General features: G+C 76.3%; 39 protein-coding genes. 18 read left to right on the forward strand and 21 right to left on the reverse strand.

Annotation, left to right across the window (positions count from 1 at the left end; translation table 11 throughout):
* Window positions 1–55: 55 nt before the first annotated feature.
* From secA to mtrA, 7 genes are all read right to left on the reverse strand, one after another.
* Entirely contained in the window at window positions 56–2893 is a 2838-nt protein-coding gene (secA, locus tag ACFUMH_RS05710; protein ID WP_378201738.1) for a preprotein translocase subunit SecA, read from the reverse strand.
* A gap of 154 nt (window positions 2894–3047) precedes the next feature.
* Window positions 3048–4352, reverse strand: coding sequence for a winged helix-turn-helix domain-containing protein (locus ACFUMH_RS05715; protein WP_378201741.1), 1305 nt, complete (start codon window positions 4350–4352; stop codon window positions 3048–3050).
* A 142-nt stretch (window positions 4353–4494) separates the two neighbouring features.
* Window positions 4495–5154, reverse strand: coding sequence for a ribosome hibernation-promoting factor, HPF/YfiA family (gene hpf / locus ACFUMH_RS05720; RefSeq protein ID WP_378201744.1), 660 nt, complete (start codon window positions 5152–5154; stop codon window positions 4495–4497).
* A gap of 246 nt (window positions 5155–5400) precedes the next feature.
* Window positions 5401–6282, reverse strand: a complete 882-nt coding sequence (locus ACFUMH_RS05725; RefSeq protein ID WP_378201747.1) for a ComF family protein — start codon at window positions 6280–6282, stop codon at window positions 5401–5403.
* 132 nt (window positions 6283–6414) lie between these two features.
* Window positions 6415–8082: an LpqB family beta-propeller domain-containing protein gene (locus ACFUMH_RS05730; RefSeq protein ID WP_378201750.1), complete on the reverse strand. Its 1668-nt coding sequence runs from the start codon at window positions 8080–8082 to the stop codon at window positions 6415–6417.
* A complete protein-coding gene (gene mtrB, locus ACFUMH_RS05735; protein WP_378201753.1) occupies window positions 8079–9833 on the reverse strand; it encodes an MtrAB system histidine kinase MtrB in 1755 nt (584 codons plus the stop codon). Before mtrB ends, ACFUMH_RS05730 begins: the two co-directional genes overlap by 4 nt.
* A gap of 19 nt (window positions 9834–9852) precedes the next feature.
* Window positions 9853–10536 carry an MtrAB system response regulator MtrA gene (gene mtrA, locus ACFUMH_RS05740; protein WP_378201756.1) on the reverse strand — a complete coding sequence of 228 codons (684 nt, stop codon included), beginning with the start codon at window positions 10534–10536 and terminating at the stop codon, window positions 9853–9855.
* A gap of 201 nt (window positions 10537–10737) precedes the next feature.
* Between mtrA and ACFUMH_RS05745 the strand changes: the two genes are divergently transcribed.
* The 6 genes from ACFUMH_RS05745 to ACFUMH_RS05770 all read left to right on the forward strand — a co-directional run bounded on the left by ACFUMH_RS05745 (window position 10738) and on the right by ACFUMH_RS05770 (window position 17584).
* Window positions 10738–11976 carry a glycerophosphoryl diester phosphodiesterase membrane domain-containing protein gene (locus tag ACFUMH_RS05745; protein ID WP_378201759.1) on the forward strand — a complete coding sequence of 413 codons (1239 nt, stop codon included), beginning with the start codon at window positions 10738–10740 and terminating at the stop codon, window positions 11974–11976.
* The gene (locus tag ACFUMH_RS05750; RefSeq protein ID WP_378201762.1) at window positions 11973–12662 is read left to right on the forward strand and encodes a DUF4129 domain-containing protein; all 690 of its coding nucleotides are present in this window, start codon (window positions 11973–11975) and stop codon (window positions 12660–12662) included. The genes ACFUMH_RS05745 and ACFUMH_RS05750 overlap by 4 nt, the downstream gene beginning before the upstream one ends.
* Window positions 12659–13882: a DUF4350 domain-containing protein gene (locus tag ACFUMH_RS05755; protein ID WP_378201765.1), complete on the forward strand. Its 1224-nt coding sequence runs from the start codon at window positions 12659–12661 to the stop codon at window positions 13880–13882. The genes ACFUMH_RS05750 and ACFUMH_RS05755 overlap by 4 nt, the downstream gene beginning before the upstream one ends.
* Before the next feature lie 167 nt (window positions 13883–14049).
* Window positions 14050–14991 carry an AAA family ATPase gene (locus ACFUMH_RS05760; protein ID WP_378201851.1) on the forward strand — a complete coding sequence of 314 codons (942 nt, stop codon included), beginning with the start codon at window positions 14050–14052 and terminating at the stop codon, window positions 14989–14991.
* 3 nt (window positions 14992–14994) lie between these two features.
* Complete coding sequence (locus ACFUMH_RS05765; protein WP_378201768.1) at window positions 14995–16311, forward strand: DUF58 domain-containing protein; 1317 nt, start codon at window positions 14995–14997, stop codon at window positions 16309–16311.
* Window positions 16312–16417: 106 nt separating this feature from the next.
* Complete coding sequence (locus tag ACFUMH_RS05770) at window positions 16418–17584, forward strand: winged helix DNA-binding domain-containing protein (protein WP_378201771.1); 1167 nt, start codon at window positions 16418–16420, stop codon at window positions 17582–17584.
* Between the two features lie 74 nt (window positions 17585–17658).
* Here the strand turns inward: ACFUMH_RS05770 and ACFUMH_RS05775 are convergent, their stop codons facing one another.
* Window positions 17659–18648, reverse strand: coding sequence for a stage II sporulation protein M (locus tag ACFUMH_RS05775; RefSeq protein ID WP_378201774.1), 990 nt, complete (start codon window positions 18646–18648; stop codon window positions 17659–17661).
* Window positions 18649–18708: 60 nt separating this feature from the next.
* On the opposite strand from ACFUMH_RS05775, the gene ACFUMH_RS05780 reads away from it, so the two are divergent.
* The 4 genes from ACFUMH_RS05780 to ACFUMH_RS05795 all read left to right on the forward strand — a co-directional run bounded on the left by ACFUMH_RS05780 (window position 18709) and on the right by ACFUMH_RS05795 (window position 23140).
* Entirely contained in the window at window positions 18709–19560 is an 852-nt protein-coding gene (locus tag ACFUMH_RS05780) for an RDD family protein (RefSeq protein WP_378201777.1), read from the forward strand.
* Window positions 19561–19986: 426 nt separating this feature from the next.
* Entirely contained in the window at window positions 19987–21249 is a 1263-nt protein-coding gene (locus tag ACFUMH_RS05785) for a glycine betaine/L-proline ABC transporter ATP-binding protein (RefSeq protein ID WP_378201780.1), read from the forward strand.
* Complete coding sequence (locus ACFUMH_RS05790; RefSeq protein ID WP_378201783.1) at window positions 21246–22118, forward strand: ABC transporter permease; 873 nt, start codon at window positions 21246–21248, stop codon at window positions 22116–22118. The genes ACFUMH_RS05785 and ACFUMH_RS05790 overlap by 4 nt, the downstream gene beginning before the upstream one ends.
* 110 nt (window positions 22119–22228) lie before the next feature.
* Window positions 22229–23140 carry a glycine betaine ABC transporter substrate-binding protein gene (locus ACFUMH_RS05795; RefSeq protein ID WP_378201786.1) on the forward strand — a complete coding sequence of 304 codons (912 nt, stop codon included), beginning with the start codon at window positions 22229–22231 and terminating at the stop codon, window positions 23138–23140.
* A gap of 67 nt (window positions 23141–23207) precedes the next feature.
* Here ACFUMH_RS05795 and ACFUMH_RS05800 read toward each other — a convergent pair whose 3' ends face one another.
* The 4 genes from ACFUMH_RS05800 to ACFUMH_RS05815 form a co-directional block, all read right to left on the reverse strand.
* Complete coding sequence (locus ACFUMH_RS05800; RefSeq protein ID WP_378201789.1) at window positions 23208–23435, reverse strand: Trm112 family protein; 228 nt, start codon at window positions 23433–23435, stop codon at window positions 23208–23210.
* Window positions 23432–24883: a phosphomannomutase/phosphoglucomutase gene (locus ACFUMH_RS05805; protein WP_378201792.1), complete on the reverse strand. Its 1452-nt coding sequence runs from the start codon at window positions 24881–24883 to the stop codon at window positions 23432–23434. Before ACFUMH_RS05805 ends, ACFUMH_RS05800 begins: the two co-directional genes overlap by 4 nt.
* Before the next feature lie 115 nt (window positions 24884–24998).
* A complete protein-coding gene (locus ACFUMH_RS05810) occupies window positions 24999–25262 on the reverse strand; it encodes a hypothetical protein (RefSeq protein ID WP_378201795.1) in 264 nt (87 codons plus the stop codon).
* Window positions 25259–25639 carry a DUF3499 domain-containing protein gene (locus ACFUMH_RS05815; RefSeq protein ID WP_378201798.1) on the reverse strand — a complete coding sequence of 127 codons (381 nt, stop codon included), beginning with the start codon at window positions 25637–25639 and terminating at the stop codon, window positions 25259–25261. The genes ACFUMH_RS05810 and ACFUMH_RS05815 overlap by 4 nt, the downstream gene beginning before the upstream one ends.
* A 266-nt stretch (window positions 25640–25905) precedes the next feature.
* On the opposite strand from ACFUMH_RS05815, the gene ACFUMH_RS05820 reads away from it, so the two are divergent.
* Both ACFUMH_RS05820 and ACFUMH_RS05825 read left to right on the forward strand, forming a co-directional pair.
* The gene (locus tag ACFUMH_RS05820) at window positions 25906–26265 is read left to right on the forward strand and encodes a metallopeptidase family protein (RefSeq protein ID WP_378201801.1); all 360 of its coding nucleotides are present in this window, start codon (window positions 25906–25908) and stop codon (window positions 26263–26265) included.
* Window positions 26266–26277: 12 nt separating this feature from the next.
* Window positions 26278–27159 (forward strand): glycosyltransferase family 2 protein, encoded by an 882-nt coding sequence (locus ACFUMH_RS05825; protein ID WP_378201804.1) that lies wholly within the window; start codon window positions 26278–26280, stop codon window positions 27157–27159.
* 42 nt (window positions 27160–27201) lie between these two features.
* On the opposite strand, the gene ACFUMH_RS05830 is transcribed toward ACFUMH_RS05825, so the two are convergent.
* The 3 genes from ACFUMH_RS05830 to ACFUMH_RS05840 form a co-directional block, all read right to left on the reverse strand.
* On the reverse strand, window positions 27202–28875 hold the full coding sequence (locus ACFUMH_RS05830; protein ID WP_378201807.1) for a DUF5719 family protein: 1674 nt from the start codon (window positions 28873–28875) through the stop codon (window positions 27202–27204).
* A complete protein-coding gene (locus tag ACFUMH_RS05835) occupies window positions 28872–32555 on the reverse strand; it encodes a glycosyltransferase (protein WP_378201810.1) in 3684 nt (1227 codons plus the stop codon). The genes ACFUMH_RS05830 and ACFUMH_RS05835 overlap by 4 nt, the downstream gene beginning before the upstream one ends.
* An 82-nt stretch (window positions 32556–32637) precedes the next feature.
* Entirely contained in the window at window positions 32638–32964 is a 327-nt protein-coding gene (locus ACFUMH_RS05840; protein ID WP_378201813.1) for a WhiB family transcriptional regulator, read from the reverse strand.
* Window positions 32965–33210: 246 nt separating this feature from the next.
* Here ACFUMH_RS05840 and ACFUMH_RS05845 point away from each other — a divergent pair, with 246 nt between their 5' ends.
* The gene (locus ACFUMH_RS05845) at window positions 33211–33978 is read left to right on the forward strand and encodes a TIGR03089 family protein (RefSeq protein WP_378201816.1); all 768 of its coding nucleotides are present in this window, start codon (window positions 33211–33213) and stop codon (window positions 33976–33978) included.
* Between the two features lie 74 nt (window positions 33979–34052).
* A complete protein-coding gene (gene rfbA / locus ACFUMH_RS05850; protein WP_378201819.1) occupies window positions 34053–34922 on the forward strand; it encodes a glucose-1-phosphate thymidylyltransferase RfbA in 870 nt (289 codons plus the stop codon).
* Between the two features lie 53 nt (window positions 34923–34975).
* On the opposite strand, the gene ACFUMH_RS05855 is transcribed toward rfbA, so the two are convergent.
* From ACFUMH_RS05855 to ACFUMH_RS05870, 4 genes are all read right to left on the reverse strand, one after another.
* Window positions 34976–35962, reverse strand: a complete 987-nt coding sequence (locus tag ACFUMH_RS05855; RefSeq protein WP_378201823.1) for a Gfo/Idh/MocA family protein — start codon at window positions 35960–35962, stop codon at window positions 34976–34978.
* The gene (locus ACFUMH_RS05860) at window positions 35962–37053 is read right to left on the reverse strand and encodes a DegT/DnrJ/EryC1/StrS family aminotransferase (RefSeq protein WP_378201826.1); all 1092 of its coding nucleotides are present in this window, start codon (window positions 37051–37053) and stop codon (window positions 35962–35964) included. Before ACFUMH_RS05860 ends, ACFUMH_RS05855 begins: the two co-directional genes overlap by 1 nt.
* A complete protein-coding gene (locus ACFUMH_RS05865; protein WP_378201829.1) occupies window positions 37050–37667 on the reverse strand; it encodes a DapH/DapD/GlmU-related protein in 618 nt (205 codons plus the stop codon). Before ACFUMH_RS05865 ends, ACFUMH_RS05860 begins: the two co-directional genes overlap by 4 nt.
* Window positions 37668–37746: 79 nt before the next feature.
* Entirely contained in the window at window positions 37747–38844 is a 1098-nt protein-coding gene (locus ACFUMH_RS05870) for a UDP-N-acetylglucosamine 2-epimerase (RefSeq protein ID WP_378201832.1), read from the reverse strand.
* An 89-nt stretch (window positions 38845–38933) separates the two neighbouring features.
* On the opposite strand from ACFUMH_RS05870, the gene ACFUMH_RS05875 reads away from it, so the two are divergent.
* Window positions 38934–39983 (forward strand): glycosyltransferase, encoded by a 1050-nt coding sequence (locus ACFUMH_RS05875; RefSeq protein WP_378201833.1) that lies wholly within the window; start codon window positions 38934–38936, stop codon window positions 39981–39983.
* Window positions 39980–41236: a hypothetical protein gene (locus ACFUMH_RS05880; RefSeq protein WP_378201836.1), complete on the forward strand. Its 1257-nt coding sequence runs from the start codon at window positions 39980–39982 to the stop codon at window positions 41234–41236. The genes ACFUMH_RS05875 and ACFUMH_RS05880 overlap by 4 nt, the downstream gene beginning before the upstream one ends.
* A 58-nt stretch (window positions 41237–41294) precedes the next feature.
* On the opposite strand, the gene ACFUMH_RS05885 is transcribed toward ACFUMH_RS05880, so the two are convergent.
* Window positions 41295–42902 carry a DUF2142 domain-containing protein gene (locus ACFUMH_RS05885; protein ID WP_378201839.1) on the reverse strand — a complete coding sequence of 536 codons (1608 nt, stop codon included), beginning with the start codon at window positions 42900–42902 and terminating at the stop codon, window positions 41295–41297.
* A gap of 217 nt (window positions 42903–43119) precedes the next feature.
* Here ACFUMH_RS05885 and ACFUMH_RS05890 point away from each other — a divergent pair, with 217 nt between their 5' ends.
* Entirely contained in the window at window positions 43120–45882 is a 2763-nt protein-coding gene (locus ACFUMH_RS05890) for an N-acetylmuramoyl-L-alanine amidase (RefSeq protein ID WP_378201842.1), read from the forward strand.
* A gap of 74 nt (window positions 45883–45956) precedes the next feature.
* Here ACFUMH_RS05890 and rfbD read toward each other — a convergent pair whose 3' ends face one another.
* Window positions 45957–46811, reverse strand: a complete 855-nt coding sequence (gene rfbD / locus ACFUMH_RS05895) for a dTDP-4-dehydrorhamnose reductase (RefSeq protein ID WP_378201845.1) — start codon at window positions 46809–46811, stop codon at window positions 45957–45959.
* A 99-nt stretch (window positions 46812–46910) separates the two neighbouring features.
* Between rfbD and ACFUMH_RS05900 the strand changes: the two genes are divergently transcribed.
* Complete coding sequence (locus tag ACFUMH_RS05900) at window positions 46911–47534, forward strand: dTDP-4-dehydrorhamnose 3,5-epimerase family protein (protein ID WP_378201848.1); 624 nt, start codon at window positions 46911–46913, stop codon at window positions 47532–47534.
* Window positions 47535–47576: the final 42 nt, after the last annotated feature.

Genomic DNA, 47576 nt, shown 5'->3' on the forward strand with positions numbered 1-47576 from the left:
GTGTGCGGACGGGCGCCGGGCGGGGTGGCGTCGGGTCGACGCCGGCGAGCAGGGGTCAGCGCTTACGCTGCTTCGAGGCCTTGCGGCGGTCGGCGCGGTTGGCGCCGTCCCCCGCACCGGCGCCGCCGGAACGGTCGCCCGACGGGCCGCCGTTGCCGTCGCGCCGCGTGACGACCGACCCGTCGCCGTCCACCGAGGGTGCCGTGTACTGCAGCGGCGTGCGCTCGGCCGGGCCGTCGATGCCCTTGGCGACCAGCCGGCCGGCCGGCGGGGCGTCGGCAGCGGGACGCGCGGCCGTGGCGGCCGCGCCCGCGCTGCCGGCCGCCGCCGCGGCGGACTCCACGCTCACGACCGGCGCACCGGCCTGGACCGCCTCGGCCGAGCCGTCGGCGGGCGCGACCTGCACCTCGAGGTTGAACAGGTACGCGACCGACTCCTCCTTGATGGCGTCCGTCATCGCGTTGAAGAGCTGGAACCCCTCGCGCTGGTACTCGACCAGCGGGTCGCGCTGCGCCATCGCGCGCAGCCCGATGCCCTCCTTGAGGTAGTCCATCTCGTAGAGGTGCTCGCGCCACTTGCGGTCGAGCACCGAGAGCACCACGCGCCGCTCGAGCTGGCGCATGTTGTCGGCGCCGAGCTGCGCCTCGCGCTCGTCGTACGCGTGCTCGGCGTCCGAGAGGACCTCGCGCGTCAGCAGCTCGGTCGACAGGCGGGTCTCGCCGCCGGCCGCCTCGACGACCTCGTCCGGCGTGATCGAGACCGGGTACACGCCCTTGAGCGCCGTCCACAGCGCGTCGAGGTCCCAGTCCTCCGGCCGGCCCTCGGCGGTCGCCGACGCGATGTAGTCCGTGAGGACGTCCGTGCGGAAGTGCGCGAGCTGCTCCTGCAGGTCCTCGCCCTCGAGCACGCGGCGACGCTGCTCGTAGATGACCTCGCGCTGGCGCGACATGACGTCGTCGTACTTGAGGACGTTCTTGCGGATCTCGAAGTTGCGGGCCTCGACCTGCGACTGCGCGGACTGGATGCCGCGCGTGACGATCTTCGACTCCAGCGGCATGTCCTCCGGGAAGCCCGCGCGCGTCATCATCGACTCGGCGAGCCCCGAGTTGAACAGCCGCATGAGGTCGTCCTGCATCGACAGGTAGAAGCGGGACTCCCCCGGGTCGCCCTGACGGCCCGACCGGCCGCGCAGCTGGTTGTCGATGCGGCGGGACTCGTGACGCTCCGTGCCGAGCACGTACAGGCCGCCGAGCTCGGTGACCTCCTCGTGCTCCGCCGCGACGGCCGCCTTCGCCTCGGCGAGGGCGTCGGGCCAGGCGGCCTCGTACTCCTCCGCGTTCTCGGCCGGGTCGAGCCCGCGCTCGGCGAGCGCCGCGACGGCCATGAACTCGGCGTTGCCGCCGAGCATGATGTCGGTGCCGCGCCCGGCCATGTTCGTCGCGACCGTGACGGCGCCCTTGCGGCCCGCCTGCGCGACGATCGCGGCCTCCCGCGCGTGCTGCTTCGCGTTGAGGACCTCGTGCGGGACGCCCTGCTTCTTCAGCTTGGACGACAGCAGCTCGGACTTCTCCACGCTCGTCGTGCCGACGAGGACGGGCTGCCCCTTGGCGTGGCGCTCGACGATGTCCGCGACGACCGCGTCGAACTTGCCCTCCTCGCTCTTGTAGACGAGGTCCTTCTGGTCGATGCGGATCATCGGCCGGTTCGTGGGGATCGGGACGACACCGAGCTTGTACGTGCCCTGGAACTCGGCGGCCTCGGTCTCGGCCGTACCGGTCATGCCGCCGAGCTTGTCGTACAGGCGGAAGTAGTTCTGCAGCGTGATCGTGGCGAGGGTCTGGTTCTCCGCCTTGATCGCCACGCCCTCCTTCGCCTCGATCGCCTGGTGCATGCCCTCGTTGTAGCGACGGCCGGCGAGGATGCGGCCGGTGTGCTCGTCGACGATCAGGACCTCGCCGTTCATCACGACGTAGTCCTTGTCGCGCTTGAACAGCTCCTTCGCCTTGATGGCGTTGTTGAGGAAGCCGATGAGCGGCGTGTTGAGCGACTCGTAGAGGTTGTCGATGCCGAGGTAGTCCTCGACGCGCTCGATGCCCGGCTCGAGGACGCCGACCGTGCGCTTCTTCTCGTCGACCTCGTAGTCGCGCTCGGGCTGCAGGCGCCGCACGACCTTGGCGAACTCGGCGTACCAGCGGTTCGTGTCGCCCGACGCGGGCCCGGAGATGATGAGCGGCGTGCGGGCCTCGTCGATGAGGATCGAGTCGACCTCGTCGACGATCGCGAAGTGGTGGCCGCGCTGCACGAGCTCGTCGACGCTCCACGCCATGTTGTCGCGCAGGTAGTCGAAGCCGAACTCGTTGTTGGTGCCGTACGTGATGTCGGCGGCGTACTGCTCGCGACGCTGCGCGGGCGTCATGTTCGCCAGGATCGTGCCGGTGGTGAGGCCGAGGAACCGGTAGACGCGGCCCATGAGGTCGGCCTGGTAGCCGGCGAGGTAGTCGTTCACGGTGACGACGTGGACGCCCTTGCCGGACAGCGCGTTGAGGTAGGCGGGCGCCGTGGCCACGAGGGTCTTGCCCTCACCGGTGCGCATCTCGGCGATGTTGCCGAGGTGCAGGGAGGCGCCGCCCATGAGCTGGACGTCGAAGTGGCGCAGGCCGAGCGTGCGGCGCGACGCCTCGCGCACCGCGGCGAACGCCTCGGGCAGCAGGTCGTCGACCGTCTCGCCGTCGGCGAGCCGGGCCTTGAAGCGGTCGGTCTCCTCGCGCAGCTCGGCGTCCGACAGGGACGTGAAGCTGTCCTCGAGGGCGTTGACCTGCGCGGCGATGCCGGAGAGCTTCTTGAGGACCCGTCCCTCGCCCAGCCGGAGGACCTTCTCGAGGATCGCCGTCACGCATCTCTCCCGACGTGCTGCGCCCCGTCCGCGCGCAGCGCCGGGGCGGTCCGTGTCCCGGTCGCTCGACCGGGCGCGGTCCATCGTAGGCGAGTGCGGGGGCGCCGTGGGGCGCCCGTCACACCGGCCCGGGCCGTGCGGGGGCCGCCGCGCGTCACGGCAGGGGGTCCGCCGCCGCGTGCAGCGCCGCCGTGAGCGCGGTCACGAGGTCCCCCGCCGCGCCGTCCGCCCGGACGTCGCCGAGGCCGAGCCAGGTCGCGAGCGTGCGGAGCTCGGCGACGAGCTCGCGCGCCACCGACGCGTCGTCGTGCACGTCGCCCTCGGGCGGGCCGGCCGGCGCGCGGTGCGCGGCGGCGACGCGCAGCACCCCCTGGCCCCGGTCGGCCTTGAGGTCGACGAGCGCCTCGAGACGGTCGCCGAGCAGGAACGGCAGCACGTAGTAGCCCCACACGCGGCGCTCGGCCGGCACGTAGATCTCGATGCGGTACCGCAGGCCGAACAGCTCCTCCGTGCGCGCCCGCTCCCAGACGAGCGGGTCGAACGGGCTGAGCAGCGCCCGGCCGGTCGCCCGGCGCGGCACGGTCGCGTCGACGTGCCGGTAGGCCGTCGCCGCCCACCCCGCGACGCGCACGGGGACGAGCACGCCGTCCTCGACGAGCTCGTCGACGGCGGCCTGCGTGCGGTCCACCCGCGTGCGCCAGTGGTCGGCGAGCGTGCGCACCGTCGCCACCCCGTGCGCGCGGGCCGCCGTCGCGACGAGCCGGCGCCGCGCGTCGCCCTCGTCCGCCGGCGGCAGGCCGCGGACGGCCGGCGGGAGCACGCGGTCCGCCCGGTCGTACCGGCGCTCGAACTGGGCGTTGCGCCCCGCCGAGGTCAGCTCGCCGATCGCGAACAGGTACTCCAGCACGCGCTTGGCGACGGTCCAGTTCCAGCCCCACTGCTCGGTCGACCGGGCGTGCCGGGCACCCATGAGCTCGTGCGCCTCGCGCGCCGTGACCGGGCCCTGCGCGTCGACGAGCGCGCGCACCTCCGTGACCTCGGGCGCCTGGTCCAGGGGGACGCCGTGGATCTGCGCGCCCTGGCTCGCCGCCCGGGCGCGCCACGCCTCGTGCTTGAACCCGAGGTCGCGGAACGTCGCGGGCGGCACGTACGAGGCCTCGTGCGCCCACGTCTCCACGAGCCGGCGCGGCGCGGTGCCGCTCGCACGGTCCAGCGCCGTGACGTCCCAGGGGCCGACGCGCGCGTGCACCGGCATGAGGTGCGCTCGCGCGAGGACGTTCACCGAGTCGATCTGCAGCAGGCCGAGCCGGTCCACGACCGCCTGCAGGCCCCGGGTGCCCACGGGGCCGTCGCGCACGGGCCGCGGCCGGTCGAGCCCGGACGCCCGGAGCGCGGCACGGCGCACCTGCGCGACGGTCAGCGTCTCGCGCGGCTCGGGACGCAGGTGCACGGCGCTCATGACGGCATCCTGCCGCGCCCCACCGACACGGCCGGCCGGGTGCGACCGGCCGGCACGCCACGGGGCGGCGACCGCCGTGCGGCCACCGCCCCGTGCTGCCGTGCCCGTGTGCTGCCCGTGTGCTGCCCGTGTGCTGCCCGGGTCAGCCGGCGACGGCCTCCGCCGCGCCGCCCGCGTCACGCACCGGGGCGTCGAGCTTGATGACGCCGTAGCTCCAGCCGCGCCGCCGGTAGGCGACCGCGGGCTGAGCCGTCTCGGCGTCGACGAAGAGGTAGAAGTCGTGCCCGACCAGCTCCATCTCGTAGAGCGCGTCGTCCACCGTCATCGGCTGCGCGCGGTGGATCTTCTCGCGGATGACGACGGGCGAGTCGCCGAGCGTCGTCTCCAGCACCCCGTCCTCGTCGCGCGCCGGCTCGGGCTCGGGCGCGGGCGCGTCGTCGGGCAGGTCCCCCGGCTCCAGGGGCATCGCGTCGGCGGGGACCGCCTGACCGTGGCTGCGGTGCGCCTTGCGCCGGTCGCGCGAGCGTCGCAGCCGCTCGATCAGCCTGCCCAGCGCGAGGTCCAGGGCGGCGTACGCGTCGTCGGAGCAGGCCTCGGCGCGGATCACCGGGCCCTTGTCCACGACGGTGATCTCCACCCTCTCGCTGCTGTCCGACTGCCGGGGGTTCGGCTCGTGCGACACGATCACGTCGACGCGCTGCGCGCGCGGGGCCAGCTGCTCGATCTTGGCGAGCTTGTTCTCGAGGTGTGCGCGATACCGCGGGGACACCTCGGTGTGCCGGCCGGCGACCACGATCTCCATGGGGGCCTCCTGGGGAGGTCAGGGGCGGGATGCACCCGCCCGGGCGGGACGTACGTCTGTGGCCCCGCGAGGGGCACAGGAGCGGCATCACCTCCCTCGCCGCGCACACGTCCCACCAGCGAGGACGGTCGCGCGGGGCGTCGTTCCCAAGGCACCACGCTAACGCCGGGAGCCCCCGGGCCGCACTCCGCCGCGCACAGCCGCGCCACCCGGCGTCGCCCGTGCGCGCGCCGGCGGCCCTCCTGGTCACGGGTCCGGGACCGAGGTCCCGGTCGGCGGCGCGGCGCGGGCGCGGGAGCGTGGCGGCGTCGCGGCGAGGACGCAGCAGCCGACGACGTCGGCACCCGCCCCCCGCAGCCCGCGCACGCACGCGGCGAGCGTCGCGCCCGTCGTCAGCACGTCGTCCACGAGCACCACGACGGCGCCGTCGAGCCCCTCGGGACGCCGCACCCGAACCCTCCCCGCGACCGCGCGGACCCGGTCGCGCGCGCCCAGGCCGGCGAGGTCCGCCCCGCCGCGGCGGGCCAGCGCCCGACCCACGCCGGCCGTGCGGCCGCCGGCGCGCAGGCCGTCCGCCACCCCTGCGGCGAGGGCGTCGACGGGGGCGCGGCCGCGACGCCGGCGGGCGGCGGCCGTCGACGGCACGGGCACGACGACGACGGGCGGCGCGCCCCGGCCCGCCCGCATGCCCGCCCCCTGCACCGCGCCCTGGCCGAGCACCCCCGCGACGTGCCGCCCGGCGGACGCCATGGCCGCGGCGAGCGGACGGTCGAGGTCCGCCCGCCCGCCGTCCTTCCACGCGCCGACCGCCGACCGGACCGCACCGGCATAGGCCGCGACCGCCCACACCGGCACGAGCGTCCGGTCGACGAGGTCGAGCCGCGGCGCGTCGCGCTCGCACCGCCGCGGCGCGCCCGCGAGCAGGGCGGCGCACGACGGGCACCAGGGCACGTCCTCGCACCCGCAGCCGCCGCACGCGACCGGCACGACGAGTCCGAGCAGGTCGGCGAGGCCGCCGCGCAGCGCCCGCGTGGCGCGGGCGGCGGGACCGTCGGCGGGACCGTCGGCGGCACTGCCGGCGGTACTGCCGCCAGGTCCGGTGGCGAGGCGACGGTCGACGCGGGTCATCGCCCCAGCGTCGCGGCGCCCCGCACGGTCGTCCGGGTCCGGCCCGGCCGCGGGGGACGCGTCCCGCCCGCGCCGGGGCTGTGGTCGGCCCGACGCAGGCACGGGACCGCATGCCCCCGGGGACGACCGCGGTCAGCCGGGGAACGCCGCCCCGGTGACGCCCGTGACGCCCGGCACGCTGACCCACGTCCGCCCGTCGTAGCGCAGCAGGTCGCCCTCCGCGGTCACGACGTGCAGCGTGCGCTCGCCGCGCCCGGCCGCGAGCGCGACCGCGCCGGCGACGACGGGCAGCGGGGTGCTGCGGCCGGACACCGGGACGAGGTGCGGCACGGTCCCCGCCTCGTCCTCGGCGAGCACGGCCAGCGTGACCTCGTCGACCCAGACGACCGACGCCGTCGGCGTCAGCCGCGCGCCCTGGCGGATCGGCGTGCCGAGCCGGCGGGGGGCGTCCGCCTCGTCGCGCACCACGCCGGCGACGTCCAGGATCACGCCGTCCGGCCCGGACGACACGACGGCGATGCGGGTGCCGTCGCGCGAGACCCGCAGCGCCTGCACGGTCCGGCCCGCGAGCCACTCCCCCGTCACGTCGACCGGGGCGCCGCCCGGCCGCACCGCGACGAGCGGCGCCGCGGTGGCGGTGCGCGCCGTCCACACCCAGCCGTGCCGGTCGACCGACGGCGCCGCGAACGCCGTGCCCGACGCGAGGACCTCCCGCGGCTCGCCCGCCCGCGGCACCGTGACCAGCGTGCCGGGGTCCGCGAGGGCGACGCGCAGGTCCCCCGCGCCGCGCGCCAGCCCGGCCGGGGCCGCACCCTCGACCGGCGCGACGTCGTCCACCGGCGCGGGCTCCGCGGCGCCGGGCGCGACCACGCGCCCCTGCGCGAGGACCTCGAGCTCGCCGCCAGGCACCAGCGGCACGTCGGCCGCGCCGCCGTCGAGCACGACGCCGCCGGCCCGGACCCGCACGGACGCGATGCCGAGCGGGCGCAGCGACTCCTCCAGCTGCGCGAGCAGCAGGCCGCGGTCGGCGTCCTGGACGGCACCGGCCGGCTGCAGCGACACCTCCGCCACCCCGTCGCTGACGATCACGGCCTCGGGCTTGAGCTCGACGCCCGCGGGCACGGCGGTCTCCACCGCGTCGCGCAGCCACGGCGACGGCCCCGCGAGCAGCGCCTTGACGACGGCCGTCGGCAGGTTGCGGTCGCGCTGCGGGAACCAGCGCACCTCCGGCACGAGCACGTCGGCGCCCGGTGCGAGGAACCAGAGCCGTGCCGAGCGGTACTGCTGGTCGAGGTTGGCGGGCGTGATGACGACGCCGTCGGGCGCGTGCGTGATGCGCCAGTCGCCGTCGCCGTCCTGCACGAGCTCGAACCGGGCCGACTCGCGCGACTCCCGCGGCGTCTCCGCGAACACGCCGCCCGCGTCGAGCTTGCCGACGACGTCGAGCTCGACCGTCACCTGCGCCTCGCCGGTCGCCTCGAACTCGACCGAGCGCGCCACCGTGGCGCCCGCCGTCGGGTCCCACTCGGCGCGCGCGTCGCCCGCGAGGTACTCCCGCGCCACCGCGAAGTCGCCCGTGACCTCCGCCGCGCCCGCGAGGATGAAGCCCTCGACGATCTCCGCGGGCCCCGCGTCCGCCTGCGGGCCCTGCGCGAGCACGACGATGCCCTCCTGCTCGCGCACCTCGCCGTCCCCCGCGGTGACGGGCCCGGACGTGGGCAGCGCGACGCAGCCCGCGAGCGCGGCCGCGCACGCCGCCGCGAGGAGCGCCGCGGCGCGCGCCCTCGGCCGCCGGCTCACGGTGCACCGCCCGCGGCCGTGGAGCCCGCGCGTCCGGCGTCGGTCACGACGTCCGTGCGCGTCGGGTCGCGCAGGTCCGCGACGACGGCGATCTCGCCGGTCATCGCCGGCAGCTCGGGGAGGGCGGCCGGGTCCGTGCGGGGCAGCGGCGCGGCCTCCGCCCGCTCGGGCGCCTCCTCGGGGACGAGCGGCAGCGGCGAGCCGTCCAGGACGATGCCCGCGCGCCGCGGCAGGGTCAGGCGGAAGCACGCGCCCCGGCCGGGACGCCCCCACGCCTCGAGCCGGCCGCCGTGGAGGTGGGCGTCCTCGAGCGAGATCGCCAGGCCGAGACCGGTGCCGCCGGTGGTGCGGGCGCGTGCCGGGTCGGCGCGCCAGAAGCGGTCGAACACGTGGGCTGCCTCCTGGGCGGTCATGCCGACGCCGTGGTCGCGCACGGTGACGGCGACGGCGCGCGCGTCGGCGCCGACGGTCACCTCGACGGTGCTGCCGTCGGCGTGCTCCACCGCGTTGACGAGCAGGTTGCGCAGGACGCGCTCGACGCGGCGCGGGTCGACGTCGGCCGTCGCCGGCTCGTCGCCGAGCCGCACGCTGAGGAACGAGCCGCGCCGCTGCGCGAGGGTCGTGGCGTGGTCGACGGCCTGCACCACGACGTCGCGCACGTCCCGCCGCTCGGCGTCGAGCACCGCGGCGCCGGCGTCGAACCGGCTGATCTCCAGCAGGTCGGCGAGCAGGTCCTCGAAGCGGTCGAGCTGCGTCTGCAGGAGCTCGGCCGACCGCTTGACGGCCGGGTCGAAGTCGTCCCGTGACGCGTGGATGACCTCGCCCGCCATGCGGATCGTGGTGAGCGGCGTGCGCAGCTCGTGCGAGACGTCGGAGACGAACCGGCGCTGGAGCGTGGACAGCTCCTCCATGCGCCGGATCTGGTCCTGCAGGCCCTCCGCCATCTCGTTGAACGAGCGCGCGAGGCGCGCCATCTCGTCGTCGCCCCGCACGGTCATCCGCTCGGACAGGTGCCCGTCGGCCAGCCGCTCCGCGACCTGCGCGGCCTGCTGGACGGGGTGCACGGTCCGGCGCGTCACCGACCACGTCATGGCACCGAGGAGCAGGACGAGCGCCGCGGCTGCCAGCGCCAGCGTGCTCAGCAGGAAGTCGAGCCGCTGCTGCTCGGCCTCGAGGCTGTACAGGAAGAACATCTGGTACGTGCCGACCACGGGCACGGTGACGTCCTGCCCGACGACGATCCCCGGCTGCGGCCGCCCGTCCTCGTCTGGCACGGACACGGACTGCCACTGCTGGCCGCCGCCCGCGGTCGCCTCCTTGAGCTCGCGGCTGACGAGGTCGACGAGGGTGCGGTCCGTGGCGGTGGCCCCCACCTCGACCGTCGACTGCTGGCCGGGCGCGCGCAGGACGAAGACCTCGCGCTCGCCGGAGCCGCCCCCGCGCTGCGCCGCCGTCACGTCCTGCAGCAGCTGCTGCACGTCGGCGCGCGTGGTCGCCGTCGCGGACGAGAAGAAGTCCTGCGCCTGCCGCGTGCTGCGGGCGCTCTCGCCGAGCACCTGCTGCAGGCGGGCCTCGAACAGGCCCGAGCTGATGCGGTCGCCCACGTACGCGCCGAGCAGCGCGAGCGCGACCAGCCCGATGCCCAGCGTCGACACGAGCACCCGCACCTGCAGCGAGGAGCGCCACCAGCGCGTGACGCCCCGCAGCCGGCGACCGGCCCGGACGCGGCCGAGCCGCCCCCAGGCGCTCACACGGACCACGGCACGACCCTCACGTCCCCTGCACGCCCGCCTTGTAGCCGACGCCGCGCACGGTCACGACGATCTCCGGACGCTCGGGGTCCGTCTCGATCTTGGAGCGCAGGCGCTGCACGTGGACGTTGACGAGCCGGGTGTCGGCGGCGTGCCGGTAGCCCCACACCTTCTCGAGCAGGACCTCGCGCGTGAAGACCTGCCACGGCTTGCGCGCGAGCGCCACGAGCAGGTCGAACTCCAGCGGCGTCAGCGAGATCGGCCGGCCGGCGCGCTCCACGCGGTGCCCGGGGACGTCGATCGACAGGTCGCCGATGGAGAGGTGCTCGGGCGCGGGCTCGTCGCTGCGCCGCAGCCGCGCGCGGACGCGGGCGACCAGCTCCTTGGGCTTGAACGGCTTGCTGATGTAGTCGTCCGCGCCCGACTCCAGGCCGAGGACGACGTCGACCGTGTCGCTCTTGGCCGTGAGCATGACGATCGGCACGCCGGACTCCGCCCGGATGAGGCGGCACACCTCGTTGCCGTCACGGCCCGGCAGCATGAGGTCGAGCAGGACGAGGTCGGGCTGGGTCTGCCGGAACACCCCCAGCGCCTCGTCCCCGTCCTCGCAGAACACCGGCTCGAAACCCTCCGAGCGCAGCACGATGCCGATCATCTCCGCCAGGGCGGTGTCGTCGTCGACCACCAGCACGCGTCCCCTCATGCCGGTGATCCTCTCACCGTCGGACGTGCGTCCGGGGGCGCCGCGCACCGCCGTGCGGGTGACGTCCCCGGCCGGCGACCCGACCACAGGCCCCGGCCGGTGCCGTCCGTCCACGCACGCCCGTGACCTGGCCGGTCGTCGACCCCGCGCGTGGCACGATGGCCCCGGACCCGCACGCCGCACCGAGGAGCCGTGGAGAGCATGACCGCACCGCAGGACGACGGCACGTCCTCGTCGCCGTGGGTCAGCCCGTCGGCGGGGCGCCCCGGGACCGCTCCCGAGGCCGCGCCGGGGGCCGCTCCCGGAGCCACTCCCGACCCCGCCCCCGCGCCCACGCCCGGCCCGGTGCCGCCGCCCGCGCCCCCGTCGCCGGTCGGGTGGGGCTCCCCCGCGTCGTCCCCCGGCTGGGGCGCGCCGGCCGCACCGCCCGCCGCACCGTGGGGGCAGCAGCCGCCGGCCGGTCCCGCCGGCCCGGCGCCCGCCGGCCCGCCCGGGCCGTGGCGCCCCGCGCCGCTGCAGCCGGGCATCGTCCCGCTGCGCCCGCTCGGCCTCGGCGAGATCCTCGACGGCTCCGTGCGCGCCGTGCGCCACAACCCCGTCGTCATGTTCGGGCTCGCGGCGCTCGTCACGACGGTGGCCGTCGCGCTGCAGACGCTCGTGCAGCTCTACGTCGCCGGGCTCGTCGCGGCGTCGCTCGGCGACGCCCTCGCGGGCACGGACGCCACGGGCACCGACGTGGGCGCGGTCAGCGAGGTGTTCTCCATGGGCCTCGCGCAGTCCGCGACGCAGCCGCTGCTGCTGCCGGCGACGAGCGTCCTGACGGGGTTCCTCATCGTCTCGGTGAGCCGCTCCGTCCTCGGGCGGCGCGTCGAGCTGCGGGAGGTCCTGCGCACGCGCCGCGTGTGGTGGGTCCTCGGGTTCGCCGTGCTCGTGCTGCTCGCGGAGGCCGTCGTGGGCGCCGCGTGGTTCGCGCTCGTCCTGCTCCTGTTCAGCCAGCAGCAGGAGGGGGCCGCGCTCGCGCTCCTCGTGCTCGGCGGGATCCTGTACGTCGTCGCACTCGTGTGGGTGACCGTCCGCACGCTCCTGGTGCCCCCCGCGCTCGTGCTCGAGGGCAAGCCGTTCCGCGCGACGGTCGCACGCGCCTGGCGCCTCACGCGCGGCAGCTTCTGGCGCCTCTTCGGCACGTACCTGCTCGCGACGCTGCTGGTCGCCGTCGTCACCTCCCTGTTCCTCGTCCCCGCCGGCATCCTGGCGGGTCTGCTGACCGGCGTGACGGGGTCCGCGACGGTCACGGTGGTGCTGACCGCGGTCGGCTCGGTCGTCGGGCTGACGGTCTCCACGTCGTTCCTCGCGGCGCTCGTCGCACTCCTCTACGTCGACGTCCGGATGCGCCGCGAGGGTCTCGACCTCGAGCTGGCCCGCGCGGCGAGCGAGCCGTGACGGCTGCCGTCGTGGCGGCCGCGGTGCTCGCGGACGTCCCCGTCCGCCCGGACGCCCCGACGGCGCGGCGCTGGGTGCTCGAGGAGCTCGCCGACCCCGCCTACAGCCGGCAGGAGTCGCTGCTCGACCGCTTCCTCGGCTGGGTCGGCGAGCAGCTCGCGAACATGCAGGTCGTGGGCATGCCCCCGCTCGGCGCGCTGGCCCTGGTGGTCGGCGTGGCGGTCGTCGTCGTCGCGATCGCGCTGTGGGTGGCCGGACCGGTGCGCGGCCGCGTCGCGACCCGGCGGCGGGCGCAGGCCGTGCTGGCCGCCGACGACCGCCGCACCGCCGACGACCTGCGCGCGGCCGCCGACGCCGCCGCGACGGCGGGCGACTGGGCCGCCGCCGTGGCCGAGCGGTTCCGCGCCGTCGTGCGGGCGCTCGAGGAGCGCGGTGTCCTCGACGAGCGGCCCGGCCGCACCGCCCACGAGGCGGCCGGCCTCGCGGCGCGCGCGCTCCCGGCGGTGGCCGGCGACCTGGCGCTCGGCGGCGACCGGTTCGACGACGTGGTCTACGGGCACCGCGGCGCGACCCCTGAGGACGACCGGCGCATGCGCGACGTCGACGCCGCCGTGCGCGCCGCCCGGGTCGGTCGGGTGCCGGCGGCCGTGGGCGCCGGCGGCCCGGGCGCGGACGGTGCCGCGTGAGCGCGCCCCCGGCTCCCGCCGCGGTTACCGGCATCACGCTGCGCCCCGGCGAGGTCCTCGGCGACGGCACGACCGGCCGCACGCGCGCCGCGGGCCGGTGGCAGCGCCTGCGTCCCTGGCTCGTCGTGGCGGCCGTCGTGGTGCTGGGCGTCCTCGTGCTGCTGCTCCCCGCGCCGCCGTCCAGCACGACGCCCGGCGCCCCCGACAACGCCGGCGCGGGCGGCGCGCGGGCGCTGGCGCAGGTGCTCGGGCGGCAGGGCGTGGAGGTCGAGTACGTCCGCACCACCAGCGCCGCGGAGGCCGCGGCGGCGCGCGGCGGCACGGTGCTCGTGATCGGCGACGTGTGGTTGCTGCCCGAGCAGGTCGAGCGCCTCGCCGCCCTCGACAACGACCTCGTCCTCGTCGACGCCGAGTGGGCGCTGTCCCTCGTGGCGCCGGACCTGACGACGGGCGGCGACGTGTCGCCCCGCGGGGTCCGCACGGCGGCGTGCGACGACCCGGACGCCGTCGCGGCCGGCACCGTCACCGCCGCCGGGTCCGTGGAGGACACCACGGGTGGGGCCACGGTGTGCTTCCCGCCCGCGGGCGGGCCCGCGACCGAGGGCGCGTACGTGGTGCTCGAGCAGGACGGCCGCCGCGTCACGGCGCTGTCCGACCTGACCCCCCTCACCAACGACGCGATCGCCGACGAGGGCAACGCCGCGCTGGCCCTGCGGGCGCTCGGGCGGCACGACCACCTCGTCTGGTACGTCCCGAGCCTCGACGACGCCGGCGCCGCCCGCCCCGACGAGAGCGGCGCGTCGCTCACCGACCTCGTGCCGTGGGTGCGCCCCGTGACGCTGTGGCTGCTGCTCGTGCTCGCGGTCGTCGTCCTGTGGCGCGCCCGCCGGCTCGGTCCCGTCGTCGCCGAGCCGCTGCCCGTGGTGGTGCGCTCGGCCGAGGCGACGCGCGGGCGCGGGCGGCTGTACCGACGCGGGCGGGCGCACGGGCACGCCGCCGCGGCCCTGCGGGCCGGCACCGCGACGCGCACCGCGCACCGGCTCGGGCTGCCGCGCTCGACGCCGGCACCCGCGCTCGTCGACGCCGTGGCACGCGCGTCCGGGCGGCCCTCGGACCACGTCGAGCAGCTGCTGTACGGACCGCCCCCCACCGACGACGCGGGCCTGCAGCGGCTCGCCGACGACCTGCACCACCTGGAGAGCGAGGTTCACCGACCGTGACCGACGAGACGCCCTACCCGCCGGCGCCCGCACCCGCCGCGGCGCCGCAGCCGCCGGCGCCCACGGCCGCGGCCGCACCCGCCGTCGCCGCGACGTCCGCCCCCGCCGGCCCGGTCACCGCCGCGCCCACGCCGGGGGCACCCGCGCCCCTCACCCCGACCGAGGACCTGCGCGCCGCGCTCGCCGCCGTCCGCGCCGAGGTCGGCAAGGCCGTCGTCGGCCAGGACGCCGCCGTCACGGGACTGATCATCGCGCTGCTGTGCCGCGGGCACGTGCTGCTCGAGGGCGTGCCCGGCGTCGCGAAGACGCTCATGGTGCGCAGCCTGTCGGGCGCGCTCTCCCTCGGCACCAAGCGCGTGCAGTTCACGCCCGACCTCATGCCGGGCGACGTGACCGGCTCGCTCGTGTACGACGCCCGCACGGCCGAGTTCTCGTTCCGCGAGGGCCCCGTGTTCACGCACCTGCTCCTCGCCGACGAGATCAACCGCACGCCCCCGAAGACGCAGGCGTCGCTGCTCGAGGCCATGGAGGAGCGGCAGGTCTCCGTCGACGGCGTCCCGCGCCCCCTCCCGGACCCGTTCGTCGTCGTCGCGACGCAGAACCCCGTCGAGTACGAGGGCACCTACCCGCTGCCGGAGGCGCAGCTCGACCGGTTCCTGCTCAAGCTCACGCTGCCGCTCCCGGAGCGCGCGGACGAGGTCGAGGTCCTCGCCCGGCACGCCGCCGGCTTCGACCCGCGCGACCTCGCCGCGGCGGGCGTCCGTGCGGTGGCCGGCGCCGCCGAGCTCGCGCGCGCCCGGGCCGAGGTCGCGCGCGTCCAGGTCGCGCCCGAGGTCCTCGGCTACGTCGTCGACGTGTGCCGCGCGACGCGCACGTCGCCGTCCCTCGCGCTGGGCGTCTCGCCCCGCGGCGCGACCGCGCTGCTGGCGACCGCCCGCGCGTGGGCGTGGCTCTCGGGGCGCGGCTACGTCACCCCCGACGACGTGCAGGCGCTCGCGCACCCGACCCTGCGCCACCGGGTGCAGCTGCGCGCCGAGGCGGAGATCGAGGGCGTCACCACCGAGTCGGTGCTCGACACCGTGCTCGCGTCCGTCCCGGTCCCCCGCTGAGCCGTGGCGGTCACCTCCCGCGCGGTCCTCGTCGCGCTCGCCGGGCTGCTGCCGGTCGCGGTGCTGCCCGCGCCCGTGACGGTGCTGGTCTGGGCGGTCGTCGTGGCGGTGCTGTGCGCGGTGGACGTGGCGCTCGCGGCGTCCCCGCGCGAGGTCGCCGTCTCCCGTGACGTGCCGCGCGCGGTGCGGCTGGGGCAGGCGACGCGCTCGGCGCTCACGCTCCGGGCCGTGGGCGACCGCCGCGTGCGGGCGCTCGTGCGGGACGCGTGGCCGCCGTCCGCGCTCCCCGACGGCGACGCGCCGACGGGCGCGCGCACGCCCCGGCACCGGGTCGACGTGCCGCCCGGCGAGTCCCGCACGGTCACGACGCCGCTGGTGCCGACGCGCCGCGGCGACCTGCCCGGGCACCAGGTCACGCTGCGCACGGTCGGGCCGCTCGGCCTCGCCGGCCGCCAGGTGTCGCTCACCGTGCCCGCGCGGCTGCGCGTGCTGCCCGAGTTCGCGTCGCGCCGGCACCTGCCGTCGCGGCTCGCCCGCCTGCGCGAGCTCGACGGGCGCGCCGCGGTGCAGGTGCGCGGCGCCGGGACGGAGTTCGACTCGCTGCGCGAGTACGTCGACGGCGACGACGTGCGCTCGATCGACTGGCGCGCGACCGCCCGACGCCAGGAGGTCGTGGTCCGCACGTGGCGGCCGGAGCGTGACCGGCACGTGCTGCTCGTCGTCGACACGTCGCGCACGAGCGCGGCCCGCGTCCTCGACGCGACGCGCCTCGAGGCGTCGGTCGAGGCCGCCCTGCTGCTCGGCGTGCTCGCCGCGCACGCCGGCGACCGCGTCGAGCTGCTCGCGTACGACCGGCGGGTGCGCGCCCGGGTCGCCGACACGCACCAGAGCCGCGTCCTGCCGGGGCTGGCCGAGGCGCTCGCCGGCGTGCAGCCCGAGCTCGTGGAGACGGACTGGGCCGGCCTGGTCACCCAGGTGCGGTCGCGGCTGAGCCGGCGGGCGCTCGTCGTGCTGCTGACGTCGCTCGACCCCGCGGCCGTCGAGCAGGGCCTGCTCGAGGTGGTCGGCCAGCTGACGCGGCGCCACCAGGTGGTCCTCGCGTCGGTCGCCGACCCCGAGCTCGAGGACCTCCGGACCGCGCGTCGCACCGTGGAGGAGGTCTTCGACGCGGCGGCGGCCGAACGTGCCCTCCTCGAGCGCGCCGCCGTCGGCGTGCGGCTGCGCCAGCGCGGCGTCGAGGTCGTCGAGGCGCTGCCGGACGAGCTCGCGCCGCGGCTCGCGGACACGTACCTCGCGCTCAAGGCGGCCGGGCGGCTCTGAGCGACGGCGGGCCGCGGCCGGCCCCCGAACCGGCCCGCGCCCTGCCCACCGACCCGCGCCTGCGGACCGGCCCGCGCTGCGGCCGTGCGCGCTAGCGTCGCCTCCCGTGGACGCCCCGCTCGACGACCGCGCGCTCAACCGCGCGCTGCTCGCACGCCAGCACCTGCTGAGCCGGTCCACCGCGGGCGTCGAGCAGGTCGTCACGGACCTCGTCGGGCTGCAGGCGCAGAACCCGTGGTCGCCGTTCGTGGGGCTGTGGAGCCGCGTGGAGGACTTCCGCACCGGCACGCTCGACGCGCTGCTGCTCGACCGCCGCCTCGTGCGGATCGCCGTCATGCGCTCGACGATCCACCTCGTGACCGCCGAGGACGCCGCCGTGCTCGCGACGCTCGTCCGCCCGGTCCTGCACCGCGAGCTGCGCGCGAACCCGCAGCGGCGCGCCGCGGCCGACGCCCTCGACCTCGACCTGCTCGCGCGGCTCGCCGCGGAGCACATCACGGCGGAGCCGCGCCCGACGACGCGCCTCGGCGCCCACCTCGCCGCCACGTGGCCCGACGTCGACCCCCAGCACCTCGCGGCGTTCGCGCGGGCGCTGCTGCCGCTCGTCCAGGTGCCGCCGCGCGGGCTGTGGCGGGGGTCCGCCGCGCCGACGCTCACCACCCTCGACGCGTGGGTGCCCGACGCCGTCGCGGCCGCGGGCGACCTGACGGACCCGGACGTGCGCCGCCGCGCCGAGGAGCGCCTCGTGCTCCGGTACCTGGCGGCGTACGGGCCGGCGTCGGTCGCCGACGTGCAGGCGTGGTCCGCCCTGCGCGGCCTGCGTGCGGTCGTGGACCGGGTGCGTGACCGGCTGGTCGAGCTGCCCGCGACGCCGGCCACCGCGTCGGGGCGGCCCCGCCTGCTGCTCGACCTGCCCGACGCGCCGCGACCCGACCCCGACGTGCCTGCCCCCGTGCGCTACCTCGCCGACTACGACGACGTGTGGCTGTCGCACGACCGGCGCGACCGCGTCATCGACGACGCGCACCGCCGGCGCCTGCAGACGCCGAACGGCCGCACGCCCGCGGCCGTGCTCGTCGACGGTCGCGTCCGCGCGACGTGGGCCGTGGCCCGCACCACCGCCGGGACGCGCGTGCGCGCCACCCCGACGGTCACGCCCCTCGAGCCCCTGACCGCGTCCGAGCGCCGCGACGTCGCGGCCGAGGGCGACGCGTTCGTCCGCTTCGTCGCGGACGACGCCGACGACCACGAGGTCCGCCTGGCCACGACCTGAGCCGACCGACCGGCGCGGTCGCACCAGGCACCGCGTCGGCCGGCGGCCCGCGGTCGCGACCGTGTACCCGGCCGTCAGCCCGCGGTCGCGACCGTGTACCCCGCCCGGTCCGCCGTGAGGTCGCCCGTCTCCCCCGCCGCGACGGCCCGTCGGCCCAGCACGAGCGTGTACGCCCAGAACGCTGCCAGCACGACGGCGCCGATCGCGACCTTCACCGGCCACGGCAGCGTCGACCCGGTGACGAACCCCTCCACCAGGCCCGACACCGCGAGCACACCGACGAGGCCGATCGCCACGGTGAACAGCGCACGCCCCTCCTGCGCCAGCGCACGCCCGCGCGGGCGCGGGCCCGGGTCCACCATCGTCCAGAACAGGCGCAGGCCCGCGGCGCCGGCGACGAAGATGGCGGTCAGCTCGAGCAGCCCGTGCGGCGAGATGAGCTGCAGGAACACGTCCAGCCGCCCGTGCGCCGCCATGAGCCCACCCGCGGCGCCGACGTTCACCGCGTTGCTGAGCAGCATGTACACGGGCAGCACGCCCGTGATCCCGGTGCCGACGCAGACGGCGGCGATCCAGGCGTTGTTGGTCCACACCATCGTCGCGAAGCCGGCACCCGGCTCGTAGTACGCGGCGAACTGCTCCTCGACGTACTCGCGCTGCGACGCAGGCGTCCCCATGAGCGCCCGGGCGTCGGGGTCCAGGGCGACGAGCAGACCGGTCGCGACGCCCACGAGGAGGAACGCGGCCATCACCGCGACGGTCCACCAGCGGATCCGGTGGAGCGCTGCGGGCACGCTCACGACGACGAACCGGGCGACGTCCGACCACGCGGGCGCGTGCGTGCCGGCGAGCCGCCCTCGCGCGCGGCCGAGCAGCTGCGACAGCCGGGTGACCGTCTCGGGGTCCGGCGCCGCCGACCGCACGGCCGACAGGTCGGTCGCGGTGGCCTGGTACAGCCGCACGAGCTCGTCCGCCTGCGCGCCGTCGAGCCGGCGTGCGCGGACGAGCGCGTCGAGGCGCGTCCACAGAGGCGTCCGGGCGCGGGTCCAGGCGTCGAGGTCCACGCCCCCAGCCTGCCACCCGCGGACGGTCGCGCGGTGCCGCCCGGCGGCTAGTCTGCGCAGGTGAGCGTGGGCACGGGGTGGCGGCCGGACGGGCCGGCGGACGGCGTCGTCATCGGCGAGGGCGTCCTCCTCGACACGCGCCCGGCCTCGGTGGCGTCCCGGCTGTGCGGCGGCATCGTCGACGTGATCGCGCTGCTCGTGGGCGCGTACGTCGCCACACGCCTGCTGGGCGGCGTGGACCTGGCGCTCGACGCGCAGACCGGCCGGATCCTCATGATCGTCGTGCTCGTCACCGTCGTGCTGGTCCTGCCGACGACCGTGGAGACGCTGACGCGCGGCCGCTCGCTCGGCAAGCTCGTCGCCGGCATCCGGGTCGTGCGGGACGACGGCGGTCCCCTCACGTTCCGGCAGGCGTTCGTGCGTGCCCTCACCGGTGTGCTGGAGCTGTGGGCGACGCTCGGCTCGGTGGCCTTCCTGACGTCCCTCGTGCACCCGCAGGGCAAGCGCGTCGGGGACGTCCTCGCCGGCACGTACGCGGCGCGCGTGCGCGGGGCCGCGCCGGTGCGGCGGACGACCCCGATGCCGCCCGCCCTCGCCGGCTGGGCCGCGCACGCCGACGTGGCGCGCCTGCCGGACGGCCTCGCGCTGGCGGTCCGGCAGTTCCTCGCCCGCGCCGACCGCTTGCACCCGGCCTCGCGCGTGCAGCTCGGGACGCGGCTGTGCGCCGAGCTCGGGCCGTTCGTGAGCCCGCCGCCGCCCGCCGGGACGCACCCGGAGGCGTTCCTCGCCGCCGTCCTCGCGGAACGCCGGCGGCGCGAGACGGACGTGGAGCTCGACCGGGTGCGCCGCGGCGAGGAGGAGGCACGGCTGCTGCGGCGCCTCCCGCACGGCGTGCCCGACCCCGCGGCCTGAGTCGTCGCAGGCAGGGCTGCCGCGCCCGCACGGGGCGGCCCGGACCGTGCCGACGGGGCCCGGTCCCCCCGCAGACCACCATGTGATGGTCACGCTTCGGTCACGATCTCGGTACGCGCGTCTCTGCAGGTCACGCGTCCATCTCCGCGCGGGGGTGGGCGTCGTGGGCGGCCGGATACCGGGCGAACCGGGCACACGTCGTTTGCGGCGACCGTGCGCGGCGCGGCAGGGTGGGCCGCGCCCCGGGCCGTCCGGCCGGGGGCGGACCCCGAGGGTCACGACCGACCCTCGACCCGGCCACGCCGGGCGCGCACAGCGCAGACCGCACCGGTCCGGGGTCCGACGCGAGAGCCCGTGAGCGGGTGCACGTGGTGCACCCGCGGCCGCCGCACACCCGGCGCCGGGCTCAGGACGGACGAGGTGGACGTGACCGCACTGCGCGCCGAGGGCGTGTACAAGATCTTCGGCCGGCGACCCGCGGAGGCGCTGCGCCGCCTCCGGGAGGGAGCGACGCGCGACGAAGTGCGCCCGTGGGGCACCGCCGCGGTCGTCGACGTCGACCTGGAGATCGCCTCCGGCGAGACGTTCGTCGTCATGGGCCTGTCGGGCTCCGGCAAGTCGACCCTCATCCGCATGCTCAACGGCCTGTGGCGGCCCACGGCCGGCCGGGTGCTGCTCGGGGACGACGACCTCGCGGCCGTCGACGCCCGCCGCCTGCGCGAGCTGCGCCGCCGCCGGGTGAGCATGGTGTTCCAGCACTTCGCGCTCCTGCCGCACCGCAGCGTGCTCGACAACGCGGCGTACCCGCTCGAGGTCCAGGGCGTGGACCGCGCCGAGCGGCGTCGGCGCGCCGGCGAGGCCCTCGAGCTCGTCGGGCTCTCCGGCTGGGCGGACTCCCTGCCGTCGCAGCTGTCGGGCGGCATGCGCCAGCGCGTCGGGCTCGCCCGGGCCCTCGCCGCGGGCACGGACGTCCTGCTCATGGACGAGGCCTTCAGCGCGCTCGACCCGCTCATCCGCCGCGAGATGCAGGACCAGCTGCTCGAGCTGCAGCAGCAGCTCGGCAAGACGGTCGTCTTCATCACGCACGACCTCAACGAGGCGATGTACCTCGGCGACCGGATCGCCGTGATGCGCGACGGCCGCGTCGTGCAGGTCGGCACCGGCGAGGAGATCCTGTCCGCGCCCGCCGACGAGTACGTCGCGCAGTTCGTCGCCGACGTCGACCGCTCGCGCGTGCTCACGGCAGCGTCGGTGATGCGTCCCCCGGCCGTGACCGTCCAGGTGACCGCCGGCCCGCGGCAGGTGCTGCGCACGCTGCGCGAGCAGCAGCTGCCCGCGGCGTACGTCGTGGACCGACGGCGCGTCCTGCAGGGCGTGGTGCGCGACGCGGACGTGGTCTCCGCGCTGCGCGCCGGCACGGCCGCGCTCACGGACGCGCTCGACCGCGACGTCACGAGCGTCGGTCCCACCACGCCGCTCGCCGACGTGTTCGCCCCAGCGGCGGGGTCCGCGCTGCCGGTGCCGGTCGTCGACGACGACCGGCGGCTCGTCGGCGTCATCCCGCGCGTGACGCTGCTCGAGGCGATGACGCCGACCGACGTCCCGCCGGCAGGCGACCTGCCGCCGACCCCGCCGGACGGCACGCCGTTGCCGGCCACCGCCGCCACCCGGACGGAGGCCGTCGCGTGAGCGCCACGAGCATCCTCCCCCGCCTGCCGCTGGGCGACGCCGTCGAGACGGCGACCGACTGGGTCACCAGCACGTTCCGCGGCCTGTTCCGCGCCGTGCGCGACGTGGTCGAGCTCGTCTACGACGGCCTCGACGCCGTGCTCGGCGGCCCGCCCGCGTGGACCGTCGCGCTCGCGCTCGCGCTGGTCGCCCTCCTCGTCAAGGGCTGGCGCCTGGCCGTCGGCTCCCTCGTCGGGTTCGGCGTCGTCATCGCGGTGGCGCAGTGGGACAACGCGATGGACAGCCTCGCGCTCGTGCTGCTGGCCAGCGTGGTCGCGCTCGCGCTCGCCGTCCCGCTCGGCATCTGGGCCGCCCGCGACGACCGCGTGTCCGCCCTGCTGCGTCCCGTGCTCGACCTGATGCAGACGATGCCGACGTTCGTCTACCTCATCCCGATGGCGATCATCTTCCGCGTCGGCATCGTGCCCGGCGTGGTCGCGACGGTCGTGTTCGCGATGGTGCCCGGCGTGCGCTTCACCGAGCTCGGCATCCGCCAGGTCGACCGGGAGGTCGTCGAGGCCGGTCACGCCTTCGGGTCGACCGAGGGGCGCATCCTGCGCCAGATCCAGCTGCCCCTCGCGCTGCCGACGATCATGGCGGGCGTCAACCAGGTGATCATGCTCGCCCTGTCCATGGTGGTCGTCGCCGGCCTCGTCGGCGCGGGCGGCCTCGGCGGCGAGGTCGTCAACGCGCTGACGCGCGTCGACGTCGCGCTCGGCGTCGAGGCCGGCCTGTCGGTCGTCGTCCTCGCCATGTACCTGGACCGCGTCACCGCGGCCCTCGCCGGGCGGGCACCCGTCTCCCGCGCCCTCGCCGCCGCGTCCGCCTGACCACCCCTCCGCGCGGCCGGCACGGTCGCCACGCACGTCCGGCGCGCCCGCGCGCCGGCTCCCCCACCCCTCGGGACGGGCACCGGGCCCGTCCCCCACGGAAGGACACGATGACCCCCGCACGTCTGCGCACCACCCTCGCCGCCGCGGCAGCCCTCTCCCTCGGCCTGACGGCCTGCTCCGGCGGGACGTCCGAGGAGGCCGACCGGCTCGAGAACGGCGACCTGCCGCAGGTCTCGATCGGCATCCACACCGGCTGGGACGAGGGCATCGCCGTCTCGCACCTGTTCGCGGCCGCCCTCGAGGACGCCGGCTACGACGTGGAGACGGACGACGCCGACGCCGGCATCGTCTACACCGGCCTGGCCGGCGGCGACTACGACGTCAACTTCGACATGTGGCTGCCGACGACGCACGCCGACTACCTGGAGACGTACGGCGACGACCTCGAGCAGCTCGGCGTCTGGTACGACGACGCCACGCTGACCATCGCGGTCAACAAGGACGCGCCGATCACGTCGCTCGAGGAGCTCGCGGCGAACGCCGACGCGTTCGACGGCCGCATCGTCGGCATCGAGGCAGGGGCAGGGCTCACCCGCATCACGCAGGACGAGGTGATCCCGGGCTACGGCCTCGACGGCATGGAGTTCGTCGTCTCCTCGACGCCCGCCATGCTCGCCGAGCTGAAGGCCGCGACGGACGCGGGCGAGGACGTCGTCGTGACGCTGTGGCGGCCGCACTGGGCCTACGACGCCTACCCGGTGCGCGACCTGGAGGACCCGCAGGGCCTGCTCGGCACCGCCGAGGAGATCCACACCGTCGGGCGCTCCGGGTTCACGGAGGACTACCCGGCGCTGGCGGCCGCCATCGGCGACTTCACGCTGACGGACGAGCAGCTCTTCTCGCTCGAGAACCGCATCTTCCACGAGGACGACGGCGCGGACCCCGCCGCGTCGGCCCGCGCGTGGCTCGAGGAGAACACCGACCTGCGCGACGCCCTGGCGGACGCCCTCGCGGGCTGACGCGGCACGACGGCCGACGGCCCCCGGTGCGCACGCACCGGGGGCCGTCGTCGTGCGGGGACGGACGTCAGGCGGGCCGCGCCTCGTCGGCCAGCAGCACGGGGATACCGTCGCGCACGGGGTAGACCAGCGGGCGCTCCGGGTCCTGCGAGACGAGCACGGGACGGCCGTCGGCGTCCGTGCCGTCCACGAGCTCGGCGCCCGTCACGGGGCAGCGCAGCAGCGCCCGCGCCCACGGCTCGAGCGAGGGCGCGGTGGCCGTAGTGGCCTCCTCAAGCTGATGGTCGTCGGTCATCGGGTCTCCTCCTGCCGCACGAGCGCGAGCACGTCGTCGCGCACCTTCTCCATGATGTCCTCGTCCGCCGCCTCGACGTTTAGCCGCAGCAGCGGCTCGGTGTTCGACGCACGCAGGTTGAACCACCACTGCGGGTGGCCGTCCCAGTGCGAGACCGTGAGCCCGTCGAGCTCGTCGACCTGCACCGGGCCACCGCCCTGCTGCGTCACGTACGCCTCGACGACGCGGGCGCGCGCCGCGGCCACGTCCTCGACGCGGGAGTTGATCTCGCCGCTGCTCAGGTACGGCTGGTACTGGTCCGCCAGCGCGGACAACGGGTGCGGCTGGCCGCCGAGCGCCGCGAGCACGTGCATGGCGGCGAGCATGCCCGTGTCCGCGAAGAAGAACTCGCGGAAGTAGTAGTGCGCGCTGTGCTCGCCGCCGAACACGGCCTCGTGCTCGGCCATCTGCGCCTTGATGAACGAGTGCCCGACGCGGGTGCGGACCGTGCGCGCGCCCGCCGCCTGCAGCAGGTCCGGCACGACCTGGGAGGTGATCAGGTTGTGGATCACCGTCGGCGTGCGGCCGGCGGCGCGCTCGCGCTCGACCTCGCGCAGGCCGACCAGCGCCGTGATCGCGGACGGGCTGACCGCGTCCCCGTTCTCGTCGACGACGAAGCAGCGGTCCGCGTCGCCGTCGAACGCGAGCCCCAGGTCGGCGCCGTGCTGCACGACCGCCGCCTGCAGGTCGCGCAGGTTCTCCGGCTCGAGCGGGTTCGCCTCGTGGTTCGGGAACGTGCCGTCGAGCTCGAAGTACAGCGGCACGACGTCGAGCGGCAGGGCCGGCAGGCCCGCGCCCGTGCCCAGCACCGCGGGGACGGTGTGCCCGCCCATGCCGTTGCCCGCATCGACCACGACCTTGAGCGGGCGGATGCCCGACAGGTCGACGAGCGAGCGCAGGAACTGCGCGTACTCGGTCAGCATGTCGCGCTCGGTGGCGGTGCCGCGGTCCGCGACCGGCTCGACGCCGTCGGCGACGTACCGGCCGGCGAGCTCCCGGACGTCCGCGAGCCCGGTGTCCTGGCCGACGGGACGCGCGCCGGCGCGGCACAGCTTGATGCCGTTGTACTGCGCCGGGTTGTGGCTCGCGGTGAACATCGCCCCGGGCACGCCCAGCGCGCCCGAGGCGTGGTACAGGCCGTCGGTCGAGCACAGGCCGATGAGGACCACGTCGACGCCCCGCGCCGTGAGGCCCTCGGCGAACGCGCCGACGAGCTCCGGGCCGGAGGGACGCATGTCGTTGCCGATCACGACGCGCGGCCGGGCGCCGGCGGCGACCTCCGGCAGCACGACGACGTCGGCGAACGCGGCGCCGATGGCACGCGCGACGCCCGCGTCGAGCTGCTCGGGGTACGTGCCCCGGACGTCGTAGGCCTTGATGAGCGCGGAGAGGTCCACGGGTGCGGGCACGAAAGGGTCCTTCGTTCTACGACGGCGGGGTCGGGCCCCACCCTAGCGAGCGTGCGGCGTCGGTCGTGGCGGGGTGGTCGTGCGGGGTCGGTCGCGCGGGGTCGGTCGTGCGCCGTCAGCCGGCGTCGCGCGGGGACCCGTCCGGGCCCAGCGGCGTGCCGTCGCCGTCGACGACGTACCAGGCGGTGGTCTCGCACGCGTCGCACGAGGCGAACACCGCCGGCCGGCCGTCCGGCAGCGCGAGCCGCACGCGCGTCAGCGCGGCGGACCGGCAGCGGTGGCAGCCGGGGACGACCGCGGAGTCGTCGACGACCGGGCGCGTCACCGAGCCCAGGGGCTCGTCCGCCGGCGTGCGTCGCGCACGCCCGCGACCCGTCACGGCGCCTCGCCGGGGACGACGCGCAGGTGGCCCCGGCGACGCCCGTCCGCCGGGGCGGTCGCGGCCGGCACGGGGGCCAGCGCGGGCGACGGCTCGGGCGCGCGGCGGCGGCCCGCCTCGCGGACCGCGTCCGCGAGGGCCAGCAGGTCGTCGTGGCTCGGCGCGGCAGCCTCGAGGTCGGGCAGCAGCCGCACGACCTCCCAGCCGCGCGGCGCGGTGAGCCGCTCCGCGTGCTCGACGCAGAGGTCGTACGAGTGCGGCTCCGCCAGCTGGGCCAGCGGCCCCAGCACCGCGGTGGAGTCGGCGTAGACGTAGGTGAGCGTCGCGACCGCAGCGTGCGGGCACGCCGTGCGCGAGCACTGCCGGACGGATCTCACATGCAGACGGTACCCCGTGGGCGCGCGCGGGAGGGTGCGCCCACGCACGCACACCCCGCCGTGTCGCGCCGACGTACAGTGGCCGGATGACCCCCGCCGGCCCGTCCCGTCCCGTCCCGGGGTCCCCCTCGAGCGCGACCCCGGGGGCGCCGGACCGCGTGCTGCCCGCTCGCCGTGGCGCCGACGTGCCCGCGTCGCCGCCCCGCGCCGGGGCCGTCCGCCGGCGCGACCGCCGGGGCCGCGGCCTGCGCGGACCGGTGCTGCCGATGAGCACGCCCGGCTACCGTACGCGCGCCGAGCGCTTCGACGACTTGGTGCTCGACGCGGTCGAGGACCTCGAGCGCCGCTGGGCGCGCCAGCTCGAGGGCGTGGAGTTCGCGGTCGAGGACGTGCCGCCGTCCGACCCGGCGCCGTGGGAGAGCGGCGGCGTGCCGCTCGGTCGCTACTTCCCCGCCGACACGGGCCTCCCCCACCGCATCGTCGTCTACCGCCGCCCCGTCGAGGCCCGCGCGCACGACGCCGCCGACCTGCCGGACCTCGTCCGCGACGTCGTCGTCGAGCAGGTCGCCCACCTCCTCGGGCGTGCGCCGGACGAGGTGGACCCCGGGTACGACGACGGCCACTAGGCTGGGTCGTCGATGAGCGCGTCCCCCGCAGTCCCCCCGGCTGCCCCCCGTGTCCGCGTCGTGTGCGTCGTCTACCACCCCGGTGACGAGCTCCGCCGCTTCGCCCGCACGCTCGCAGCCGCCTCGACGCAGCCCGTCGAGCTGGTCGTCGTCGACAACGGCACCGACCACGCTGTCGCGGAGGCCGTCGTCCTCGAGGCCGGCGGGCGGCTCGTCGTGCCCGGGTCGAACGTCGGCTACGGCGCTGCTGCGAACGCCGGTACGCGGGGCGCGACCGCACCGTGGCTCGTCGTCGCGAACTCCGACCTCGAGTGGACGCCCGGCTCGCTCGACGAGCTGCTCGACGCCGGCGACGACCAGCCGCGCGCGGGCTCGCTCGGGCCGATGCTGCTCAACACCGACGGCACGATGTACCCGTCCGCGCGCGCGCTGCCCTCGCTGCGCCAGGGCGCCGGCCACGCCGTGTTCGCGCGCGTGTGGCCCGAGAACCCGTGGACCCGCGCGTACCACGCGCGCCAGGAGTCGGTCGGGGGCTACCTGCGCGAGGCCGGCTGGTTGTCGGGCGCGTGCCTGGTGCTGCGCCGGGAGGCGTTCGAGCAGGTCGGCGGCTTCGACGAGTCGTACTTCATGTTCTTCGAGGACGTCGACCTCGGCGAGCGGCTCGGCCGCGCCGGGTGGGAGAACCTGTACGTGCCGGACGTGCGGGTCACGCACGTCGGCGGCACGTCGTGGCGGGACAAGCCGGCGCCGATGATCCGGGCGCACCACGCGAGCGCCCGGCAGTACCTGCACCGGCGCTACCGGCACTGGTGGCAGGCGCCGCTGCGGGTCGCGATCGACGCCGGACTCACGCTCCGGGAGCGCGCACAGCTGCGGTCCACCGGGGCGGCCTGAGCCCGTCCGCTCGCGCGGGCGCTCCTCGGCGCCCGGCCCGCGTCAGCCCCGCGTCGCGCGCGGGTCCTCGCGGACCCGCAGCGTCGCGGCCGCGTCGGCCACCGGCACGGGCGTGAGCACCGACACCAGGGGGCCGTCCTCCTGGGCGACCTCGAGGTGCACGGCCCAGACGACGTCGGCGCCGCCGAGCACCTCGAGCTCGAGACCGGCGGCGTCCGCCGCTCCCGGGGCCAGGTCGGCGACCGCCCACGAGCCGGTCGTGCCGGCGTCCACCGTCACGTCGTGCTCCGACAGCACGCGCCCGTCGTCGTCGAGGACGTGCAGCCGCGCACGGCCCGCGCCCGTGGCCGTCGGGTCCTCGCCGTCCGCGACGGCGCCCACCACGAGGGTCGCGGCGACGCCCGCGGGCAGCGCCACGGCGCCGTGCGTGTCGACCGACGTGCCGGTGGACGTGCCCGACGTGCCGGCGGTCGTCGCGGCGGACCAGGCCCGCTCGACGCGCGGCCGGTCGTCGAGCTCGCCGGCCGTCCCGGTGCGGGTCGCCACCGCGGCCGCCACCACCGGCTCGTCGGCATCCACGACCACCGTCCACGCGCCGGCGGGCAGCCCGGCGAGGGGGACGTCGACGACCGTGCCGGCCGCGAGCTCCACCTCGTCCGCGCCGGGCAGGTCGAGCGGGCCGTCACCGCCCAGCAGGGTCACGCGCGCCGTCGTGCCGTCCTCGCCCGGCGCGAGCAGGCGCAGGGCGGGCCCGACCTCCCCGCCCACCTGCGACTCCTCGACCACGATGCCCGGCACCAGCTGGCGCTGCGCCGGCCCGCGGCCCGGGACGACCAGGTCGGTGCCCGCGGGCGTGAAGCCCTCGACCACGGAGTCCTGCACGTGCGCCGCGACCTGCCCGCCGGTGGACGTCACGTGCACGACGACGCCACGCTGCTCGGCGGCGGCACCACCGAGGTCGACCACCTGCGTCGCGCCCGGTGCGACGACGTGCCGGTCGGTGGTCGGCTCGACCGGCCCGTTCGGCCCCCACACCTCGAGGGTGACCTCGGCCGTCGTCAGGCCGGGGTTGGTGAGGACGAGCGTGGCCGTCGAGCCGACGGTCGTCGCACCGCCGACGAGCCAGTCGTCGACGCCCGGCGGCGTGCACGACGCCGCCGCGAGGCCGCGCAGGTCGCCGGCGCTGACGAGCGACGTCGTGGCGGCAGCGAGCACCGGGGCGGTGTCCGCGGGGGCGCCGCGCACGACCAGCGGGTCGACCACCGGGTCGAGCCGCAGCACGCCGCCGCCGGCGGCGAGCCTGCCGGTCGCGTCCCCGCGACCGGGCGGCAGTACCTCGGCGGCCCCGGCGCCGCGGCCCGCGGCGACGACGGCATCGACCGTCGTGGCCGGCGCCACCGGCGTCGGGTCGAAGGCGTCGTCCCCCCGCTCCCGCTCCGCGGGAGGCTGCAGGGTCCCCGCGCACGCGAGCGTCGTCGGGGTGGGCGGCGTGTCGACGTCCGCGGCCGCGACCGGCACGGCGTCGGCGACACCCAGGTGCACGCCCGCCGCGACGGCCCCACCGGCGAGCGCCAGCACGGCCAGCCCGCCGAGCACGCGCGCGGCGCGGCCGCGCCAAGGGCCCGTGGGCGCGGGCGCCGCGTCGGCCGGGGCGCGGTCGACGCGCACGCCGGCGTCGGGCGTGCGGTCGTCGGGCGTGCGGTCGTCGGCCGTCATGTGCGCACCCCTCGTCGCCGGCGCAGCGGGAGCGCCAGCAGCACCGTCACCAACGTCGTCAGGCCGAGCGCCACGAGCCAGGGCGTGCGCTCGGGGGCGTCGTGCCGCACTTCGAGCCGGCCGCCGTCGGCGCCGACCGCGAACGCCTGCCGCCAGCCGACGTCGACCGGCTGGAGGCGGCGGCCGTCGAGGTGGGCGTGCCACCCCTGGTCGGCGCGCTCGGCCAGCACGAGGACGCGGTCCGCGTCGCCCGCGGGCACCTCGACGTCCAGGGAGCGTCGCGCCGACGGCACGGCCTGCGCCCCGACGGCCAGGTCGTCCGGCTCGGTGGTCCCGTCCGCGTCGGGCACGAGCCGCGCCCACGCCGCGACGACGTCGCCCTCGGTGGGTCGCACGCGCCACAGCGTGCCGGCACCGTGGTGCGTGACGCGCTCCAGGCCCGCGGTGGCGTCGAGCGTGCCGACGAGCCGGGCACGCGCCTCCCGGGTGCCGGGGTCGTCCGCGACGGGTGCCGGCACGAGCACGTCGGCGACGCCGAGCGCGGCGAGCGAGGTGGCGACGTCGCCCGCCGCACCGCCGGCGAGCCGGGCGGCGACCGTGGCGACCTCCGCGGACGCGTCGTCCGTCACCGCGCCGGACGGGTCGGTGAGGGGCTCCGCGGCCCGCGCGGTGGTCACGGCGGCCGCGTCGTCGACGAGCTGGTCGCCGTCCGCCCGCAGGAGGCTCCACCCGACGGTGCCGGACGCACCCTCGGCGGGCTCGAGCGTGAGCGCGAGCACGCGCGTGCCGGCGGACGAGCCCGCACCCTGCTGCCCGACGACGGGCACGACGGGGTCGGTCGACGCGCGCAGCGCGACCGCGTCCCCGGCCCGCGCGACCCACGCCCACGACACCGGGGCGAGGAGGGCCACGGCGACCACGACGGCGGTCGTCACGCCGACGACCGGCTGGCGCCAGCCGAAGGAGTGCCGTGCGAGCCGCTCCGGCAGCCGGTCGGCGCCGAGCACCGCGGCCCCGAGCAGGCCGAGCGTGAGGAGGGAGACCGCCGCGCCGGTCCACGCCGGGGCGACGGCGTCGGGGCCGACCGCCGCGGGCAGCAGCGCGAGGGCGGTGGCCGTGGCGGCACCGCACGCGGCGACGGCCCAGCACGCCCGCACGCCGCGCGCGACCGCGGGTCCGCGCCACAGGGCGAGGAGCGCGAGGAGCACCAGGACGGCACCGGTCAGGTAGGGCCACGCGTCGGCGAGCGGCCCCGGCAGCCCGGGCGGCACGAGCGCCGCCGGGTCCGCGGGGACGCCGAGCGCGCGCGCCACGGCGTCCGCGGGCGGCACGGCCGCGACCGGGCCGGGCTCCGCGAGCAGGAGCCGGACCCCGGCGGGGCCGCGGCGCACGGCCTCGAGGACCAGGGGCAGCGCCAGCACGAGCGCCGGCACGGCGGCGAGCAGGACGCGTCCCCGTCCGCGGGGCACGAGCGCCGCCACGAGCAGGACGACCACGAGCGCCGGCACGAGCAGCACGGGCGCACCGGCGACGACGACGGCGAGCGCCAGCGCGGCCCCGGCCGCCGCGGTCAGCGAGCCGGTGGGGTCGGGGGCGCCGACCATCGCGTGCGTCGGCGGCGCGCCGTCGGGCAGGTCGGTGGGCGCCGTGCCGGGCGTCGTCGACGCGACGAGACGGACCGGCGCCGCCACGGCGGGGACGGCGCCCGACGGCGCGGACCGCGGCTGCGGCAGGGCCGGCACGCCGCGGACGGGCGTCGCGACGTCGCTCTCGTCGACGGGCGCGGCGGCGACCGGCTCGACGACGACCGCGTCGGGGGCGGGCTCCGGGACGGGCTCGTCGCGGACGTCGCGGACGACCGGCTCGTCGAGGTCGCGCCGCACGGTCGCGAGCCCGGACAGCACCTGGTCGACGCGCTGCACGCCGACGGCCCGGGCCAGGCCGAGCGCGACCCACGGCAGGGCCGCGTGCGCGAGCACGGCGCCGACGCGGCCGGAGCCGACGGCCAGCAGCAGCGCCGGCGCGAGCGCCCAGACGACCGCCGCCCAGGCGCGCACGCCGACGGACCGGGTCGCGGCGCCGGCGGCGGCCCACGCGCCCAGCCCGGACAGCAGGACGCCGCCGAGCACGACGACGCCCACGGCGGCGGCGAGGCTGCCGTCGAGGACGGCGGCGAGCGGCAGCAGGACGAGCAGCAGCGGGTCCGCGGGCCCGGGCGCGCCGAGCCCGCCGGCGACCCACCCGGACGTGGCGGCCGACCACACGTCGGCGAGGTCCGTCGTCGCGCGTGCGAGCGCCGGGCCGACGAGCTGCGCACCGCCGAGCACGGGCCCCACGAGCCCGCCGAGCGCCACCGCGGTGACGGCGAGCAGCACGGCCGCGACCACGGCGAGGGTGCCGCGCCGGCGCGTGGCGAGGGCGGCGAGCTCGCGCAGCTCCAGCTCGCTGGGCGCCTGCACGACGCGGCGGGCCTCGCGGCGGGCGAGGCGACGGTCGCGCCCCTGGCGCCACACGTCGCGCCACGTCGCCTGCAGCGGGCGCAGCGTGCGACGCGGCAGCACGCGGGACGCCCGCGCCCGCCGGCGCGCGCGCACGACGGCGGCCGGCCGCAGCAGCGCGCCGAGCGCGACACGCACCTCGGCCACCGCGAGGCGGGGCTGCTTGACCGCGAGCTGCCCGAGCGCGCGCAGCGTCCCGGCGGCCAGCGTCATGAGGACCACGAGCGGCAGGAGCGGCAGCGGGGCGCCGGCGAGGCGGCTGTGCAGCAGCGCGCGGCGGCGCGCCGCGAACGAGCGGGTGGGGTCGGCGGCGTCGGGCTCGCCGTCGCCGTCGAGGTCGACCTCGCGCGCGTCGGCGCCCGCCGGTGCCGACGCCCCGGTGCCGGGCCCCCGCACCGGGCGCAGGCCGTGGTAGGCGGCCTGCGCGTGCCGCACCACCGCGGTGGGCACCACGACGACGCGGTGCCCGGCGAGACGGGCGCGGCGCGACAGGTCGAGGCCGTCGCCGAACGGGCCCAGCGCCGCGTCGGTGCCACCGAGGGCGTCCCAGACGTCGCGCCGCACGAGGGCGCCGGCGACGCCGACCCCGAGCACGTCGGTCCGCCCGTCGTGCTGCCCCTGGTCGAGCTCCCCGGCCTCGACGTCGGTCACGCGCCGGCCGGACCGCGTCGTGCGCAGCCCGACCTCGAGCAGCCGCTCGGGCTCCGTCCACGTGCGCTGCTTGCACCCCGCGACGGCGACCGACGGGGCGTGGCCGACCGTCTTCACCAGCTGGGCGAGCGCGGCGGGGGCGGGCGCGCTGTCGTCGTGCAGCAGCCAGAGCCACGCCGTGGGCCGCTCGTCGACCGCCTCGGCGAGCAGCGCGAGGCCGGCGACCACCGCGTCGCCGAAGGAGCGCGCACCGGGGGCGGACACGGTCGCGAGGCGGGGCACGGGCGCCGGCGTGGCGGCGAAGGCGTCGTCGAGGAGGGCACCCAGCTGCGGGTCCGGCGCGCCCGGCGCGCGCTCGGCGACGTCGACCAGGAGCACGCGGAACGGGCGGCGCGTCTGGGCCGCCAGGGCCCGCAGCGTCGTCGCCAGGTAGCCGGTGCGCCCGTGGGTCACCACGACGGCCGTCACGGGCGTCGTCACCGGGACGGCTGCGGTCGTGGGGAGGTCCACGGGGGACAGCGTGTCAGTCATGCTCGCGTCATCATGCCGTCGGGCCCGCTCCCACGGGCGCAGCGGCGCCCGGCGTGGCGGGACCCCGCCGACGTCGGTGCGCTCAGACCACGCGCCGCTTGAGCTTGCGGCGCTCGCGCTCGGACAGGCCGCCCCAGATGCCGAAGCGCTCGTCGTTGGCCAGCGCGTACTCGAGGCACTCGGCGCGCACGTCGCAGGACGTGCACACCTTCTTGGCCTCGCGCGTCGAGCCGCCCTTCTCGGGGAAGAACGCCTCCGGGTCGGTCTGCGCGCACAGCGCGCGCTCCTGCCACCCCATGGGGCCGTCGTCGTCGGGCGTGCCGAACAGGGCCAGCACGTTGCCGGCCGGTGCGGTCACGGGGGTGGCGACGTCGTCGGGCAGGTCCTCGTCGTCGAGCAGGTGCCACATGCGTGCCTCCGCGGGTCTGATGCTCGGTGTCCTCGTCCTGGCTGGCTCCCTCGAAGCCGGCCGTGCGGCGCGGAGGCCGCGACGTTCGCGCTCGATGAATCAGTTCTCAGGAATTACACGCGTGTCGTTCGACCCCGTCAACCGCAGACGTGCTAGATGCCCGAGTTGTCCGGGTGAAAGTTGTGTGCGCGCGGCGTGGCGTCCCACCACGCGGTCGCCCGGGCGTCCGCTGCGTAGCCTGCCACCATGCCTGCCACGACGACCGACTCCCCCGCCGCCGGCCGTCCCGCCGACGTCGCCGCCCTCCTCGCCGGGCTCGTGCGCGAGCCCGGCCGGCCGCGCCTGACCTGGTACGGCCCCGACCACGAGCGGGTCGAGCTGTCGGGCGCCGTCCTCGCCAACTGGGTCGTGAAGACGACGAACCTGCTCGTCGAGGAGCTCGACGCCGGGCCGGGCGTGCGCGTGCTCCTCGACCTCCCGGCGCACTGGCGGGCGCTGACGTGGGCGCCCGCGGTGTGGCGCGCCGGCGCGTGCGTCGTGCGCGCCGACGCCGCCCGGGCGCCCGCGGACGGCGGCCGCGTCGACGTCGTCGTCACCTCCCGCCCGGACGAGCACGGCACCGGCGCGCCCGTCGTCGCCGTGTCGCTCGCGGCGCTCGCCCGGTCCTGGGCGGGCCCTCTCCCCCGGGGGGCGGTCGACGCCGCGGCCGCCGTCATGACGTACCCCGACGCCCTGGGCTGGGTCCCGGCCGTCGACACGGGCGCCCCCGCGGTCGCCGGCGGGCCGGACGTCGCGCACGCCGCGCTGCTCGGTACGGCGCTCGGCACGGCACCGCCCGCCGGTGCGCGCGTGCTGCGCGACGTGCGCGGCCTCGACGGCGTCGACCTCGCGCTCGCCGCGGCGGCGACGTGGGCGGTGGACGGCTCCCTCGTGCTCGTCGACGGCGGCGCGCTCGACGACGCGGCCCTCGAGCGGCTGCGCACCGGGGAGCGCGTCACGCACGACGCGGGCTGACCGCCGGCGTCCACGCGCCGGGCGCAGGCACGCCCGGACCCACGCGGCGCCCGGATGGGCCAGAATGGCGACCCATGCGCGGAATCATCCTGGCCGGCGGCTCCGGCACCCGGCTGCACCCCATCACTCTCGGCGTGAGCAAGCAGCTGGTGCCGGTCTACGACAAGCCGATGATCTACTACCCGCTGTCGACGCTGATCCTCGCCGGCATCCGGGACGTCCTCGTCATCACGACGCCGCACGACGCCGAGCAGTTCCGGCGGCTGCTGGGCGACGGGTCGCAGTTCGGCATCTCGATCACCTACACCGTGCAGGAGCAGCCGAACGGGCTCGCCCAGGCGTTCGTGCTCGGCGCCGACTTCGTCGGGAACGACGCGGCGGCCCTGGTCCTCGGGGACAACATCTTCTACGGGCCGGGCCTCGGCAGCCGCCTGCAGCGCTTCGAGGACATCGACGGCGGGGCCGTGTTCGCCTATCGAGTCGCCGACCCGACGGCCTACGGCGTCGTCGAGTTCGACGACGCCGGTCGCGCCCTGTCCCTCGAGGAGAAGCCCGTCCGTCCGAAGAGCAGCTACGCGGTCCCAGGGCTCTACTTCTACGACAACGACGTCGTCGCGATCGCCCGCGACCTCGAGCCGTCGCCGCGGGGCGAGTACGAGATCACCGACGTCAACCGCGCCTACCTCGAGCAGGGCCGTCTGCAGGTCGAGGTGCTGCCGCGGGGTACCGCGTGGCTCGACACGGGAACGTTCGACTCGCTGCTCGAGGCGTCCGACTACGTCCGCACCATCGAGCACCGTCAGGGGCTCAAGGTCGGCGCACCGGAAGAGGTCGCCTGGCGGCGCGGGTTCCTGTCGGACGACGAGCTGCGCGAACGCGCGGAGAGGCTCGTCAAGTCCGGCTACGGCACCTACTTGCTCGGGCTCCTCGACCAGGAGCGCTGAGCGCGTCGCCCCCGTCCGCCCGTGGTAGCGGGCGGACGGGGACAGCCGGAGCCTCAGAGCGCGACGGTCTGGCCGGCCGCCGCCGACCGGAGCACGGCCTCCGCCACGCGGACGGTGGCCGCGCCCTCTGCGAGCGTCACGACGTCGTGCCGGACCCCCAGAACCGCGTCACGGAACGCCTCGTGCTCAAGCAGCAGCGGCTCCCGCTTGCCGAGCGCGTACCGCACGGTGTCGCCCTCGCTGACACCGCGGAAGCCGGCGAGAGACTCCCACGTGGTCTCGACGGTCGCGTTGGCGTGGTACGTGAGGTCCGCGGTCACGGTGTCGGCGACGAACGAGCCCCGTTCGCCCGACACGACCGTGGTGCGCTCCTTGAAGGGCGAGAGCCAGTTGACGAGGTGGCTGGTCACGACGCCGTGCCGCAGCGTGCCGACGAACGCGACGAGGTCCTCGTGCGTCCGGCCGCTCTTGTGCGCGACGTGAGCCGTCACGCTCGTGTAGGGCGACTGCGTGATCCACGACGTGAGGTCGATGTCGTGCGTCGCGAGGTCCTTCACGACGCCGACGTCGGCGATCCGCGACGGGAACGGTCCCTGCCTGCGGGTGGCCACCTGGTAGACGTCGCCGAGGTCGCCGTTGGCGAGGCGCGCACGCAGGCTCTGCAGGGCGGGGTTGTAGCGCTCGATGTGACCGACCGCGCCGACGAGACCCTCCCGGGCGAAGGTCGTGACGATCCGGTCCGCGGCCTCCGTCGTCGGGGCCAGCGGCTTCTCGATGAGCACGTGGACGCCCGCGTCAGCCAGCGCGAGGGCGATGTCCTCGTGGTAGGCGGTGGGGGCGGCCACCACCGCGTAGTCGACGCCGGCGTCGACGAGCGACTGCACCGAGTCACCGACGCGCAGGCCCGCGGCCACGCCGTGGGGGTCGCCACCCGGGTCCGCCACCGCGGCGAGCGTCACGCCCTCCAGCGAGCGCAGGACGCGCGCGTGGTGGCGGCCCATCATGCCGAGGCCGAGGAGCCCCGCGCGGAGCTCGGCCATCAGGCACCCGCCTTCGCCGTCGCGTTCACCGCGGTCACCACGCGGTCGAGATCTGCCTCCGTCAGCGCGGGGTGCACCGGCAGCGACAGGACCTCGTCGCAGGCCTGACGGGTGGCCGGCAGGTCCAGCGTGAGGGCGAACGACGGCAGCTCGTGGTTCGGGATCGGGTAGTACACGCCCGACCCGATGCCGTGCTCCGACAGGAGCGCCGCGGCGAACCCGTCTCGGTCGTCCTCGATGCGGATCGTGTACTGGTGCCAGACGTGCTCGGCGCCCTGGGCGACCACCGGGACGCCGACGCCCTCGAGACGCTCCGAGAGGTGGTGCGCGTTGCGCTGCCGCGTACGCGTCCAGTCGTCGAGCTTCCCGAGCTGGACGCGGCCGATGGCCGCGTGGATGTCCGTCATGCGGGCGTTGAAGCCCACGACCTCGTTCTCGTAGCGTCGCTCCATGCCCTGGTTGCGCAGCAGCTGGACCGCGCGCACGACCTCAGCGGTGGCGCACGACACCATGCCGCCCTCGCCCGACGTCATGTTCTTCGTCGGGTACAGGCTGAACATCGCGAAGGTGCCGAACGTGCCGACCCTGTGGCCCTGCCACCGGGCGCCGTGCGCCTGCGCGGCGTCCTCGAAGAGCTGCAGGCGGTGCTCCTCGGCGAGCCTCGACAGCGCCGTCATGTCGGCCGGGTGGCCGTACAGGTGCACCGGCATGATCGCGGCCGTGCGGTCCGTGATGACGGACGCCACCGACTCCGGGTCCAGGCAGTAGGTGGCCGGGTCGATGTCGGCGAAGACCGGCGTGGCGCCGGTGAGCGCGACCGAGTTGGCCGTCGCGGCGAAGGTGAACGAGGGGACGATCACCTCGTCGCCCGGGCCGATGCCCGCGGCGAGGAGACCGAGGTGCAGACCGGTCGTGCCGGAGCTCACCGCCACGCACGCGCGTCCCTCGACGAGCTCGTCGGCGAACTCGCGCTCGAAGGCGGCGACCTCCGGGCCCTGGGCGATGACGCCGGTCCGCATGACGCGGTCCACCGCTGCGCGCTCCTCGTCCCCGATGAGGGGCCTGGCGGCCGGGATGACGCTCGTGCTCATGCCTGCTCACTCTCCTCGGGCCGGTCCGCGAGCGCGAGACCGGCTTCCGTCTCCTCGTAGGTCTCTCCTGTCGTCGGGCACCGCCATCGGCCGCGCTCCGCGGGCTCGAGGGGGACGCCCGCCCGGCCGACCCAGCCCACGCGCCGCGCCGGCACCCCGACCATCAGCGCGTGGTCGGGCACGTCGCGCGTCACGACCGCACCCGCGGCGACCGTGGCCCACCGTCCGACGACCACCGGTGCGACGCACACCGCCCGCGCACCGATGGACGCCCCCGTGCGCACGGTGACGCCGGTCGCCTCCCAGTCGCTCGCGCTCTTCAGCGAGCCGTCGGGGTTGACGGCTCGGGGGAAGGTGTCGTTCGTGAACACCACGGACGGCCCGACGAAGACGCCGTCCTCCAGGACGGCCGGCTCGTAGACGAGCGCGTAGTTCTGGATCTTGCACCGGTCCCCCACGCGGGCGCCGCTCCCGATGTAGGCGCCGCGGCCCACCACGCACTGCTCACCGATGAGCGCGCCGTCACGCACCTGGGCGAGGTGCCAGACGGAGCTGCCCTCTCCGATCGAGGCGGTCGGGTCGACGTCGGCCGAGTCGGCGATGCGGACGCTCACGGGTCTCCTGTCTGACGGGCGGGCGCACCGCCGCGTGCGGGGTCGTGACCCGCGGGCGCACCCCTGCGGGCCTCGCGGGTCATGCGCCGAGCAGGTCCACCGTGTCCGCGATCTGCCGGCTCGGGTGGAAGTCGTCCAGCGACGGCTCGATGCGGTGCTGCTCGTACGTCTCGAGGAAGCGTCGCAGACGACCCGCGTCGTAGCGCGTGAGGACCATCTGCGACCCCTCGCCCTCGTGCCTCTCCGTCTTCGCGCGGTGGATGGCGCAGGGGATGCCGAGGTGGTTGCTCTCCTCCTGCAGGCCGCCGCTGTCCGTGACCACGTACTGGGCGCGCGCGAGCACCGGCATGAAGTCGACGTAGCTGAGCTTCTGCTCGATCCTGAAGCGCTCGCCGTCGAAGAGGCCGTCGAGCCCGTACTGCGCGATGCGCTCGCGCTCGGACGCCCCCGCGAAGTACACGATCGGGACGTTGCGCGACGCGTCGCGCAGGAGCTCGAGCGCCGTGCGGTACAGGTCCTCCTTGCTCACCAGCTCGAAGCGGTGAAGGGTGGCGACGGCGTACCGCTCCGGGAGGACCAGCGTCGAGGATGACGGCCGCGACAGCGCGAACCGCACCGCGTCGACGATGGTGTTCGCGCCGGTGACGACGACCGCACCGCGCCGGTGGCGGAGGTTGTGCGCCTCGTTGGCGCTCGGGGCGAAGTGGACGTCCACGAGATGCGCGGCAACCCGCCGGTTGACCTCCTCCGGGAACGGGTGGAGCAGGCTCCCGCTGCGCATGCCGGCCTCGACGTGCCCGACGCGCGCGCCGAGGAGCCTGCCCACCAGCGCCCCGAGGGGAGCCGTGAAGGTGTCGCCGTGGACGAGGACCCAGGGCTGCCGGCCGTCGCGGCGCAGCCGCGCGCGGAGCCGGCCGCGCTGCGACAGCACCGTGCGCGCGAGCCGCAGGGCCCACCTGGGCGCGTCGACCGGTCGCGCGAGGTTGCGAGCGCCGCGCTCGGGCACCAGCCACACCGCCGGACGCGGTAGGTCGAGATCACCCAGTGCCGCCGGGAGCTCCTCGACGTGCTGCCCCGTGTACCAGATCTCCACGTCGCGTCCCCGGTCGGAGAGCTCGTGGTAGACCGGGGCGATCTTGATCAGCTCCGCCGTGGTGCCAACGATGAACGCAATCACTCACTGACCTCCTTGGTCGCGGGCAAGCATACGGGCCGACGGGACGCCGTCCGCCGACCCGGCGGCCACGACCACACTACGATCGCCGCGTGCTGCCTACCCCGAGCAACCGTGCCGTCCCCGAGCTCGATCGACTGAGCGTGGTCGTCCCCGTCTACAACGAGGAGCGCTGGATCGGTGCAGCGCTCGACGCGCTGGTCGAGTCGGCCGGGCGTGCAGGCATCGACCTTGATGTGGTGGTCGTGGACGACGGCAGCAGCGACGGCACGCCGCAGGTGCTGGCCGAGCGGGACGGCCGGGAGGGCGTGCGGGTGCTGACGCAGGCGAACGCCGGTCGCGTCGCCGCCCGCCGCGCCGGGGTCGTCGCCGCCCGGCACCCGTGGGTGCTGCTGCTTGACAGCCGGGTCATCACCTCCCCCGAGGCGCTCTCGTGGGTCCGCGACCAGGTCGCCGAGCATCCCGATCGGACGGTGTGGTGCGGGCACGTGGACGTGGACGCGACAGGGAACCCGTACGCGGCCTACTGGTCGGCGCTCGTCAAGCTGGGCTGGCACCGGTACACGCGCCGGCCGCGTCTCGTGTCGTTCGGCGCCCAGGACTTCGACGCCTACCCCAAGGGCACGGGCTGCCTGCTGCTGCCGACCGACCGCCTGCGGTCCGCCCTGACGGGCTTCACCTCGCTGTACGAGGACGCGAGCCTCGCCAGCGACGACACGCGGATGCTGCGCGAGCTCGCGGCGGAGCACCGGATCTGGCTCTCGCCGCGGTTCGCCTTCACCTACCACGGCAAGAGCGGCTACCGCGGGTTCGTGCGGCAGGCCTTCTTCCGCGGCACGACGTTCGTCGACGGCTACCTGGGGCAGTCGCGGCTGATCGGCCCGGCGATCGTCGTCGCCGCGGTCGTGGGCATCGCCACCGTGGCCACGGCTGCGTGGCGGCCGCGTGTGGCCGGCACGGCCGTCGCCGCGGGGCTCGTCGCGGTCCCCGCGGCCGTGCGCGCGGCCGGCGGCTCGGCCGGTGAGGTGCGGGCTGCCGCCACGCTGACACCCGTGTTCGTCCCGACGTTCGGGGCCGGAGTCCTGCGCGGTCTGGCGCTCGCGCTGGTGACCCGCCTGCGCCGACGCGCCGACGTGCCGTGACCCGGCCGCGCGCCGTCGCACGCCAGCTCGCCACCGTCGGAACCGCCGTCGCCGTCGCGAGCGTGCTCGGCTACGTGCTGCAGGTGGCGGTGGGCCGCTCGCTCTCCCCCGCGGACTACGGCGTCTTCGTGGCGTTCTGGGGCGCCACGTTCGGGCTCGCCAGCTCGCTGTCGACCGTCGAGCAGGAGGTCGCTCGCCGCACGGCCGACCGCGACCCCACGAGCGTGCCGTCGACGGCAACGTTGACCGTCACGGCCGCCGTCCTCGCGCTACTGCTCGGCGCGCTCACCCTCATCCCGGCGGTCGGCGACCGCATCTACGGTGCGCCGTCCCCGGCGCTTGCCGTCGTCGTGCTCGTGTCGGCGGCAGGGTTCGCCGTGCAGTTCGCCACGCGTGGACGGTTGATCGGGCAGGACCGCACCCGACCGTTCGGGGTGCTCGTCGTCGTCGAGGCGGCTGCCCGCCTCGTCGCCCTCGTCGTCGCGTTCGTCCTGGTGACCGAGCTGACGCCGGAGGTCGCGGCCGTGTGCGTCGGCTTCGGCGCGTTCGCGTGGCTGGCCCTGTGGGCGCCGGCGCGGGAGGTGCTGCGCGGCGCCCGCCGGGAGCACGTGCCCGCCGCCGTGCGCCGTGCCGGCACGCTGATGGTGGCCGCGGCGCTCACGGCCGTGCTGATCACGGGGTACCCGACGCTCGTCACCGCACTGACCGGCGAGGCGCCCGGAGCGGCCGGTGGTGCGGTCTTCGCCGCGCTCACGGTGTCGCGCGTGCCCCTGCTCGTGGTCTCCCCCGTCCAGGCCGTCACGGTGCCGGCGGTGGTGCGCTGGCGCGCCACGGCGGCGGACGGCGGTGCGGCGATGCTCCGCGCCATCGTGCGACGCGGCGGCGCGGCGCTGCTGGTGCTCGCCGCCCTCGCGGGAGCCGTCGCCTGGTTCGTCGGCCCGTGGGCCGTCCGCCTGCTCTATGGGCCCGCGTACGACGTGCCGGCCCTCGCCGTGGCGCTGCTCGTCGGGTCCGCCTGCCTGCTCGCGGGCGCGCTCCTGGTGTCCGCCGCGCTGGTCGCGGTCGAGGCGCGGGGGGCGATGACGGCGATGTGGGGAGCGGCCCTCGCCGGCACGGCCGTGTGGCTCCTTGCGTCGCCGTACGAGCTCGTGCTGACGACCGCGATCGGGGCGCTGGTCGGCCCCGTGCTCGCGCTCGGAGTCGGCACGACCGCGCTCGTGCTCCGCACCGGTCGTCTCGGCGCGGACGCCTGACCGACGGACGGCCCTGGGGCGGTGATGCCGCCGAGCGGCATCCGGATGGTCGGCGACGTCAGGGGTTCCGGAGGTCGGAGCCGGACGAGCGCGGGTCCGACGACGCCGTCGGGCGCCGCTCTGCTCGGCCGTCGCCGACGGACTCGAGGTCGGCGACGACCACCGTACGAGATGCGTGCCCCGGCTCGGCAGCGGTCACGGCGGGGCCCCGCCGCGCCGAACGGCGCAGCGCCACGACGTCCACCGCCGCAGCCGGACGCGCGAGGTCCGCAGTGATCAGGCCGAGTGCCAGGACGAAGGCGACGGTGCCCACCGCCCACGTCCCCTGCGGGCCGATCGGCAGGCCCCACCACCACTCGAGGTCCGCGTCGAGGTCCAGCGTCGCGACGTCGGTCCCGGTCACGTACCGGCGCAGGTTGTAGTGCAGCGCCACCGCGTTGGTGAGACCCAGACCCAGGACGACGGACCACCGCTGCGCGGGCGACAGCCGCACCGCCGCCCCACGCACGCGGGCAGCGGCAGCGGTCACGAGGAGGACGAGGAGCGGGAGGATGTAGCGCGGCTGCACGCCGGCCCCGACAGGCACGTCGGAGACGTACTGGATGTAGGTCGGCACCACGAGGACGGCGCCCGCGACCGCGCCGACGGCTAAGCCCCAGCGGGTGCCGCGACCGCCGAGCGCCACCAGCAGGGCGCCCGCGAACACTGCCCAGCCGACCACGTGCACCATCGGCGGCATGCCCGTGTCCAGCCACCCGAGCCCCCATGTCCCGAAGTTGCCCTGCCACAGGCTCGGCACGGAGACCAGCAGGTCGACGAAGCCCTTCCAGGTGAACGGGGTCTCGCGCGCGCCCTCGACCGCGGATGACTGGCCGGCGGTCAGGAAGGAGGTCGCGGCGCCGACCGCCAGGACTCCGGCGAACGCCAGGCGCAGGAGGTCCGCCCGGCGGAACCTGCCCGCCATGAGGACGGCCGCCGCGATCGCGAGCACCAGGTACAGCGCCGCGTCCGACCGCGCGCCGCTCCCCATCAGCACCGACAGCCCGGCCAGCGCGCCGAGGGCCACGGTGCGCCCGCGACCCTCGGCACGCAGGAACGCGGCCAGCGAGACGAACGCGAACGGCACGCTCATGATCGCCCAGCTGCTCGGGTTGACCGACGGCAGGAGGAAGAGCCCGAAGGGCACCGACGTGACGGTGAAGGCGAGCACCACCGCACGGCGCAGGCCGGCCGGCGCGAGCACGGCGGTGGCCGCGCCGAGCGCGACGAACAGCAGGGCGTTGACCAGTCGCATCACCACCACGGAGACGGACGGGTCCGTCCCGACGAAGAGGTGCATGAGGAAGTAGAAGACGGGCGGGTAGTCACCCTCGAAGTTGCCGCGCGTGGTCTCGACCAGCGTGGGGTCCGCGTCGGCGAACGCGCCGACCTGGCACTGGGCGGACACGTCCGACTTGAAGGCGAAGCAGGCCGCCTCGCGGATCGAGCGCGGTACCTCGCGCGAGCCGGCGGTGTCACCGTCCTCGCAGGTGCCGTCGTCCTCACCGCCTCCGCACCAGATGCTGACCAGGTGGTAGTCCTCGTCCGGCGTCGCTCCGACCGGCGAGGCGAGCGCCCACACCCCGAGCGCCACGAGCAGGGAGACCACTCCCAGGAGTGCGGACAAGAGGCGCCGTCGATCACTGCTCGGGAGGGACACGGCGCTGTGTATATCACAGCACCTTCCGCTTCCCGGCAGGCGACGCCGGCGCCCCCGGGGGGCCGCGAGAGGACTGCGCCCTGCCGTCCCGGCATCGGACGAGGACACGCCGGGCCCGAGGCACACCGCCGAGGCGCAGGGGCGGCATCATGCCCATCAACACCGTCGGAGGGGGCAGTCCACCATGCACGTCACTCGTACCGCAGCAGCCGGCGCCACCGTCGCCGCGCTGCTGCTCACGCTGGCGCCAGGCGCGGTGGCGGCACCGACGAGGACACCGGCCGCGCCGCTGGACGCGCCCGAGGTGTCCGTCAGCGAGCTGGACCTGACGGGCGTCGCGCGCTCGGAGCTGGCGGCGCTGCCGGCCGATCCGCCGCTGCCCGAGGACAGCACACCGATCGACGAGCCGACGGCCGGCACCGTCCCCTCGGCGTGGCGCGCCGGCGGTGCCGCCGCCGTCCGTGGTGCGTCGGTCGCGACGCCGGATCCGGAGGCCAGCCCCACACCGGTGGCCACGCCCGTGCCGACGGCGGGTTCCTCCCCGACGTCCGTGCCCGAGCCGACGACGGTCCCGGCGCCGACGGACACACCGGCGCCGTCCACCGGCGCCACGCCGACGAGCCCCGCCGACGAGCCGATGCCCACACCCGACGTCCTCACCGGCCCCCTGCCGACCGAGCCGTTCACCGTGCTCGGCCTGTCCTGGGACAACGGCGCCACGGGCGTGGTCGTGCGGTACCGCGTGCGGACGGGCGAGACGTGGAGCCCGTGGGAGGCGGTCGGTGCGTCCGACGTCGCACCGGACGACGGCTCCGCCGACGCCGACGCCGGCGCGTCGAGCCGCGTCGCGTCCGATGCGGTCGTCGCACTCGGCGCGGACGGCCTGCAGGTCTGGGCCGAGGCGGAGGACGGCCAGGTCACGGGGTTGAAGGCGGTCCTGATCGACCCCGGCCACACCCCCGCCGACGAGCGCGTCGACACGCCCCCGTCCTCGGCGCGGGGTACCGCTGGTGACCTGGGTGACGCGGTGTTCCGCACAACGGCGCTGACGACGGCGCAGCCGGCGACCGTGGTCGCGGCGTCGTACCCCGTCCCGGCGATCGTGCGCCGCTCCGGCTGGGGTGCCGACGAGTCGCTGGCCACCTGCAAGCCGGACGTGTCGCCGTCCAACGTCGCGGCCGTCGTCCACCACACGGCGTCGACGAACTCCTACTCCGCCGCCGACGTGCCCGGACTCCTGCGCGGGATCTTCGCGTATCACACGCGGCCTGAGTCGGCGGGCGGCCGTGGCTGGTGCGACATCGGCTACAACTTCCTCGTGGACCGCTTCGGGCGGATCTTCGAGGGCCGCGCCGGCAGCATGGACCAGACCGTGGTCGGCGTCCACACGGGCGGCTTCAACAGCCGGACGGTCGGCGTCTCGGCGATCGGCGAGTTCGGGGCGAGCGGCGCGCCGGTCGAGATGCTCGAGGCGATCTCCCGCACGATCGCCTGGAAGTTCGCCCAGCTGCGCACCTCCGGCTCGGGCACCGTCGCCCTCGTCTCGGGCGGTGGCGCCACGTTCTACCCCGCCGGGACGACCGTCGTCCTGCCGACGATCTTCGGGCACCGCGACGCCCAGCAGACCTCGTGCCCGGGCCAGAACCTCTACAACGCGCTGCCGGCGATCCGCGCACGCGTGTCACAGCTCGTGGACGCGGGAGTGGCGGCGTCCCCCTTCGGCAACTGGGAGCGCACCACCGTCTCGCCGGAGGCCGTCGAGGTGGCCGGCTGGGTCCACGACCCCGACACGCGCGGCCCGGTCCGGCTCGTCGTGGACGTCGACGGACGGCGTACGGAGGTCGTGGCCGACCGTGCGCGCCCGGACGTCGCGGCCGCGCACCCCACCGCTGGGCCGGCACACGGGTTCACGGTGCGGGTACCCCTCGCGCGAGGGCGCAACGTCGTGTGCCTGTGGGCGGTCAACGTCGCGGGGGGGTACGACACCACGCTGGGGTGCCGTGACCTCACCGGCACCAACGCGCCGCCCGTGGGCTCGATCGACGAGCTGAGCGCGACGTCGGACACCCTGACGGTGCGCGGGTGGGCGCTCGACCCGGACACGCGGGACCCGATCGACGTGCACATCTACGTCAACGGGGTCGGACGCGTGGTGCGCGCCGACCTGAGCCGCCCCGACGTCGACGTGGCCTACGGACGCGGTGATCGCCATGGGTTCTCGCTCCAGCTGCCCGTTGCGGGCGGCACGCACCAGGTCTGCGTGTACGCGATCAACACGCCCGCGGGCGCGAACACGACGCTGGCGTGCACGACGGTGGTGGCGCAGAACCCGCCTCCGCTGGGACGCGTGGACGAGGTGACCACGACATCGGGCTCCGTGACGGTCCGCGGGTGGGCGTTCGATCCCGACACGACCGAGCCCATCGACGTGCACGTGTACCTGGACGGGGTGGGCCGCTCCGTCCGAGCGGACGCTCGCCGGGGTGACATCGCGGCGGCGTTCGGCCGCGGCGACCGCCACGGGTTCGAGGTGACCCTCCCGGCAGCCCCGGGTCAGCATCAGCTGTGCGTCTACGGGATCAACACCCCTGCCGGCCCGAACACCACGCTCGGGTGCCGCACGGTGTCCGTCGTGGACGCAGCACCGCTGGGCAACCTGGAGGCCGTCGTCGGCGGCGCCGGGCGGGTGTCCGTCTCGGGATGGGCGTTCGACCCCGACACGACGCAGTCGATCGACGTCCACGTGTACGTCGACGGGGTCGGCCGAGCGGTGCGGGCCGACCTGCCGCGCACGGACGTGGGCGCAGCGTACCGGCGCGGCGATCGACACGGCTTCTCGACGTCGGTGCCAGCCGCGCGCGGCTCGCACCGGGTTTGCGTCTACGCCATCGGCGTGCCCGCCGGCAACAACCCGGCCCTCGGCTGCGCCACCGTCACGGCCTCCTGACGCGGTCCGGGTGCCTCCCGCACGGGGGGCACCCGGACGAAGCGCACGGACGGGGCACGGGCGACGGTCGCGGCTCAGCCCACGATGTCGGGCGCCGCGAGACGCCACCGCTGGCGCCAGTCGCCGATCGGGTCCACGCCGACGGAGCGCAGGGTGTCGTGGGACAGCACGGACCACGCGGGACGCGGCGCGGGACGGACGAACGCCTCGGACGTCGTGGGGCGCACCGCGTCCACCGGCACGTCGACGACGCGCGCGACCTCCTGCGCCAGCTCGAACCAGGACGCCCGGCCCGAGGACGTGCCGTGGTACGTGCCGCTCGGGGCGTCGGCCACGACGAGCCGGTGCACGAGCTCGGCGAGGTCCCGGGTCCACGTCGGCTGCCCGACCTGGTCGGCGACGACGTCCACGCCACCGCGCTCTCGCAGCAGTCGCGCGATGGTGCGGGGGAAGCTCGGCCCGTGCTCGCCGTACAGCCAGGCGGTGCGGACGACGAGGTGGTCCGGGGTGGCGGCACGCACGGCCCACTCCCCCGCTGCCTTCGTCCGGCCGTAGGCGGACCGCGGGGCGAGGACGCCGTCAGCAGCGTAGGGCTTCGTCGCGGCACCGTCGAAGACGTAGTCCGTCGACACCTGCACCATGCGGGCACCACGGGCAGCGGCGGCGCGGGCCAGGACCTGCGGGCCCACGGCGTTGACCGCAAACGCCGACGACTCCTGGGCCTCGGCGTCGTCGACGGCCGTCCACGCCGCGCAGTTGACGACCACCTGGAGGTCCCCGACGGCTGCGAGCGCGGTGTCGACCGACGACGGGTCGGTGACGTCGACGACGCCGCGATCGGCCGCGACGACGTCCTCACCGACGGAGCGGAGCACGTCCACCAGGTCCCGCCCGAGCATTCCGCCCGCTCCCACGACCCACCACCGCATACGCCGGACCCACCGTCTCTCGTCGTTCGTGCCGGACGGCTGCCCACCCTAGTGGCCCATACTGGGGCCGTCCGCAGCGAACGAGGAGAGGACGACGTCGTGGAGTACCGCGAGCTCGAGGTGCCGGGAGCCTGGGAGATCACGCCGAGGCAGTTCCGCGACCCACGGGGGACCTTCCTCGAGTGGTTCACGGAGCCCGCGTTCGCCGGCGCGGTCGGCCACGGGCTGCAGCTCTCGCAGGCCAACATGTCGGTCTCGGCCGCCGGGGTGCTGCGCGGCGTCCACTTCGCCGACGTGCCGCCCGGGCAGGCGAAGTACGTCACGTGCGTGCGCGGGGCGGTCCTCGACGTCGTCGTGGACATCCGCGTCGGGTCGCCCACGTTCGGCGCGTGGGACAGCGTCCTGCTCGACGACGTCGACCGGCGCGCGATCTACCTGGCGGAGGGGCTCGGCCACGCGTTCCTGTCACTCGAGGACGGGTCGACGGTGACCTACCTGTGCTCGACGGGGTACTCCCCGGGTCGCGAGCACGGCATCCACCCGCTCGACCCCGAGCTCGGCATCGACTGGCCGACCCAGGACCGTGCGGGGCGTGCGCTCGAGGTCCTCCTGTCGGACAAGGACGCCGCCGCGCCAACGCTCGCCGAGGCACGCAGGCAGGGCCTGCTGCCCGACCACGCGGCCGTGGTCGCCTACGTCGAGGAGTTGCGCGCCGGGCGCTGACGCCGCCGCGCACGGGAGGCGTTGGCCGCCCCGGCGGCGGAC

It is taken from the genome of Cellulomonas sp. NPDC057328 (assembly GCF_042667215.1).
In the GTDB taxonomy this organism is placed as follows: Bacteria; Actinomycetota; Actinomycetes; order Actinomycetales; family Cellulomonadaceae; genus Cellulomonas.

Excerpts from the sequence above, each read along its gene's own strand:
- ACFUMH_RS05820 (WP_378201801.1), top strand. The coding sequence starts at position 25,906 with ATGAGCACGCCCGGCTACCGTACGCGCGCCGAGCGCTTCGACGACTTG.
- ACFUMH_RS05855 (WP_378201823.1), bottom strand. The coding sequence starts at position 35,962 with ATGGCCGAGCTCCGCGCGGGGCTCCTCGGCCTCGGCATGATGGGCCGC.
- ACFUMH_RS05800 (WP_378201789.1), bottom strand. The coding sequence starts at position 23,435 with ATGACCGACGACCATCAGCTTGAGGAGGCCACTACGGCCACCGCGCCC.
- ACFUMH_RS05840 (WP_378201813.1), bottom strand. The coding sequence starts at position 32,964 with ATGTGGCACCTGCTCGACGACGAGGACCTGCCCGACGACGTCGCCACC.
- rfbD (WP_378201845.1), bottom strand. The coding sequence starts at position 46,811 with ATGCGGTGGTGGGTCGTGGGAGCGGGCGGAATGCTCGGGCGGGACCTG.
- ACFUMH_RS05860 (WP_378201826.1), bottom strand. The coding sequence starts at position 37,053 with ATGAGCACGAGCGTCATCCCGGCCGCCAGGCCCCTCATCGGGGACGAG.
- ACFUMH_RS05890 (WP_378201842.1), top strand. The coding sequence starts at position 43,120 with ATGCACGTCACTCGTACCGCAGCAGCCGGCGCCACCGTCGCCGCGCTG.
- ACFUMH_RS05825 (WP_378201804.1), top strand. The coding sequence starts at position 26,278 with ATGAGCGCGTCCCCCGCAGTCCCCCCGGCTGCCCCCCGTGTCCGCGTC.
- rfbA (WP_378201819.1), top strand. The coding sequence starts at position 34,053 with ATGCGCGGAATCATCCTGGCCGGCGGCTCCGGCACCCGGCTGCACCCC.
- mtrA (WP_378201756.1), bottom strand. The coding sequence starts at position 10,536 with ATGAGGGGACGCGTGCTGGTGGTCGACGACGACACCGCCCTGGCGGAG.
- hpf (WP_378201744.1), bottom strand. The coding sequence starts at position 5,154 with ATGGAGATCGTGGTCGCCGGCCGGCACACCGAGGTGTCCCCGCGGTAT.
- ACFUMH_RS05745 (WP_378201759.1), top strand. The coding sequence starts at position 10,738 with ATGACCGCACCGCAGGACGACGGCACGTCCTCGTCGCCGTGGGTCAGC.
- ACFUMH_RS05830 (WP_378201807.1), bottom strand. The coding sequence starts at position 28,875 with ATGACGGCCGACGACCGCACGCCCGACGACCGCACGCCCGACGCCGGC.
- ACFUMH_RS05725 (WP_378201747.1), bottom strand. The coding sequence starts at position 6,282 with ATGACCCGCGTCGACCGTCGCCTCGCCACCGGACCTGGCGGCAGTACC.
- ACFUMH_RS05715 (WP_378201741.1), bottom strand. The coding sequence starts at position 4,352 with ATGAGCGCCGTGCACCTGCGTCCCGAGCCGCGCGAGACGCTGACCGTC.
- ACFUMH_RS05845 (WP_378201816.1), top strand. The coding sequence starts at position 33,211 with ATGCCTGCCACGACGACCGACTCCCCCGCCGCCGGCCGTCCCGCCGAC.
- ACFUMH_RS05795 (WP_378201786.1), top strand. The coding sequence starts at position 22,229 with ATGACCCCCGCACGTCTGCGCACCACCCTCGCCGCCGCGGCAGCCCTC.
- ACFUMH_RS05835 (WP_378201810.1), bottom strand. The coding sequence starts at position 32,555 with ATGACTGACACGCTGTCCCCCGTGGACCTCCCCACGACCGCAGCCGTC.